Origin of the sequence: Agathobaculum desmolans ATCC 43058, assembly GCF_000701665.1 — a bacterium.
Lineage (GTDB): Bacteria > Bacillota > Clostridia > Oscillospirales > Butyricicoccaceae > Agathobaculum > Agathobaculum desmolans.
In genome coordinates this window covers 1-45,665 of record NZ_JNJN01000022.1, presented here as the reverse complement: position 1 = coordinate 45,665, position 45,665 = coordinate 1, and the positions used below count along the sequence as shown (strand labels likewise).

General features: G+C 56.8%; 41 protein-coding genes and 1 pseudogene. 13 read left to right on the top strand and 29 right to left on the bottom strand.

The window, feature by feature from the left end:
• Nucleotides 1–188: pseudogene (locus tag T363_RS0107250) on the top strand (hypothetical protein); the annotation flags it as partial.
• 145 nt (nucleotides 189–333) lie between these two features.
• Here T363_RS0107250 and T363_RS0107245 read toward each other — a convergent pair.
• From T363_RS0107245 to T363_RS0107175, 14 genes are all read right to left on the bottom strand, one after another.
• A complete protein-coding gene (locus T363_RS0107245; protein ID WP_242840246.1) occupies nucleotides 334–4,710 on the bottom strand; it encodes a PolC-type DNA polymerase III in 4,377 nt (1,458 codons plus the stop codon).
• A 12-nt stretch (nucleotides 4,711–4,722) separates the two neighbouring features.
• Nucleotides 4,723–5,769, bottom strand: coding sequence for a flavodoxin-dependent (E)-4-hydroxy-3-methylbut-2-enyl-diphosphate synthase (gene ispG / locus T363_RS0107240; RefSeq protein WP_031474640.1), 1,047 nt, complete (start codon nucleotides 5,767–5,769; stop codon nucleotides 4,723–4,725).
• Nucleotides 5,770–5,954: 185 nt separating this feature from the next.
• Nucleotides 5,955–6,986, bottom strand: coding sequence for an RIP metalloprotease RseP (gene rseP, locus T363_RS0107235; RefSeq protein WP_078096952.1), 1,032 nt, complete (start codon nucleotides 6,984–6,986; stop codon nucleotides 5,955–5,957).
• A 33-nt stretch (nucleotides 6,987–7,019) separates the two neighbouring features.
• A complete protein-coding gene (locus T363_RS0107230) occupies nucleotides 7,020–8,153 on the bottom strand; it encodes a 1-deoxy-D-xylulose-5-phosphate reductoisomerase (protein ID WP_031474636.1) in 1,134 nt (377 codons plus the stop codon).
• A gap of 211 nt (nucleotides 8,154–8,364) precedes the next feature.
• Nucleotides 8,365–9,207 carry a phosphatidate cytidylyltransferase gene (locus T363_RS0107225; RefSeq protein WP_031474634.1) on the bottom strand — a complete coding sequence of 281 codons (843 nt, stop codon included), beginning with the start codon at nucleotides 9,205–9,207 and terminating at the stop codon, nucleotides 8,365–8,367.
• A gap of 23 nt (nucleotides 9,208–9,230) precedes the next feature.
• Entirely contained in the window at nucleotides 9,231–9,980 is a 750-nt protein-coding gene (locus tag T363_RS0107220) for an isoprenyl transferase (protein ID WP_031474632.1), read from the bottom strand.
• 267 nt (nucleotides 9,981–10,247) lie between these two features.
• Nucleotides 10,248–10,802, bottom strand: a complete 555-nt coding sequence (gene frr, locus T363_RS0107215; protein ID WP_031474631.1) for a ribosome recycling factor — start codon at nucleotides 10,800–10,802, stop codon at nucleotides 10,248–10,250.
• On the bottom strand, nucleotides 10,799–11,524 hold the full coding sequence (pyrH, locus tag T363_RS0107210; protein ID WP_031474630.1) for a UMP kinase: 726 nt from the start codon (nucleotides 11,522–11,524) through the stop codon (nucleotides 10,799–10,801). Before pyrH ends, frr begins: the two co-directional genes overlap by 4 nt.
• A gap of 142 nt (nucleotides 11,525–11,666) precedes the next feature.
• A complete protein-coding gene (gene iolE / locus T363_RS0107205; protein WP_031474628.1) occupies nucleotides 11,667–12,599 on the bottom strand; it encodes a myo-inosose-2 dehydratase in 933 nt (310 codons plus the stop codon).
• A gap of 231 nt (nucleotides 12,600–12,830) precedes the next feature.
• The gene (locus tag T363_RS0107200; protein WP_031474626.1) at nucleotides 12,831–14,003 is read right to left on the bottom strand and encodes an NAD(P)-dependent malic enzyme; all 1,173 of its coding nucleotides are present in this window, start codon (nucleotides 14,001–14,003) and stop codon (nucleotides 12,831–12,833) included.
• A gap of 97 nt (nucleotides 14,004–14,100) precedes the next feature.
• On the bottom strand, nucleotides 14,101–15,474 hold the full coding sequence (locus tag T363_RS0107195) for an MATE family efflux transporter (protein WP_031474624.1): 1,374 nt from the start codon (nucleotides 15,472–15,474) through the stop codon (nucleotides 14,101–14,103).
• Nucleotides 15,475–15,693: 219 nt separating this feature from the next.
• Nucleotides 15,694–16,659 carry a transketolase family protein gene (locus tag T363_RS0107185; protein ID WP_031474622.1) on the bottom strand — a complete coding sequence of 322 codons (966 nt, stop codon included), beginning with the start codon at nucleotides 16,657–16,659 and terminating at the stop codon, nucleotides 15,694–15,696.
• A 14-nt stretch (nucleotides 16,660–16,673) separates the two neighbouring features.
• Nucleotides 16,674–17,525, bottom strand: a complete 852-nt coding sequence (locus tag T363_RS0107180; protein ID WP_031474620.1) for a transketolase — start codon at nucleotides 17,523–17,525, stop codon at nucleotides 16,674–16,676.
• A 234-nt stretch (nucleotides 17,526–17,759) separates the two neighbouring features.
• The gene (locus T363_RS0107175) at nucleotides 17,760–17,969 is read right to left on the bottom strand and encodes a hypothetical protein (RefSeq protein WP_031474618.1); all 210 of its coding nucleotides are present in this window, start codon (nucleotides 17,967–17,969) and stop codon (nucleotides 17,760–17,762) included.
• Nucleotides 17,970–18,100: 131 nt separating this feature from the next.
• Between T363_RS0107175 and T363_RS0107170 the strand changes: the two genes are divergently transcribed.
• Nucleotides 18,101–18,856 carry a DeoR/GlpR family DNA-binding transcription regulator gene (locus T363_RS0107170; protein ID WP_031474616.1) on the top strand — a complete coding sequence of 252 codons (756 nt, stop codon included), beginning with the start codon at nucleotides 18,101–18,103 and terminating at the stop codon, nucleotides 18,854–18,856.
• Nucleotides 18,857–19,000: 144 nt separating this feature from the next.
• On the opposite strand, the gene T363_RS0107160 is transcribed toward T363_RS0107170, so the two are convergent.
• Complete coding sequence (locus T363_RS0107160) at nucleotides 19,001–19,885, bottom strand: AraC family transcriptional regulator (RefSeq protein WP_031474614.1); 885 nt, start codon at nucleotides 19,883–19,885, stop codon at nucleotides 19,001–19,003.
• Between the two features lie 332 nt (nucleotides 19,886–20,217).
• On the opposite strand from T363_RS0107160, the gene T363_RS0107155 reads away from it, so the two are divergent.
• Both T363_RS0107155 and iolD read left to right on the top strand, forming a co-directional pair.
• Nucleotides 20,218–21,024: a 5-deoxy-glucuronate isomerase gene (locus tag T363_RS0107155; protein WP_031474612.1), complete on the top strand. Its 807-nt coding sequence runs from the start codon at nucleotides 20,218–20,220 to the stop codon at nucleotides 21,022–21,024.
• Between the two features lie 157 nt (nucleotides 21,025–21,181).
• Nucleotides 21,182–23,143, top strand: coding sequence for a 3D-(3,5/4)-trihydroxycyclohexane-1,2-dione acylhydrolase (decyclizing) (gene iolD, locus T363_RS0107150; protein WP_031474610.1), 1,962 nt, complete (start codon nucleotides 21,182–21,184; stop codon nucleotides 23,141–23,143).
• A 198-nt stretch (nucleotides 23,144–23,341) separates the two neighbouring features.
• Here iolD and T363_RS0107145 read toward each other — a convergent pair whose 3' ends face one another.
• The 14 genes from T363_RS0107145 to T363_RS0107080 form a co-directional block, all read right to left on the bottom strand.
• Entirely contained in the window at nucleotides 23,342–23,746 is a 405-nt protein-coding gene (locus T363_RS0107145) for a VOC family protein (protein WP_051643152.1), read from the bottom strand.
• 90 nt (nucleotides 23,747–23,836) lie between these two features.
• On the bottom strand, nucleotides 23,837–24,028 hold the full coding sequence (locus T363_RS16020) for a hypothetical protein (RefSeq protein WP_154658764.1): 192 nt from the start codon (nucleotides 24,026–24,028) through the stop codon (nucleotides 23,837–23,839).
• 85 nt (nucleotides 24,029–24,113) lie between these two features.
• Nucleotides 24,114–25,835, bottom strand: a complete 1,722-nt coding sequence (locus tag T363_RS0107140) for a solute:sodium symporter family transporter (RefSeq protein WP_078096950.1) — start codon at nucleotides 25,833–25,835, stop codon at nucleotides 24,114–24,116.
• 449 nt (nucleotides 25,836–26,284) lie between these two features.
• Nucleotides 26,285–28,096, bottom strand: coding sequence for an aspartate--tRNA ligase (gene aspS / locus T363_RS0107130; protein ID WP_031474605.1), 1,812 nt, complete (start codon nucleotides 28,094–28,096; stop codon nucleotides 26,285–26,287).
• 14 nt (nucleotides 28,097–28,110) lie between these two features.
• Nucleotides 28,111–28,551, bottom strand: a complete 441-nt coding sequence (locus T363_RS0107125; protein WP_031474604.1) for a hypothetical protein — start codon at nucleotides 28,549–28,551, stop codon at nucleotides 28,111–28,113.
• Between the two features lie 28 nt (nucleotides 28,552–28,579).
• Nucleotides 28,580–29,938 (bottom strand): histidine--tRNA ligase, encoded by a 1,359-nt coding sequence (hisS, locus tag T363_RS0107120; protein WP_031474602.1) that lies wholly within the window; start codon nucleotides 29,936–29,938, stop codon nucleotides 28,580–28,582.
• 77 nt (nucleotides 29,939–30,015) lie between these two features.
• Nucleotides 30,016–30,426, bottom strand: a complete 411-nt coding sequence (locus T363_RS0107115) for a methylglyoxal synthase (protein ID WP_031474600.1) — start codon at nucleotides 30,424–30,426, stop codon at nucleotides 30,016–30,018.
• A 75-nt stretch (nucleotides 30,427–30,501) separates the two neighbouring features.
• Entirely contained in the window at nucleotides 30,502–31,245 is a 744-nt protein-coding gene (locus T363_RS0107110; protein WP_031474598.1) for a nucleotide-binding protein, read from the bottom strand.
• Nucleotides 31,246–31,354: 109 nt separating this feature from the next.
• Complete coding sequence (locus T363_RS0107105; protein ID WP_031474596.1) at nucleotides 31,355–33,637, bottom strand: penicillin-binding transpeptidase domain-containing protein; 2,283 nt, start codon at nucleotides 33,635–33,637, stop codon at nucleotides 31,355–31,357.
• A gap of 27 nt (nucleotides 33,638–33,664) precedes the next feature.
• The gene (locus T363_RS15095; protein WP_031474594.1) at nucleotides 33,665–34,174 is read right to left on the bottom strand and encodes a hypothetical protein; all 510 of its coding nucleotides are present in this window, start codon (nucleotides 34,172–34,174) and stop codon (nucleotides 33,665–33,667) included.
• 4 nt (nucleotides 34,175–34,178) lie between these two features.
• Entirely contained in the window at nucleotides 34,179–35,024 is an 846-nt protein-coding gene (mreC, locus tag T363_RS0107095; protein ID WP_161645950.1) for a rod shape-determining protein MreC, read from the bottom strand.
• Nucleotides 35,025–35,037: 13 nt separating this feature from the next.
• Nucleotides 35,038–35,622, bottom strand: coding sequence for a Maf family protein (locus tag T363_RS0107090; RefSeq protein WP_031474590.1), 585 nt, complete (start codon nucleotides 35,620–35,622; stop codon nucleotides 35,038–35,040).
• Entirely contained in the window at nucleotides 35,622–37,652 is a 2,031-nt protein-coding gene (locus T363_RS0107085) for a U32 family peptidase (RefSeq protein WP_031474588.1), read from the bottom strand. The genes T363_RS0107090 and T363_RS0107085 overlap by 1 nt, the downstream gene beginning before the upstream one ends.
• The gene (locus tag T363_RS0107080) at nucleotides 37,649–37,957 is read right to left on the bottom strand and encodes a cell division protein ZapA (RefSeq protein ID WP_031474586.1); all 309 of its coding nucleotides are present in this window, start codon (nucleotides 37,955–37,957) and stop codon (nucleotides 37,649–37,651) included. Before T363_RS0107080 ends, T363_RS0107085 begins: the two co-directional genes overlap by 4 nt.
• A gap of 285 nt (nucleotides 37,958–38,242) precedes the next feature.
• Between T363_RS0107080 and proB the strand changes: the two genes are divergently transcribed.
• From proB to T363_RS0107035, 9 genes are all read left to right on the top strand, one after another.
• Nucleotides 38,243–39,052: a glutamate 5-kinase gene (gene proB, locus T363_RS0107075; RefSeq protein ID WP_031474584.1), complete on the top strand. Its 810-nt coding sequence runs from the start codon at nucleotides 38,243–38,245 to the stop codon at nucleotides 39,050–39,052.
• Nucleotides 39,049–39,198, top strand: coding sequence for a hypothetical protein (locus tag T363_RS16015; RefSeq protein WP_154658763.1), 150 nt, complete (start codon nucleotides 39,049–39,051; stop codon nucleotides 39,196–39,198). Before proB ends, T363_RS16015 begins: the two co-directional genes overlap by 4 nt.
• 47 nt (nucleotides 39,199–39,245) lie before the next feature.
• A complete protein-coding gene (locus tag T363_RS0107065; RefSeq protein WP_031474582.1) occupies nucleotides 39,246–40,496 on the top strand; it encodes a glutamate-5-semialdehyde dehydrogenase in 1,251 nt (416 codons plus the stop codon).
• A complete protein-coding gene (locus T363_RS0107060) occupies nucleotides 40,493–41,098 on the top strand; it encodes a CYTH domain-containing protein (RefSeq protein WP_051643151.1) in 606 nt (201 codons plus the stop codon). Before T363_RS0107065 ends, T363_RS0107060 begins: the two co-directional genes overlap by 4 nt.
• A 235-nt stretch (nucleotides 41,099–41,333) precedes the next feature.
• On the top strand, nucleotides 41,334–42,881 hold the full coding sequence (locus T363_RS0107055) for a sodium/proline symporter (RefSeq protein WP_031474578.1): 1,548 nt from the start codon (nucleotides 41,334–41,336) through the stop codon (nucleotides 42,879–42,881).
• Entirely contained in the window at nucleotides 42,878–43,747 is an 870-nt protein-coding gene (locus T363_RS0107050) for a ComEC/Rec2 family competence protein (RefSeq protein WP_051643150.1), read from the top strand. Before T363_RS0107055 ends, T363_RS0107050 begins: the two co-directional genes overlap by 4 nt.
• Nucleotides 43,744–43,977, top strand: coding sequence for a DUF3006 domain-containing protein (locus tag T363_RS0107045; protein ID WP_031474574.1), 234 nt, complete (start codon nucleotides 43,744–43,746; stop codon nucleotides 43,975–43,977). Before T363_RS0107050 ends, T363_RS0107045 begins: the two co-directional genes overlap by 4 nt.
• A gap of 29 nt (nucleotides 43,978–44,006) precedes the next feature.
• Nucleotides 44,007–45,272: a diaminopimelate decarboxylase gene (locus tag T363_RS0107040; RefSeq protein ID WP_031474572.1), complete on the top strand. Its 1,266-nt coding sequence runs from the start codon at nucleotides 44,007–44,009 to the stop codon at nucleotides 45,270–45,272.
• A 124-nt stretch (nucleotides 45,273–45,396) separates the two neighbouring features.
• Nucleotides 45,397–45,665, top strand: a 269-nt coding sequence (locus T363_RS0107035; RefSeq protein ID WP_242840245.1) for a transposase, incomplete at its 3' end; no start/stop codon positions are given.

Sequence of the window (45,665 nt, the reverse complement as noted above, 5' to 3'; positions counted from 1 at the left end):
CAGACGAGCCTGTGTTCCTGTTCTTGGACAAGAAGCGTGCCGAGGGTAAGCCGTACTACGTTTACATGACGGCTGGTGCCAACAAGTTCCTGCGCCGTTACTACGGCAAGGTGATGACCTACTTCTCTACTCTGGATGGTCTGCCGCTTGTAGATATGGATTCCACCGGCCTGCAGCACGCGGACTAATCAACTGTAATTGACTCTTTCCGGTCGGCGTGTTTGCGGCGGCCTTTTTGTGTTGCACTTGTTTTCTACCTGCCGCCTACAAAGTTTTCTTTCGTCAAGTCCTGTTCGGGGCTTGACTTCTTATTTGCAGGCTTTCGCCTTCGCTTTATCCAAACAGACTGATCTGTGTGGTTTTGGGCATGGTGCCGAGCGCGCCGATCTGATCGAGCAGCTCGATGACTGATTTGGATGCCTTGGGGCAGCGCACCGCCATCTCTTCAGCGGACAGAAACCTGCCGTTTTTGCGCTCCTCTACAATATTCTGCGCCGCCTGTTCGCCGATGCCGGGCATCGAGGTGAACGGCGGGATCAAGCCGTTTTCGGTTACGATAAAGTTTACCGCATCCGATGTATACACATCCATCGGCTCGAAAACAAAACCGCGGCGGTAAAACTCGTGGCAGACCTCCAGCGTGGTCATCATTTCCTTTTCAGCCGCTGTGATGGTCTTTTCACGATCCTTCATCTGCAGCTCCTTAATTTTTTCAATGCAGACCTTATCGCCCTTTATCATGCAGGAAGCGTCAAATCCCTTGGCGCGCACCGAAAAATACGCCGAATAGAACGCAAGCGGGCGGTGTACCTTGAACCACGCGATGCGGAACGCCATCATAACATACGCGACCGCGTGCGCCTTGGGGAACATATACTTGATCTTTTTGCAGGAGTCGATATACCATTCCGGTACGTTCTGCTCGTTCATCGCGGACTCCATTTCTTCGGTCAGCCCCTTGCCCTTACGGACAGACTCCATCGTTTTGAATGCCAGCTTGGGCTTGACCCCCTGCAGAATCAGGTAGTTCATAATATCATCGCGGCAGCAGATACAGCCGGACAGCGGAATCCCCTTGCGCACCAGCTCGGCTGCGTTGCCCAGCCATACGTCCGTACCGTGGGACAGACCGGAAATCGACACCAGCTCGGCAAACGTAGAGGGATGGGTTTCTTTCACCATGCCGCGTACAAACTTGGTGCCGAACTCCGGCACCGCCAGACATCCCAGATCGCCGAGGATAGCATCCGTATCTGGATTTTCTCCCGTGTATTGCAGCGCCTTGCAGGAATGGAACAGGCTCATGGTATCCGGATCGTCCAGCGGGATCTCCTGCGCGTTGACACCGGTCAGGTTTTCGAGGTGCTTGATCATGGTCGGGTCATCGTGCCCCAGCTCGTCGAGCTTCAAAAGGTTTGCATCGATCGAGTGGTACTCGAAATGGGTGGTGATGATATCCGAATCCGGATCGTCCGCCGGGTGCTGCACCGGACAGACATCGTAAATTTCGATCTCCTTGGGCACAACTACCACGCCGCCCGGATGCTGTCCCGAGGTGCGCCGCACGCCGGTGCAGCCCGCCGCCAGCCGGTTTTCCTCCGCGCGCGAGCATTCGATGCCGCGCTCATCCATGTATTTTTTCACATAGCCGTAAGCGGTTTTTTCTGCCACCGTGCCGATCGTGCCCGCGCGGAACACATGATCGTGCCCGAAGATCTCACCGGTATAATAATGGATGCGGGACTGATATTCGCCTGCAAAATTCAAGTCGATATCGGGCACCTTATCGCCCTCAAAGCCGAGAAATGTCTCAAACGGAATATTGAAGCCCTGCTTGGTCAGGGGCTTGCCGCAGTTCGGACAGGTTTTGTCCGGCAGATCCACGCCGCAGGAGTATTCTTCATGCCACTCAATGTATTTATCATCCGGACACAGGTAGTGCGGCGCCAGTGAATTTACCTCGGTGATATCCGACATAAACGCCGCCAGCGACGAACCAACCGAACCACGCGAACCGACCAGATAGCCGTCCTGCAGGCTCTTGGTCACCAGCTTCTGCGCAATAATGTACATCACCGCATAGCCGTTGCCGATGATGGAGTTCAGCTCACGGTCGAGCCGCGCCTGCACCAGCTCGGGCAGCGGGTCACCATAGATCCGCTTCGCCTTTTCATAACACATATTGCGCAGATCATCCTCACAGCCGTCAATATGCGGCGGATAGTTCTCCCGCGGCACGGGACGGATCTGCTCGCACAGATCTGCGATCTGATTGGTGTTCTTAACCACCACTTCATACGCGCGGTCCTCGCCCAGATAGGAAAATTCCCGCAGCATTTCATCGGTCGATTTGAAGTACAGCGGCGCCTGATTATCCGCATCGCCAAAGCCCTGCCCTGCCATCAAGATGCGGCGGAACGCCTCATCCTCGGGTTCAAGGAAATGTACGTCGCCGGTCGCGCAGCAGGGCTTGCCCAACTCATCCGCCAGCCGCAGGATCGCGCGGTTCCAGTCGCGCAGCTGCTCCTCGTCCCGCGCCATGCCTTTGGCGATCATAAACTGGTTATTGCCGGTCGGCTGGATCTCCAGATAATCATAAAATGAAGCCAGACGCTTCAGCTCGTCCCACTCGGCGTTTGCAGTCAGCGCGCGAAACACCTCGCCCGCCTCGCATGCCGAGCCGAAAATCAGCCCCTCACGGTGGCGGATCAGCTCCGAGCGCGGCATGATCGGCCGCTTGTTGTAATACTCCAGAAAGCTCTTGGAAATCAGCTGGTACAGATTGCGCAGACCAGTCTGATTTTTCACCAGAATGATAAAATGATAGCGCGGCAGATTTTTCAGTTTATTTTTCCGGTCGGTCGTGGCGGCCAGCACGGGATTGATATCCGCCGTGGTCACCGCGTGCATTTCCTCCCGCAGCCGCGCCAGAAGCTTTACGAAAATGCGTCCCAGCACCGCAGCATCCTCACTGGCACGGTGATGCTCAAACGGGCCGACCGCCAGCTCCTTCGCCAGAATGTTCAGCTTGAACTTGTGCAAATGCGGCAGCATCAGGCGGGACATTTCCAGCGTATCGATCGCGGTGAACACCCGCTCGATCCCGAGCCGCTTGCATGCCGTGCGCAAAAAGCCCATATCGAAGCCTGCATTGTGCGCCACAAGCGGATACTGTCCCTCGCCCGCCCACGCAAGGAACTGCGGTACTGCCTCGGATAGTTCCGGCGCATCCGCAACCGTTTCATCCGAAATGCCGGTCAGCTTGGTGATCTCCTCGGGGATCGGCTTGTGCGGATTGACATACGTTTGAAAAGAGTCCTGAATCACGCCGCCGGTCACGCGGCAGGCGGCGATTTCGGTGATTTCCTCACTTGCGGGGTTGAGGCCGGTGGTTTCCAAATCGAACACGATAAACGTGCCGCTAAGCGGCTCGTCCGACGGCCCGCGCACCACCGAAAGGCTGTCCGCATCGTTGACATAGTACGCTTCAATGCCGTAGATGATCTTCATATCCCCGATGATACTCTTCTGCTTACCCTCCTGCGCATGCAGCGCTTCCGGGAACGCCTGCGCCACACCGTGATCGGTGATGGCCATGGCGCGGTGGCCCCACTGCGCTGCACGGCAGAGCAGCGCCGCGGTCGATGTCATGCCGTCCATCGCGCTCATATTGGTGTGCAGATGCAGCTCCACCCGCTTCATGCCCTCGGCCTTGTCCTGCCGGACGGGCTTTTTCGCTTTGACGATACCGGTCGGCTCGAGCACCATTTCCTTTGCATAGGAATCATACACCATGCGTCCCTGCACCGTGCAGTACAGGCCGTTTTTGATGTGCGATGCGGTATCGCCCGCCTTATCCGCCGCAAGAAACTTGGATACCCGCACCGAATTCGTGCGGTCGGTCATGTCAAAGGCGATCTTCACATAGTCCTTGCCGGTCTTTTTGCTGTGAATATCCTTATTCTCGGTAAAGAACACTTCGCCCTGCACCGTGACCATATCATACGCGGCGATCGCTTCGTTGACCGAAACGATGGGGTCCTGCATCAGCTTGCCGAAGATCAGATCGTCCTCACGCACCTTTTCCGCGCGCGGACGCTGGTAGCCGCTGTGCTCCTGCCGCGGCGCGGGACGCGGCTTTTTGGGCTTGGGTTCCGCCGGCGCTGCGGCAGCCGCCTCCGCCACTGCCTGCTGCAAAATTTCCTCACGCGCCGTTTCATCGATGGGCGGCGCAACCTCCTCCGCCGCTGCCCGCACCGCATGCACCGGACAGTGCAGCTCGGTCTCGCGCCGGATCCGCGCTTCCAGATGGCGCAGCGCATTGGCAAAATGCTTTTCGCTCACTTCATCCATTGGAATCTGCAAAGCGCCGTCCGCATATTCCCAGTTGCTGCAATCGAGCAGGCCGCGTGCCGACGGCATCCGGTACGCCATATCGTCATACAGCGAGCGGATATAGGCGCCGGTCAGTCCGTCCGGCATGGCATAGCGCGGCTCAATGCACACCCGTTCCAGCCCGTACTGCTTGGCGATCTGCTTTTCCGCTTTGGCAATCGCCTTGCGGCTGACCACCTCTTCCAGCGCCAGCTCAACCACCATTACGGTGTTATTATCCCCAAATGCGAGAGAACGCACCTCGCCCGCGGCAAGGTGCTGTTCTTCTGATACGCATTTGCAGTTTCCACATATATCAATAAGCTTTCCAGCCAAAGTATTCGCTCCTTAAAAACGCTCGATCTCTTCCATCAGCGCATCTACCAGCTGCTCCTGCGGCACTTTTTTCAGGATCTCGCCCTTGCGGAACACAAGGCCTTCGCCCTCGCCGCCCGCAATGCCGAGATCGGCCTCGCGCGCCTCTCCGGGGCCGTTGACCGCACAGCCCATCACGGCAACCTTAAGTTTTTTGCCGCGGATGTTCAGGCAGCGCTGCTCCACTTCCTTGGCAATGGCGATCAGGTCGATCCGGGTACGTCCGCAGGTCGGGCAGGAGACGACGTTGATCCCATCCTCCGCCCGGCCGACAGCCTTGAGGATCGCCTTGGCGGCATAGATCTCCTTCACCGGATCATCGGTCAGCGACACGCGGATGGTGTCCCCCACGCCCAGTGCCAGCAGGCCGCCGATCCCCGCAGCCGACTTGACCGTGCCCATGTACTCTGTGCCTGCCTCGGTCACGCCGAGATGCAGCGGATAGCCGGTCTTTTCGCTTGCCAGCAGATACGCCTGCATGGTATACGGCACGGAAGAGGACTTCATCGACAGACAGATATCAGTATAATCAAATTTCTCAAGCAGCGATGCGTGATACAGCGCGGAAGCGACCAATGCCTCCGGCGTCGGCCCGCCGTACTGCGCAAGGATGGATTTTTCCACCGAGCCCGAGTTGACCCCGATCCGGATGGGGATGCGCCGTGCCTTCGCCGCCTGCACCACAGCCTGCACACGATCCTCCCCACCGATATTGCCGGGGTTCAGCCGAATCTTATCCACGCCCGCCTCGATGGATTCCAGCGCGAGCCGGTAATCAAAATGTATATCCGCCACCACCGGCAGCGGGGAATGTGCGCAGATCTCCCGCAGGGTCTGCGCCGCCTGTTCATCCGGCACGGCGCAGCGCACGACCTCACAGCCGGCCTCCGCCAGCGCACGGATCTGCGCCAGAGTCGCCGCCGCGTCCCGCGTATCCGTATTGGTCATGGACTGGATCACCACCGGCGCGCCGCCGCCAACCAGCACGTCGCGGATCTTGATCTGTTTGGTTTGTTTCATGGTGTTTCCTCACTTTTCGGCGCAAAGCGCCTGTTCAATCGTTTTCAGCTTGCTGAAAACATAAAAAGTTGGGGGTATCTAATTATTTTACCGGCAGAAAGCAAAGTTTTGTTAAAACCTTTCTTCCCGCGAAATATATCCGATCCGCAGGGCAGGCATATTCCCCTTCCATTGAAACCGTGGTTTCAGTGGAGCAGCCGCAGGATATCCTGCCCTGTCACATATACCATCAGCGCAAGCAGCAGAATAAGGCCAACCGCGTGCACATAGCCTTCATACTTAGGCGGTACCGGCTTGCGGCGCACCGCTTCGATCAGCAGGAACACCAGCCGTCCGCCGTCCAGCGCCGGCAGCGGCAGCAGGTTCATCACGCCGAGGTTGACGGAAATAAACGCAACCAACTGCAAAAACGCTGTAATGCTGTAGCTTGCGGTTGTTGCCATCACGCCTGCCACGCCAACCGGCCCGGAGAGCTGGTCGATGCCGACCTGACCGCTGACCAACATTCCAAGGCTGGACCATACCATGCGCGCATAGTCCACCGCCGTGCACGCTGCCATGCGCAGGCGCATCCCGAAGCCGCCCGGCTGTTCGGCAAAGGTCAGGCCGATCATTTTGCGGCCGTTCTCCCCTTCAATCGTCGGTTCAAGCCGCACATCAGGCAGCGTCAGACGCTTCCCATCGCGCCGTACCACCACCTCATAGTTCGTATCCGTGCCGCGTGCCAGCGCAACCTCAAAATCACTGCGGAGCAGGATGCGGTAGCCATCCACCTTCAGGATCTCGTCCCCCGCCTGTAAGCCCTGCGCACCGGCAGCAGAACTGCGCGGATCCACCTGCTCCAAAGTGGAAACAACGTAGCCGCCATTCAATCCATTCGGCTGCATCACAGCCAAAATGATCAGAAAGCCGACTGCAAAATTCATCAGTGCGCCCGCCACAACAATCAGCATACGGCGCGGCAGGCTCGCCTTGCCGAATGCCCGCTGACTTTCGCTTTCGCTGTCCTCGCCCTCCATCACGCAGGCTCCGCCGAAAGGCAGCAGCTTCAGGCTGTACAGCGTGCCGTGATATTCCTTTTTGAGCAGCGTTGGCCCCATGCCGATCCAGAATTCATTAACCTGCACCCCGCCGCGTTTGGCGGTGATAAAATGCCCGAATTCATGCACGATTACCAGCATACCAAAGGCTAAAACGGCTAAAATGATTTGCAGCAAAGCGCCTCTCCTCTCCAACAATCCAACATGTGTTTATGCACGCACGATTTCGCGCGCAGCGCGGTCGGCCGCCAGCACATCCTCCAGCGACGCGGACGCATGGTACGGGATCTCGTCCAGCGCCTGCGCCACCCGCCCGGCAATTTCGGTAAAGCCGATCCGACCCGCAAGGAACAGCCCGACCGCCGCTTCGTTCGCGCCGTTGAGCACCGCGCCGCGGTCGCCCTTTAACTTTGCCGCATGGCGGGCAAGGCGCAGCGCGGGAAATGCCTGCTCATCGGGGGCAAAAAATGTCAGCTTCGCCAGTTCGGACAGATGCATACGCGGCACCTTGCAGGGCACCCGCATCGGCCAGGTCAGCGCATACTGAATGGGCAGACGCATATCCGGCAGGCCGAGCTGCGCGATCACCGCACCGTCCTCAAACTCCACTGCGGAGTGCAGGATGCTTTCCCGATGGATCACGATCTCGATATCCTCCGGCTCCATATCGTACAGCCACATCGCTTCGATCAGCTCCAGCCCCTTGTTCATCATGGTTGCCGAGTCGATCGTGATTTTGGCGCCCATGTTCCAGTTCGGGTGCGCCAGCGCCTGCTCGCGCGTCACATCCCGCATTTCCGCCGCGGTTTTGCCGAAAAACGGCCCGCCTGAAGCGGTAAGCAGAATCTTGCTCAGCCGGTTGCCCTGTGCGCCCTGCACACACTGGAAAATTGCCGAATGTTCGGAATCCACCGGCAAAATTTTCACGCCTTTTTCGCGTGCTGCGCGCATGACCAGCTCACCCGCACAGACCAGCGTTTCCTTGTTCGCCAGTGCAATATCCTTGCCGGCGTCGATCGCGGCAAGGGTCGGCAGCAGGCCGACCATGCCGACCACAGCGGTCACCACGATATCCGCGCCGCTCTCCGCGGCGCAGGCAGTCAGACCGTCCATCCCGGCCAACACACGGATATCGGTATCCGCGAGCCTGATTTTCAGCGTCCGCGCGGCCTCCTCATCAAAGGCACACACCATTTTCGGGTGCAGCGCCCGCGCCTGTTCTTCCAATAAGTCTATGCGTTTATTCGTCGTCAATGCGACGACTTCCGCATCGATCGAGGGTAAAATATCGACAGTCTGCGTGCCGATCGACCCGGTCGATCCTAAAATTGCAATTTTTTTCATATCGATACCTCTTGTATCTTCTTTGCCTAACCGCAAATACCGTTTGCGGCATAAAAAACGCGGTTTGCCTGCAAACCGCACCTACAAGGCAGATGCGGCGCTCCGCGTTGCATCCCAACACGCAATCGCCCGGGCAATGTCCGGGCGTATCGCCGGATGGTTGCTTCGGAACCATCCGGTGTATACAGAAGGTATGGGATACCCCCTGTACTTACCAGACGATTCGGAACAAAATCTCGGCAAACGGCGCAACAAACAGCACGCTGTCAAAGCGGTCGAGCACCCCGCCATGACCGGGGAAGATATGCCCGTAATCCTTAATGCCGGTCTGCCGCTTGATAATGGAAAAGGACAGGTCGCCGATCTCGCCGATCATCGCGCCCGCGCCGCCGAGTACCGCTGCCGACCAGAGCGGCATATCCAGATCCAGAAAAACGTTCATCAGCACCGCCGCCAGCAGCACCAGCACCGCGCCGCCAACCACGCCGCCAACCGCGCCTTCCACCGTTTTTTTCGGGCTGACCACAGGCGCCAGCTTGTGTTTGCCGAACAGCATGCCGGCAAACAGTGCGCAGGTATCCGCGCCCCATGCCGCCAGCAGCGGCAGCAGCACAAGGAACTGACCGATATGCAGCTCGGTATCGCGGATGGGCATAAAATTCATCTGGAAAATACGTACCAGACTGAGCATCAGGTACGGCACGGCCAGCGCACCGAAAAATCCCCACGCGATCTGCGATACCTTCATGCTGTCGTGGAATTTCAGTTCAATCGCAAACGAGCCGATCAGCAGCACGAATACCAGCCCCTGCATCACATCCTGCAGATCGAGCGGCAGGATACCAAAATGCCCCACCGCCAATCCAAGCGAGACCAACACGCACAGCAGCAGCTCCAGCCGGTTATGCACCAGCCGCGTCGAGCCGAGCACCTCCCATGTGGCCAGCACGCACAGGGCGGCTACCGCCAACTCCAGCACGATCGGCGGGAACACATACAGCGCGAGCAGCACCGCCGCAAAGCCTACCACACCGAATAAAACTCTTGCTTTCATATCGTCACTCCCCGCTTCCCGGATCATACGCCGCCAAAGCGGCGGTTTCTTTTATAAAATGCATCAATCGCTGCATCCATGTCTGCCGGCTTAAAATCCGGCCACAGAATATCGGTAAAATAATATTCCGCATAGGCGGACTGCCATAGCAGGAAATTCGAGGTGCGGATCTCGCCCGACGGACGGATGATCAAATCAGGGTCGGGCATATGCGCCGTATACAGATTTGCACGGATCGTTTCCTCTGTGATCTCCTCTGGCGCGAGCGCACCGTTTTTGACCTGCTCCGCGATTGCGCGGACGGCATTCTTGATCTCGTCCCGTCCGCCGTAATTGATGCACAGGCTGGCGGTCGCCGCCTCCGGTCCGAGCCGGTCGGCGATCTCATCCACCTCGCGGATCTGTGCGCGGATATCCGCCGGCAGCGGCGACAGGTCGCCCAGCACCCGCACAGCCACGCCGCGCTGGAACATGGTTTCCGCCGCCTCCTTCAGGTAAGCGCGGAACAAATTCATCAGCGCATCCACTTCCTCCTGCGGGCGCTTCCAGTTTTCCGTAGAAAAGGCATACACTGTAAAATATTGCACGCCGATATCCTTGCAGTACGTGGCAATGGTGCGGAAGGTCTCCGCCCCCACCTTATGCCCCGCCTGCCGCGGCAAACCGCGCTTTTTCGCCCAGCGGCCGTTGCCGTCCATGATAACCGCAATATGCCGCGGCACCGGCCGGTCTGCCGCCGGCGTATTCTTCTTTTTCTTTGTAAACAGACCCACGCTGCTTCCCCCATGCAAAGGGGCGGCGAACCCGCCGCCCCCCAAATCTTTACTTCAACAGGAAACCTTGTTCCCTTATCCACAGATGCCGCAGCATCTGCGATCCAATCCTCCATAAAAGCCTAGCTCTGCCGGGCTTTTATCCCGCTGCTTCGGGACAGGTGTCCCGAACCGCCCTTGCCGTGCAAGGGCGAGGGGGTTATCGAAAAAAGTTTCTTCGGAACTTTTTTCGTATCTAAGGGGGGACGGTGTCCCCCTTAGAGGTGTTTATACTTCTGCCAGCTCCTTCGACTTCTTTGCAACCATGCCGTCGATTTCCTTGACGTACTTATCGGTCAGCTTCTGCATTTTGTCTTCGCCTTCGTGCAGCTCGTCCTCGGTCATCTCGCTCTTTTTCTGCGCCGCCTTGAACTTATCAATCGCATCACGGCGGATATTGCGCAGCGCGACCTTGGATTCTTCGCCGATCTTGGATACGCCCTTGATCAGCTCCTTACGGCGCTCTTCGGTCAGCGGCGGAAAGTTCAGACGGATCTGCTTGCCGTCATTCTGCGGGTTGATGCCCAGATCCGAGGTCTGGATCGCCTTTTCGATCGCCTTGAGCACGGAAGCATCCCACGGCTGGATCGCCAGCGAACGCGGATCCGGCGTGGAGATCGCCGCCACCTGATTGAGCGGCGTCGGCGCGCCGTAGTACTCCACCGTGATCCGGTCGAGCACGGCGGGGTTGGCGCGGCCTGCGCGGATCGCCGCCAGATCCCGTGCCAGTACGTCGAGCGTTTTCTTCATCTTTTCTTCATAACTATTGAGCTGTGCCTTCATTTTTTGTCCTCCTCTACAATCGTGCCGATCTGTTCCCCATTGACCGCACGGTAAATATTTTCAGGGTCGGAAAGCGCAAATACCAGAATCGGGATATGGTTGTCCATGGAAAGCGAGGTTGCCGTCGTATCCATTACGCCCAGCCCCTGATTGAGCACATCCATATAAGAGAGCTTGTCATACTTTTTCGCATCCGGGTTTTTCGCCGGGTCGGAATCATACACACCGTCCACATTCTTGGCCAGCAGGATGACCTCCGCCCCGATCTCTGCTGCACGCAGCACCGCTGCCGTATCGGTCGAGAAGAAGGGATTGCCCGTGCCGCAGCCAAAAATCACAACGCGGCCCTTTTCCAGATGCCGGGTCGCCTTCTGGCGAATGTACGGCTCGGCGATGCGGTTCATTTCGATCGCGGTCTGCACACGCACCGGCACGCCGCGCTGCTCGAGCGCATCAGCCAATGCCAACGCATTGATCGTAGTCGCCAGCATCCCCATATGATCCGCGCGGGTGCGCTCCATCTTTCCGCCGCCGTCCTTGACGCCGCGCCAGAAGTTGCCGCCGCCTACGACCACACCGATCTCGCAGCCTTGCTCATTGCATTTTTTGATCACATCACATACCGGACCGATCACATCAAAATTCAGGCCAAAATGCTTATCGCCCGCCAGCGCTTCTCCGCTGATTTTGATCAGCACGCGTTTATATTTATGTGCTTCCATATGCCACTCTCCTCTTGCTTCGTTTTCCTGATTTATATTCTACCCTATCACAGCCTGTTTTGCAAAGGGTTTTACACAGTTTTCGATGAATACAACAATCCCGCCCCTGACGGAGCGGGATTGAGATCTGCAATTCAGATAATTACTTCAGAACGACTTCGCCGCCCAGACCGGTACGCGCGGTGATGTACTCGCGGCCCATCTTGGCATACTCGTACGGATTGGCCTTTGCCGGATCCTGCTCAGCCTCGACCATGATCCAGCCGGTGTAGCCGGCCTTATCAAGCAGGTCGAATACCTTGTCAAACTCTACGCAGCCGTCCGGATCGCCCGGTACAGTGAACGCGCCTGCACGAACGGCATCGAGGAAGGACCAGTGCTCTGCACGCGCCTTATCAACCAGCGGCATACGCATGTTCTTCAGATGTACGTGACCAACACGGTCTGCAAACTTCTCGAGCATCTTGACCGGATCCTCGCCCGCAAAGGTGAAGTGGCCGGTATCGAAGCACAGGAACACGTACTTGGGATCGGTGTTCTCCATCAGGCGGGTGGTTTCCTCCACAGTCTGGCACACCGTGCCCATGTGGTGGTGGAAGCAGGTGCGGATGCCGTACTTCTCCATGGACAGCTTGCCCAGCTTGTTCATGCCGTCGCAGAAGCGGTTCCACTCCTCATCGGTCAGCACGCGCTTGTTCTCCATATCGAGCACAGCGGTGTCGAGCTTGCCCTGAATCGAGCCGGACTGCTCGGAAACATTGATCGCGGTAGCGCCAACAAAGGACAGGTACTCCAGCTCCTTGATGAACTCGGCCTCTACCTCTTCATACGGCTTATCAACGAGGAAAGAGGAGAACCACTTGGAAGCGATGGTCATATTGCGCACGTCCAGCATGTGCTTGAGGACTTCCTTATCCTCCGGATACTTGTGACCAACCTCGCAGCCGTCAAAGCCGGCGAGCTTCATCTCCGAAATGCACTGCTGGAACGTGTTCTCGTCACCGAGATCCCACATATCATCGTTGGTCCAGCCGATCGGGCAAATGCCGAGTCTTACTTTCTTCGGATCTAACATGTTATTCCCTCCATAATCTTCTCTCATATACCACACGTTTGTGCGTGGTCAGCTATCGCTTTTATTGTACCCAACAATTCACCAAAAGTCAAACGCATTTTTGCACGAAACACCCTGTGCAAATCTTTCTTTCACAAAATGCACAGCGCCATGTGCACGAGCACGCACTTACCCTGCGGCACACCAGACACGCTGACGCCCCCGCTATCCGCGCCGCTGCCCGCCCCCTGTTCAAATGCGGGCTACGCCTGTTTCCCGTGCCGCCTGCGCCACCGCATCCGCCACCGCGCGGATGACCTTTTCATCAAACGCCATCGGCATGATATACTCCGGCGCCAGTGCCTCGTCCGGCACACAGCCCGCGATCGCCCGCGCCGCGGCCAGCTTCATCTCCTCATTGATATCGCTTGCACGCACATCCAGCGCCCCGCGGAAGATGCCCGGAAATGCCAGCACATTGTTGATCTGATTGGGATAGTCCGACCGGCCTGTGCCAACAACCGCCGCGCCGCCCTTTTTGGCATCCTCCGGCCAGATTTCGGGCACCGGATTGGCCATAGCAAATACCATTGGCTGATCGGCCATGGTGGAAACCATTTCGCTTGTCAGCACCTGCGGAGCAGACATGCCGAAAAACACATCCGCACCGCGGATCGCATCCGCCAGCGTACCGGTCATGTGGCTGCGATTGGTCACACGCGCCATCTCCTGCTGTGCCAGATTGAGCCGCTCGTCCCCTTCGCACACGATGCCGAAGCGCTCAACCATGGTCACATCTTTTACACCGAGGAACATCAAGAACTTCGTCACCGCAATCGCCGCAGCGCCGCAGCCGTTAACCACCATGCGGATCTCCTCTACCCGTCGGCCGGTCAGCCGGCAGGCATTGAGCAGCGCAGCACCGCAGCATACCGCCGTGCCGTGCTGATCATCATGAAAGACCGGGATATCGCACACCTCTTTAAGCCGCCGCTCGATCTCAAAACAGCGCGGCGCCGCGATATCCTCCAGATTGATGCCGCCAAACGAGCCGGAGATCAGCTCGATCGTGCGCACGATCTCGTCCACATCCTTGCTCCTTACGCAAAGAGGGAACGCATCCACATCGGCAAACGCCTTGAACAGCGCGCACTTGCCCTCCATCACCGGCATACCGGCCTCCGGTCCGATATCCCCCAAACCGAGCACAGCTGTGCCGTCCGTAATAACCGCCACTAAATTGTGACGGCGGGTATAGGTATAGCTCAGGGAAGGATCTTCCTTGATTTTGAGGCACGGCTCGGCAACACCGGGCGTGTAGGCGATCGAAAGATCCTCCTTACTGTTTACCGCACAGCGCGCAACGACCTCGATCTTGCCGCCCCATTCTTTGTGCGCTTCGAGCGCGCGTCCCTTCAGATCCATACCCATATTCCTCCGTTATTTATACTGTTTGTCGACCGTCCCGCTGTCCGGCGAACGGCCGGTTATTTTTCCATTATACACCGCCCCGGCAGGATTGTCATGCGTTTTGTGTATCTTCCTGCTCCCTCCGGCGCATCAGCTTGGGGAACAGTACAAAGTACGCCACCCCGGATACACTGGCCGACAGGATATCCGACAGCGGCTCGGCATACAGCAGTGTCGTTGCCGAAAACATTGCCGGCAGGATAAATACGCCCGCCAAAAAGATCAGCTTGCGGAACATGGAGAACAGCAGCCCCCATTTCACCAGCCCCATACCGGTCAGTCCATCCACAAAAGGATACTGCACCGCCAGACCGACCACGCCCAGCGTATAGATGCGGATCATCCAAGCCGCCATCTCGATATTGGCCGGATCGTCAGTAAATATGCCGGCAAATACACGGGGTATGGTCTGTGCAGCCGCAAACATCACCGCCGTAAACACAAAACACAGCAGCACGATATACTTCTCCGCGCGAACCACCCGCTTGGTATCACCTGCACCGTAATTATATCCTAAAATCGACTGTGTCCCCGCTGTGATGCCGCCCAACGGCATGGTGATGATGAGCATAAAGCTTTGCAAAATCGCCGCGCAGGCGATCAGCATATCGCTGTCCGTACCGCCGTAACGGCGCAGCATCACGTTTACCGAAATCAGCAGCACATTATCCAGCGCAATGATGAGCGCCGGGGACAGGCCGACCTGCACAATGCGCCGCAGCCATCCCACACGCAGCGGCTGCCGCGTAATACCGACCAGCGCCCGCCTGCCGAACAAAAACCGCAGCGTATAGGCGGTCGAGCACGCCTGTGATACAACGGTAGCCAGCGCCGCACCGCGCACGCCCATATCCATCCAAAAAATAAATACCGGATCGAACACGATATTGACCGCCGCCCCCAATATAACCGAACGCATCGCGGTTCCGGAAAAGCCCTGACTCATCACAATCTGATTCAGCCCCACGCTGAGCAGCGCAAATACCGTACCGGATACATACGTGGTAAAATACGCCTCCGCATACGGCCATAGCTGTTCACTGGCGCCGAATGCAAACAGGATCGGCTGCCGCAGCAGCAATACCGGAACAGTTACCAGCGCCGACAGGAGCAGCAGCAGATAAAAGCTGTTGGCAACGATCTGCCGCGCACCCTCCATATCCCGCCGCCCCATGCGGATGCTCATCAGCGGCCCGCCGCCGAAACCGACCAGCACCGCAAACGCCGTAATCATGGTGACGACCGGCGCGCACACGCCGACGCCTGCCAGCGAATCCGCTCCCGCGCCTGCAATGTGACCGACATACACCCGATCCACCACACTGTATAAAATATTCACAAACTGCGCCAACATCGCCGGGATGGCAAGCTGTAACACCAGCTTACCCACCGGAGCGGTGCCCAGCGGACTTTCCGTCTGCTGCATCGCCGTTCTCCCCCTTTATAAATCGTGATATCCTTCCACCATTATAGGAGGGGAAAGCGCTTTCGTAAAGATGCTTTTTTCCCCATCCTGATTTATTTTCGGACTGTCGGAAATCCAATATACCGCACCCGTTTGACCCACATCACAGCATAGCCGTCTGCCAAAGCAAGCAAAAGCGGCAGCCGAAGCTGCCGCTTTTTGTTCATTCTACTGCTGCGCTTACTTGCGGGCGATCGCCTTTTTGGCTGCCTCTACAATGTGCGCGGCCGTCAGGCCATACTCTTCACGCAGGAAGCCTTCTGCGCCAACCTGACCGAAGCGATCCTCAACACCGACCATTTCCATCGGAACCGGGCAGTTCTGGATCACCACATTGGCAATCGCAGAGCCGAGACCGCACTTAACCTGATGGTTTTCAGCCGTTACGATCGCGCCGCACTCCTTGGCGGAATCGATCACAAGCTGCTCATCGAGCGGCTTCCAAGTGAACATGTCGATGATCTTGGCGGAGATGCCCTCTGCCGCGAGCTGCTCCTGCGCCTTCAGCGCTTCATCTACCATAATACCGGAGGCGATGATAGCAACATCCTTGCCTTCCTTCAGGGTAACGCCCTTGCCGATCTCGAACTCGGAGCCGTCCGCATAAACAGTGGTAAACGTCTTGCGGATCATGCGCATGTAAGAGAACTTACCGGACTCTGCCAGCTTCTTGGTCAGGCAGTTGATCTGCGCATAGTCAACCGGATCGAGCACAACCGCATCCGGAATGGACAGATACAGAGCGCAGTCCTCAAACGGCATATGGGTGCCGCCGTTGTAAGCTGCACATACGCCGGGGTCGGAACCGACAACATGCACCGGCAGCTTGGCATAAGCCGCGGACATGAACGCCTGATCGAATGCACGGCGGGAAGCGAAGCAGCCGAAGGAGTGCATAAACACGGTCTTGCCGGTCGCACACAGGCCTGCGGCAACGCCCATCGCGTTAGCTTCCGCAATGCCGGCGTTGATGGTGCGCTCCGGATATGCCTTGGCCAGCTTACCGGTATTGATGCAGTTCTCCAGGTCGCAGTCAATGTGCATGACCGAGGAGTCCTTCTCCATCATCTCGAGCATCGCGTTAACGTAGCCGTCACGGTTTGCACGGGAATCCTTTTCGTGTTTGCCAATCAAAGTAAAGCTCATGTTCGTACCCTCCCTTACTGTGCCTTGATCTCAGCGAGCTGCTTCTCAGCGTAAGCAATGGCTTCATCCCACTGCTCCTTGGACGGCTGAGAGGAGTGCGCGCCCGTACCGTCGGCAAAGGTAGCGCCCTTGCCCTTTACGGTGTTCAGCACAATGCAGGTCGGCACGTCCTTGGTTGCATAAGCGGCCTGAACAGCGTCGTAGATCTGCTCTACGTCGTTGCCGTCGGCGCACTCTACCACGTTCCAGCCAAACGCCGCGAACTTTGCACCGATGCCGTTGGCGTGCTTCATAACGGTCTCGCAGGAGCCGTCGAGCTGGTACTTGTTGTCATCCACAAAGCAGACGAGATTGTCCAGCTTATAGTGAACGGCAAACTGAGCAGCCTCCCATACCTGGCCCTCGTCCGCCTCGCCGTCGCCCACAAACACGAATACGTGGTTGTCGCGGCCGTCGATCTTGTTGCCGAGCGCAGCGCCCGTAGCGGTGGACATGCCCTGACCGAGCGAGCCGGTCGTCAGGTCAACACCGGGGGTCTTGGTGCGGTCGGTGTGGGACGGGAAGTTGGTGTGGGGCTGGTTGAGCGTATAAGCGTTCTCCAGCGGGTAAAATCCCTTCAGGCCGAGGGTAGCGTACATCGCCGGGCCGGCATGACCCTTGGACAGAACGCACCAGTCACGATCCTCCCAACGGGGATTCTTGGGATCGACCTTCATCACATCACCGTACAGTACGGCGAGTGCATCGATAATGGACATCGAGCCGCCCACATGGCCAAAGCCGAGCGAGCCGATGGTCTTGAGGGTCTCCAAACGGATTTCCTGAGCAAATACGCGAAGCTCCTGCATCTTTTCTGCTTTCTGCATTGCATACACCTGCCTAATCAAAAATTATTTTCTCTCCGCGGAACAGGTTCCAGCGCGCAGCGGCAGAGCACCGCTGCTTATCGATATCAGTGTATCACCAAGCTACCCAGATTTCAACCAAAATCCACACATTTGTTTACAAAAATTCCACCCGCCCTTTGGGGCTGCCGGAAAAATCAATAAAAATTCCCGACGAAAAACAGGAAATTTGTTTGTTATGTCTTGGTTGTATTTTTATTTCTTCTTGGTCACATTCCCAGACGCAGCAGTTCCCGTCCCGGCACGCCGCTTGTGCAGCCGGAACTGTTCAATCTCCGCTAAATATCTGCTTTTTTCAGCAAGCCTGGCTGCCGCATCCAACCGCAAAGAAAATAATTCCCCTTTATTTTTCACATTCTCTTCGCATTTTTGGTGAAAATCCGCCGTATCAGCCGAAATAATCAACTTTTCATCGACATATCTCCAAAAAACTAAACCTTTTCCCTTTTCAGATAACTGTGGACAATTTGTTCAATATTTGATACACTAGAAATAATTGTTCTGGTTACATTTCGGTTAAGATCGGGGATAGAAAGATGAAAGTCAGCCGACTCAATTCCATAGAGCAGTATGTCATTTCACGCGAGACCGTCAGCATTGATGAACTTTGCGAGGTTTTCGGCGTATCCAAAAACACCATCCGCCGCGACCTAAACGAGCTTGAAGTACGCGGCCACATCACCAAGGTTTACGGCGGCGTAACCGCCACCGTGCCATCCGGCGCAGTGCCGACGCCTATCCGCTCGGGTCTCAATCCAATCGACAAGTCACTGATCGGACGGCTCGCAGCAGAAGAAGTGCAGGACGGGGATACTATTTTTATCGACTCCGGCACCACAACGTTGTGTCTGCTGCGGTTTCTGGTCGCAAAAAAACGTCTTACCATCATCACACACTCGCTCGGCGCTCTGAGCGAGGCCTCCAAGTATGATAACCTGAATGTCATTTCGCTGGGCGGCATTTACAGCCCCACTACCGATTCTTTCGTCGGTCTTTCCACAATCGAAGCCCTGTCCGCTATGCGTATCAATAAGGCATTCATGGGTGCGACCGGTGTATCGCTCACCGCCGGCATGACAAACACCACATTTCTGGAAGCAGAGATCAAGCGTGCTGTTGTGCAGCGTGCGGACAGTATTTACGGCATGGTGGATTCCTCCAAAATCGGTAAGGAAGCCATCGTTACCTTCTGCCACCTGAAGGATCTGACCGCCTTTATCACCGACCGCGAACCCCCTAAGGAGTACGTGGAACTGTGTCAGCAGGAAAATGTTCTGCTTCGGTATGAATAATACCGGCCGGCACGACTGTTTTCCTATCAGGGTTTTCCGGTTATTTCTGCCGGATCTGCTGTGCCGCATCAAAACAACATATTTTTGACCATCTTCCGTCCGGTTCACCTATGTGAGCCGGACTTTTTTGTGCAGCACAACAGTTTAGAGTGCAGCACTGTTTTTTCGGTAATGGGACGGGGATACCCCATACACGGTGCGGAAGCGTTTGATAAAATAGCTGAAATTATCAAACCCCACATTAAAGCCCACCTCCATAACCGGCAGATCGGTCTCCCGCAGCAGGCGAGCTGCCTGCTCAATCCGCAGGGAATTAACATGCTGGGTAAACGTGCGCCCGAAATTATCCCGAAAAAAACCACTGAAATACTGCGGGGTCAAGCCAAACCGCGCCGCAACCTCGGTAAGCGTCAACGGTTCGGTAAAATGCTCGCCCAGATACCCCACGATCTCTTTGAGCTGACGCGCCTTGTAATCCGCATTCGGACGAACCTGCCGTCCGGTCAGGCAGCCGTTTTGGGCGCAAACCGCCACAATTCCGAGCAGCGCCGCCTTAACCGCCAACTGGCAGCCTGCCGCCTTGGTCTGCCATGCGCGCACAATCTGCGCCAGCAGGGTGCGCACCTCCCGCTGCCCGGGCGCGCCTGCCCGCAGGCAGGTCGCAAAACGCAGCCGCCCCTCAGCCAGCGGACGCAGCAGCTCGATCTCGGTCAGATCGCCGCGTGCAAACTGCAGAAAATCCACCGGAAACACAAAGGAACGGAACTGGTTTTCCCGTCCGGCGGCTCGTATCTCATGCAGCTCCTCCCCTGCGGCGAAGAATACATCACCGTGCACGCCCTCATAAATATGGTCGGCAATGGTCAGCGAAACGCGGCCGCTGTCCACCGTAATGATCTCCAGTTCCGGATGCCAGTGATATGGAATAAAATCACTGTCATCCGCCTCACTCCCATCCAGTGCCGGATAGATTTGAAACGGGAAGGCCAGTGTGCCGTGCTCCTTTTTCTCGCGCCGTGCCGCATCCATGCGATCCCTCCGTTTTTCCTTAAAATCGTGTTATTGTTGATTAAGATATTACAAGCATTTTTGCCGTTCTATGCTATAATTATAAATAGTTCAGGGAACATTCGCAAGAGTACAGCACAAAATCATCGTATTTTTGTTGTATCATTTGCAAGAAGCGGCCTCACCGTTTTTGTGATAAATGACGAACCGTTCCCATCCGCGGGTGAACAGTTGAAACCGTTTGCCGCCGCATGTTATAATAGTAGGTGGAGGACCGTCCGGTCATCCGCCGGTATCCGGTATCAAACTGCCGGCTGCCGCACCAAAAATTCTTTTTTGGAGGGAATTCCGTTATGTACATTGATAAGCAAGTCAAGCGCGGATACAACGAGTACATCCGTTTGGATGAAGGTATCGGCAAGGATGCCATGATGGACGTTGCACTCCTCGTCATGGAGGATGGCGACACCCACTCGTTCGAAGAAGCCGAGAAGGAGCTGGCCGCACTGGTATTCGACGGCAAGTGCACCATCGAGTGGGATGACCAGTCCTACGATGTAGACCGTCCCAACCCGTTCGACTACAATCCGTCCTGCCTGCATGTATGCAAGGGCACCAAGGTGAAGATCACCGCGCACGGCCCCTGCCATATCTATATTCAGAAGACGCTCAACGAAAAAACGTTCCCGAACAAGATGTACAAGCCCGAAGAAACCGATACTTGGGCGCGCGGCGCCAACGGCGAGCTGATGGGCTGCATCAAGCGTGATGTCCGCACCTGCTTTGATCTGGACAACGCGCCCTATTCCAACATGGTGCTGGGCGAAGTGGTCAACCTGCCGGGCAAGTGGTCGAGCTATCCGCCGCACCATCATCCGCAGCCCGAGGTTTACTTCTACCGCTATGACCGTCCGCAGGGCTTCGGCGCCGGCTGGGCCAACGGCGAGATTTATGAAACCCGCCACAACGGCCTTGCGATCATCACCGATAAGATGCATTCTCAGGTCACCGCGCCGGGCTACTCCTGCTGCTACGCATGGGGCATCCGCCATCTGCCGGGCGATCCGTGGGATAAGACCCGCATTGACGACGAAGAGCACCTGTGGCTGCTCGAGGATGATGCAAACGATCACATCTGGCACTGCCCGACCGGAAACTAATTTCCCAGCGAGCACTGTTCCGCCCCCGCAGCACCCCCGGCTATCTCCGGCGGAACGGAATTGCTTGGCCGCACCGCGGCCGTCCGTCCGGCACCCCGGTACCGGACAAATCCAGTGAGAGAAAATATTTTTAGGAGGAATTCACCTTATGAAGCATATGGAAACTGTCCGCCTGACCGCTTCTCAGGCACTCGTCCGCTTCCTCGAGAACCAGTATGTCAGCTACATCGACATGGACGGCAACGAGCAGGAGCATAAGTTCGTCAAGGGCATCTTCATGCTGCCCGGCCACGGCAACGTCGTTGGCTTCTGCAACGGCGTAGAGCAGGAGCTCAAGGACATGGTCGTTTATCAGGGCAAGAACGAGCAGGGCATGGCGCTGGCCGCTGTCGGCTACGCTAAGCAGATGCGCCGCAAGCAGATCTTCGCGGCCACCTCGTCTGTCGGCCCCGGCGCATGCAACATGATCACCGCTGCTGCGACTGCGACTGCCAACAACATCCCGGTTCTGATCCTGCCGGGCGACATTTACGCTTCCCGTCAGCCTGACCCGGTTCTCCAGCAGATGGAGCAGCCGCACAACCTGTCCATCTCCGCGCACGACGCGTTCCAGGCTGTCACCAAGTACTGGGGCCGCATCAACCGTCCGGAGCAGGTCATGACCGACATGATCTCCGCGATGCGTGTGCTGACCGACACCGCCAACACCGGCGCTGTTGCGATCTCGCTGCCGCAGGACGTACAGGCGGAAGCCTATGACTATCCGGTCGACTTCTTCCAGAAGCGCGTATGGCGCATCGACCGCCGTCCGATTACCAAGTATGCGCTTGAGAAGGCTGTTGAGGTCATCAAGAACGCTAAGAAGCCGCTCCTGATCTGCGGCGGCGGCGTACGCTACGCTGAGGCGCACAAGGTATTCAAGAAGTTCGCTGAGGACTTCGGCATTGCCTTCGGCGAGACTCAGGCGGGCAAGAGCGCAGTTGAATGGACCCACGAGCTGAACCTCGGCGGTCTGGGCACCACCGGCGGCATCGCTGCCAACAAGCTGGCCCACGAGGCGGACGTTGTTATCGGCGTCGGCACCCGCTACACTGACTTCACCACCGCTTCCAAGTGGCTGTACCGCACGGACGCTAAGTTCGTCAACATCAACCCGTCCGAGTTCCAGGCGTACAAGATGGACGCTACCCCGGTTGTGGCTGATGCCAACGAGGCGCTGACCGCTATCGGCGAGGAACTCAAGAAGATCGGCTACCACACCGACGAAGCGTATGCCAAGGCTATCGCGGCTTACCGCAGGGAGTGGTACGACGAGGTTGACCGTCTGGACAACTGCGTCTACACCGATAAGGAAACCTTCACCCCCGAGTGCAACGACGCTAACCGCCAGTGCGTTGAGAAGTACATCGAGGACACTGGCTGCAAGCTGTGCCAGACCACGGTACTCGGTGCGATCAACAAGCTGATCGACGACGACGCGATCGTCTGCGCGGCTGCCGGCTCTCTGCCGGGCGACATGCAGGGTCTGTGGCGTGCACGCAAGATCAACACCTATCACATGGAGTATGGTTACTCCTGCATGGGTTACGAAATCGCTTCCGCGCTGGGCGCTAAGCTGGCTTGCCCGGATCAGGAAGTTTACGCAATGTGCGGCGACGGCTCGTTCGATATGCTGCACTCCGAGCTAATCACCTCTGTCCAGATCGGCAAGAAGATCAACGTCATGCTGTTTGACAACGCTTCCTTCGGCTGCATCAACAACCTCGAGGTTGGTCAGGGCAATGCCTCGATCTGCACCGAGAAGAACATGCTCGAGGAAGGCGTTACCAACGGCATCCACAAGGGCAAGGTTATCCAGGTCGACTACGCTGCTATCGGCGCGGCTTACGGCTGCAAGACCTACACCGTCAAGACCATGGAAGAGCTCGAGGCTGCTATCGCGGACGCCAAGAAGCAGACCGTTTCCACTGTTATCGACATGAAGGTTCTGCCCAAGACCATGTCTGCCGGTTATGAGGCTTGGTGGCGTGTAGGTGTCGCTGAGGTCTCTGAGAAGCCTGAAGTACAGGCTGCCCGCAAGCGCATCGAGGATCACCTCTGGGAGTCCCGTCATTATTGATATCCCTGTCGGCAACAGGCACAGGAATCCCGGACATTTGACTAAATTCCCATATAAATAAAGCAAAACCGGCGTGGCCTGATGGTCACGCCGGTTTTATGTTGGAAGAGTGTCCGCACAGCGGCACATCAACTGTTTCTATACCGGATGCTGCAATCGAGCTTTTTGCTCCGTACGCAGGTCTTCTGCAAAAAGACCTTACAGCATTTGCAGCAGCTCGATCTGCTCCCCCGACGGGCCGGTGAAAAACCAATTCTGCAGCCCGCCAAAGGTATTGGGCAGCACCTTCTTCTCCGGTGCCGTAAACGAAGTCACCCCCGCTGCTTTCAAAGCCGCTGCCGTCTGATCCAAATCATCCACATAAACCGCAAAGTGCGGGATGCTTCCCTCCCCCGACGGCACCAGTGTGCCGGCCGGCGGCTCGATCAGCTCCAGCGTAAAGCCACCGAACGAAACCAAAGCCAGTTTTTTCAGACCATCCGGTGTTTCCACGCCGTCGCGCTGTTCCACGCGGCCGCCTATCTTTTCGTAAAACGAGATACTCTCCTCCATATCCGCCGTATAAATCGCAATATGGCCCAAGCCTATGTAATGTTCTTTCATCCTGTTTACCTCCTTTACTGCTATTATTTTACCATATATTTTGTGATCTGCAACAGCTTATCGCAGCCCCCATAATGCCCTTTTCCACAACTAGAAAAGCTGCCCAAGGGCAGCTTCAAGCTGTAACAAAGTATTTTGCCAATGGGGATGCTCACAATACGCGCGGTAGCGCGCATAAACTATCATTTGCAGTGCAAATGCATAAAAAGTCAGGACATGTGCCTGACTTTTTATACTTTGAGAGAGAAAAAGTTTCTGGATAGGAATTTTTTTCTCGTTCATGTTTGGCGTAGTCCAAACATAGATTGTCGGAAAAACGAAGTTTTTCGACAGTCTCAAGCTGCCCGAGGGCAGCTTTTCTATTGCTTTATTCCTGCACTGTCTGAACGACCGATGCGGAAGCCTTTGTCTCCTGATAGCGCTCGAACGTGCTGGTCTCGCTCTTGCCAAAGCCAAGGGGCGAAAAGACCACATAAGCTGCTACCATGACCAGCAGCGTTGCCGCCGCCCAGAACTTGCCGTGCTTCCACGGGGTCATATCAACCGCCTTGGCATCGTGCAGCACAAAGTCTTCCGGACGCGGGTTCTTCTTGACGATGACCCACATCAGGATCATATCAAACACAAACAGCACTGCGGTGAAGTACAGGTAATGCATATCCTTCATCCACGGGATCACGTTGCGCAGACCAAACTGCAGCGTAAAGTACAGCACCACGTGTACCGGAATAACGATCTTTGCAGCGATTGCCGGAACCTTCTTCCAGAAGAAGCCGCACAGCAGACAGACAAAGATCGGCGTGTTGAACGCTGCAAATGCAGAGTTTACAAAGCTTGTGATACCGCCCATGTACAGCATGAACGGGCTCATGATAGTGGATACGATCGCAACGACCGTACCGAAGTTCTGACCGATCTTAACCATGTGCGAGTCAGACGCCGTCGGATTGAAGATCGGGCGATGGATATCCAGTGCGTAAATGGTGGACGCGGAGTTCAGCACCGAGTTGAACGAGGACAGGATCGCACCGAACATAACGGCAGCAAAGAAGCCGAGCACGGGCTTGGGCATAACCTCAGCTACCAGCATCGGATAAGCCGCGTCACCGCTGCCCCAGTCCTGACCCGGATAAGCCAGTGCACAGATAATGCCCGGAATAACAATGATCAACGGAGTCATAATCTTGAGGAAGCCTGCAAATACTGCACCCTTCTGTGCTTCCTTCAGGTTCTTAGCGCCGAATGCGCGCTGGATGATGGACTGATTGGTTGCCCAATAGTACATGTTGTTGATCAGCAGGCCGGTAAGCAGCAGCGGCCACGGGAGCCACGGTTCGGGCGCATTGACCTCATTGATCGCGTTCAGGTAGGACGGATCGGTGTGCAGAAACTTGTCAAAGCCATCCAGGAAGCTGCCGTCGCCGCCGAGCTGGCCGGACAGGAACATAAAGCCGAACACCGGCACCAGCAGTCCGCCGACAATGAGACCCAGACCGTTGATCGAGTCGGACAGGGCAATCGCCTTCAGGCCGCCGAAAATTGCATAAATCGAACCAACAACAGCCGTTGCCACACAAACAATGGCGATTGCCGCAAAGTACGAAATGCCAAGCATCTTATCCAGACCGAAGATGTTTACAAACACCTGCGCGCCGGCATACAGAATGTTGGGCAGCATAATAACAACATAGCTGAGCAATACAATGATGGATACCAAACGGCGGGTACCCGCATCGTAACGCTGCTCAAAAAACTGCGGAATGGTGGTCAGGCCGGTTTTGAGATACTTGGGCATCAGCACAAAGGCCAGAATGACCAGTGCAATCGCCGAGGTAACTTCCCAGCCCATGGTACTCATGCCGACACGAACTGCCTGTCCGTTATTGCCGACAAGCTGCTCCGCCGACAAGTTGGTCATCAGCAGTGAGCCTGCAATGACCGGGCCGGTCAGACCGCGCCCTGCAAGATAGTAGCCATCCTGCGTATCCAGATTATCCCCTCGGGTTTTCCACCAGGAGATAATCGCGACGAGTGCCGTGAACCCCACAAAGGTGATCGCGGTAAACGTCAGTGAATTAAAAAATTCCATGCATGTTCTCTCCTTCTCACATTTGCATGTCCTTTGCTGCCAGCCCCTATTCCGGCAGCCGTTTCTCCCATGCGCACCGCATGCTCTTTCCGTGCATTGTGCATAATAAAACGCCAGATTTTACCCCGGCGATCTATAAATGTGCATATTACTTGCGCATTTCGGATATATAATAACATTATTCTGGTCATTTTTCAAGTTTCTTTGTAACAATCTGTTCATAATTGTATATTTGCACAAAATCAATTTCCTTCTGCTTTGTGAAAAAGCTGACATCACGAATGTATTCCAAAAAATGTATTTTGTTTGCACATTGCACATAACACTTTCAAAAATACACACTTTTTTCTCATTTTCATAAATTTCCCAACTCATGGAATATCAGCAGATGAAAAAACCGCCGCAGCTTTCGCCGCGGCGGAACAGCAGAATGTCTGCTGTCTGTTCTTTTACGCTTCGCTGTCCTTTTCCATGCGCGTTACCGCAATAGACAGATCGTCAAGCTGCTTATCATCCACCACATCCGGGCAGGACATCATCAGGTCAGATGCATTCTGCACCTTCGGGAAGGCGATCACATCGCGGATGGAATCCAATCCCGCAAGCAGCATGCACAGGCGATCCAATCCATAGGCAAGGCCGCCGTGCGGGGGTGCGCCGTAGGAAAACGCCGTGATCAGATGGCCGAACTGCTCCTTTGCGCGCTCCTCGGTGAAGCCGAGCGCCTCAAACATCTTGGTCTGCAGCTCGGGATCGTGGATACGGATCGAACCGCCGCCCAGCTCGCAGCCGTTCAGAATGATGTCATACGCCTTGGCGCGCACCTTGGCCGGCTCGGTTTCGAGCAGCGGAATATCCTCGTCCATCGGCGCGGTGAAGGGATGGTGCTTGGCGACCAAGCGATCCTCTTCCTCGCTGTACTCAAACTGCGGGAACTCGGTGACCCACAGCAGCTTGAAGTCATCCTTTTTGGCAAGGCCGAGCCGCTTGGCCAGCTCGCAGCGCAGTGCGCCAAGCGAAACCAGCGCGGTCTCCTCGGAAGCGTCCGCTACCACGAACAGCACATCGTTCTCGTGCATGTCCGCGCGTTCCTTGATCGCCGCGATCTCCTCTTCGGTCAGGAACTTGGCAAAGGACGAGGTCATCGAACCGTCCGCCGCCAGCTTCATCCACGCCAGACCCTTGGCGCGGTAGGTCTTGACAAAATCAGCCAGCTTGTCGATCTCCTTGCGCGGGAACTTGTCCGCGTAGCCGTTGATGTTGATCAGCCGCACCGTGCCGCCGGCTTCAACCGCACCCTTGAATACGCCGAAACCGCAGTTTGCCGCAATATCCGAAATATCCTTGATCTCAAAGCCGAAACGGGTATCCGGCTTATCCGAGCCGAAGCGGTCCATCGCCTCGCGCCACGTCAGGCGCGGCAGCGGAAGCTGAATGTCCACATCCAGTACTTCCTTGAACACGCGCTTCAGAAAGCCTTCATTGACCGCAATGACATCATCCTGCTCAACAAAGCTCATCTCGAGGTCGATCTGGGTGAACTCGGGCTGGCGGTCAGCGCGCAGATCCTCGTCGCGGAAGCAGCGGGTGATCTGGATATAACGATCCATGCCGGACAGCATGAGCAGCTGCTTATACTGCTGCGGAGACTGCGGCAGCGCATAGAACTTGCCCGGATGCACGCGGGAGGGCACAAGGTAATCACGCGCACCTTCGGGCGTGGACTTGGTCAGCATCGGGGTTTCGATCTCAATAAAGCCCTGCTCGTCAAAATAGTTGCGAGCCACCTGCGTCACGCGATGGCGCAGCATCATATTGCGCTGCATGGACGGGCGGCGCAGATCAAGATAACGGTACTTCAAACGAATCTGATCGCCGACTTCCTTACTGTCATCGATCTCAAACGGCGTGGTTTCCGCGCGAGACAAAATGCGGATATCTTCCGCAATGATCTCAACCTCGCCGGTCGGCATCTTGCTGTTGACCGCCGCCGCGTCGCGCGCGACCAGCTTGCCGCGCACTGCCACAACAAACTCGGTGCGGCAGGTAAAGGCAATGTCGAACAGGCCGGCATTGACCGACTTGTCAAACGTACACTGCACGATGCCCGCGCGGTCACGCACGAGCAGGAAGAGGACGCCGCCGTTATCGCGCACGCGGTCGACCCAGCCGTTGACCGTGACTTCCTGCCCTGCGTCGGACAGGCGCAGATTTCCGCACATATGCGTGCGCTTCATCCCATGGATAGAAGTTTCATTCATGTTTTATCAATCCCTTACATATTTTCGGATAATTTAGCCAATGCCTGATTCATTAAATCATTTTGCAAATGTGATAACTTGGAACAATCGTATGTTTTTGCTTTTTTGTTAGTAACCGCATAATAGCACAACGCATATAGTACACCCGCAGACAAACCAATATCTAAATTCACTAAATCATCATCCATATCACAAATGCCAGGAGAAATCATGGCCATTTGCAGTCGTGAATAAATTGCTGGCGAGGAGTTTTGAAAGAAAGTTAGAACGCTATTAGTAACAGCGTCTAAATACTCTCTTCGTATATGAATCACACATTGTTCCATTTCTTGGTTGCCAAGACGATCCTGTTTATCTAAAAGATTCTTGATTCCTGAAGTATAGATTTCAATACAATTTTGGGAAGCGTTTAGTATGAGAGAGTTTATCTTTTCCTTATTAGTTAATCCAAACATTTTTATGCATCCCATTTCAAATCCAATATTATTTGTCGCAGATGACCTTACCTTGGTTCTTTGCGGCAAGGCCGTCCCGGATGCGGGAAACTGCCTCCTCGGGTGAAACCTTGACCTGCTCGCCGGTCTCCATATCCTTAACCGCAAGCACGCCTTCCCGAATTTCATCCTCACCGAGGAAAACCACATACGGGATACCAAGCTTGTCTGCATAGCCGATCTTGTGCTTGAACTTTTTCTGCTCGCTGTAAAGCTGGGTGCGGATACCCGCGCCGCGCAGCGCGGTTGCCGTGGCGATCGCCGCGCCGGTATCGTCGGTCATCGGCAGGATGAGCACATCCGCGGGCGCACAATTCTGTTTGTCGTTCAGATAGCCCTGCTCGCCCAGCACGTAGAACAGGCGCGTCAGACCGATCGAGATGCCCACGCCGGGCAGCTGCTTATCCGTGTAGTACTCCGCAAGGTTGTCATACCGTCCGCCCGAGCAGATCGAGCCGATTTCCGGATGATCGAGCATGGCAGTCTCATACACCGTACCGGTGTAGTAATCCAGACCGCGGGCAATGGTCAGGTCGATCTCGAAATGGTCAGCCGGTACGCCGAAGGCCTGCATATACGTCGCAACCGTTTTCAGCTCATCCGCGCCCTGATCAAACACTTCATTTCTGCCCCGGTAGCCCTCGAGTGCGGCAAGGATACCTTCGGTGCCGCCCGGTGTCGCAATAAACCGCAGCAGCTCGTCCGCAGTTTCCGCTGCAACGGCGAAATCCTCTGTCAAAATCGCCTTTACCTTTTCCGCGCCGATTTTCTCCAGCTTGTCGATCGTGCGCATCACGTCGCCCGCCTGCTCGGTCAGGCCGAGAATGGCAAAAAAGCCGTTTAATACCTTACGGTTGTTAATGCGGATCTTAAAACGTTCGAGTCCCAGCGAGGTAAAGGTCTTATAGATGATGCTCGGCACCTCGGCCTCGTTGATGATATCCAGCTTGCCGTCGCCGATGACGTCGATATCCGCCTGATAGAACTCACGGAAGCGGCCGCGCTGCGCACGCTCGCCGCGGTAGACCTTGCCGATCTGGAAACGGCGGAACGGGAAGGTCAATTCACCGTAGTGCTGGGCAACGTACTTGGCCAGCGGTACGGTCAGGTCAAAGCGCAGGGACAGGTCGCTGTCACCCTTCTGAAAGCGGTAAATCTGCTTTTCGGTCTCTCCGCCGCCCTTGGCCAGCAGCACCTCGGAAGATTCGATCAGCGGGGTATCCAGCGGATAAAAGCCGTACAACGCGTAGGTTTCACGCAGCACCTGCATGATGCGCTCCATCTGCACCTGCGGTGCGGGCAGCAGCTCCATAAAGCCGGACAGGGTTCTCGGTTTCACTTTTTCCATAGTTTTGATTCTCCTCAAGACAGACCGATGCACCGGACAGGCCAGACCGCCCATCCGGTGCAACGATATCCGTCATTTTATTTTCTGTTCTTGGGGTTGACGATGTTACGCCAATCCAGATCGCCGCGGTCCAGACCGAGGATGAGCATTTCAGCCGTTGCCGAGTTGGTGGCGATCGGGATATTATGCATGTCACACAAGCGGGCTATGGCGTGCATATCCGGCTCATACTGCGCGTTGGACATGGGATCACGGAAGAACAGCACCAAGTCGATCTCGTTATAGGCCACGCGGGACGCGATCTGTTCCTCGCCGCCCTGCATACCGGCCAGACACTTGTCGATCTTCAGCCCGGTTGCTTCCTCCACAAATTTTCCGGTCGTTCCGGTCGCACAGATGTTATGCTTAGCCAGAACACCGCAGTACGCCATACAAAACTGTACCATCAGCTCTTTTTTTCGATCATGCGCGATCAGCGCAATATTCATTGACAAAACATCCCCTTTCCCAGCGTTCTCCCTGCAAAAAGATACGCCGTTTGTGCACTCTCTCTTATCCGTTTGCTATATTTTCATCAGCGGCACCCGTTCGCCTTCCAAACGACGCGCAATGTTCTGAAAGGCGTGCGATGCACCGCTTCGCTTGACGGACAATATACTGTTTCCGCTGTTGCCGCAGACGATCAGATCTTCATCCTCCGGCACCAGCCCAAGCAGCGGCAGCCCCGCCTCATCCATCGCATCATCGATGTTGGCAGACTGGCCGCGGCAGATCATCTGCGGCCGCACCCGGTTGAGCACCATGCGGATACGCTGGATGCAGTACTCTTCCTCCAGCTTGCGGGCACACCGTTCCGCCCCGCGGATACAGGCGCGATCGGTCGCGGTGACAATGATTGCCTGCGTGGAAATATGTGCAAGCCACGAAAGCTCCGCCGGCAAACCGGCAGGACCATCGATCAGCAGATAATCAAACGCAGCTTCCTCCGCCTGCACGGCGAGCTGCTCCATACCGCGCTCACTGAGCGCAGGCAGGGCGACAGGCGCTGTCAGCAGATACAAATTTTCATACACCGGATGCCGCGCCATTGCATCACAGAGCATGACTGCGCCTCCGGCCACATCAGCAAAGGAGTAAACCACCCGATCCGACATACCGAGCACAATGTCAAGATTGCGGAGGCCGCAGTCGCCGTCGATCAGGAGCACGCGCTGTCCGGCCTGCGCCAGTGCCGCGCCCACCCCCGCCGTAAGGGAGGTTTTCCCTGTGCCGCCCTTACCGGACGCAACCAGAATCACCTTCAACATACCGCCTCCGAAACAGAAAACTTTTCTACTTTGTATTATAAGCCATCGCTTGCCAATTGACAAGCGCAAATCCCCATGCGGCTACAATTATTTTATCATCGAACTGTTTTTACGGCAGCAGCGTATTCTCTGCCTCGACCGGTTCGACCGTATCCGCCTCATCCTCTGCAAAGTACGCATCCAGAATATCCCGCACGACCGGCGCGACCGAGGAGCCGTGTCCGGCATTTTCACCGACCACGCAGATCACGATCTCAGGATCATCAAACGGTGCAAAGGCAACAAACAGACCGTTGTCAAACTTCATGCCGTCATCAAAGCTTTCCGCCGTACCGGTCTTGCCGCCCACCTTGATCGGATATTCCGCAAACACACTCGCCGCGGTGCCGCCTTCTGCCGTAACATCGCTCATGCCCTGCATGACCAGACGCAGCGTTTCCGCGTTCAGTTCGATCGTGCCGATCACTTCCGGCTTCTCCTCGCGCACCACATCCGCATAGTCATACGTTTTGATGTTTTTGACCAGCGTCGGCCGGTACAGTGTGCCGCCGTTGACGACCGCCGCCATATAATTGGCAAGCTGCAGCGGAGTAAACACATGATCCGACTGACCGATGGCGGCCGTCACATCGTCGCCCCCCTGCCATTCGCGCAGATCCGGATCGTTTTTGCGCATGGCCGCGCGATAAGTCGGGCCGGCGGCATGGCCGCTCTCCTCGCCGATCTCAATACCGGTCGCCTTACCCAAGCCGAAGGAGGCGCACCATTTTTCCAGATGTTCCCCTGTCAGCCGCTGGCCTACGTTATAGAAAAAGGTATTGCAGGAGTATTTGATCGCCTGTGTCACATCCAGCGTCATAGGCGTATCGTGGTTGTTACACGCAAATTTTTGTCCGCCCAATTCAAATTCACCCGTGCAGGTAAACGTTGTATTCGCATCAATGATGCCCTCCTGCAGGCCTGCGATCGCCGTGAGCACCTTAAAGGTCGAGCCGGGCGGATACTGGCCGCTCGTCGCACGGTTCATCAATACATTGCGCGGATCTGCCTCCAATTCGTTATAATCCTCGTTATATTTTTCCAGCGGATAGGTTGGGTAAGACGCCATTGCCAATACCTCGCCGCTGTTCGGATCAAGCGCGACCGCCGCACCGCCGCGTCCATAATCGGACACATAATTTTGCAGTGATTCCTCCGCCACCTTCTGCAGCTCCAGATCGATCGTGGTGATCACATTATCGCCCGGCTGCGGCGCATAGGATGCGGTGTGCTCCTCCATGCTGCCGCCGCCCAAATCGGTCGTCACCGTGCGCGAGCCTGCCGTGCCATGCAGATACCGCTCCAACGCCGCTTCCAAACCGGTTTTGCCGATGGTATCGTTCATGTTATAGCCCGGCTTGTCGCGGTATGGTCCGCCGTTTTTCGTTCCGCTCCACTCATCCGCATACATGTTGCCCACCGTGCCCAGCAGGTGTGCAGCCAGCGTGGTGTTATATTTGCGCACCGCCTCACTCTGCACCTCGACGCCCGCATAATCCTTGTGATGCTCCTTAATGTAGGCAATCAGATCCATCGAAACATTTTCCGCCAGCGTAAACGCCGTTCCTGTCCCGAAGCCCGCGTTACGCATGCTGTAATACAGGCCAACCATCATGCGGCTGTCCGCATCGGACAGGCCGGTCTGCATTCCGAGGGTCTCCTCCATATAGGCACGCATGGCGCGCAGGAATTCCCCTGCTGACACCAGCGTAGTCGCATCCAGCGCAGCCGCCTGATCAATCGGCTCGCCGTCTTCGTCATACCGGGGCGAAGCTTCATTCGCCGCTTCCGCCTCCTCCACCGCCTGCTTTACCGCATCGAGATGCAAGGTTTCCGCGCTTTGCTTGATATACTCCGACAGCTGATTGCGGGCGCTGCTCCCGCTCTCGCCCACATATTCATATGGGCTGCTTTCCGTAATGGGAAGCACATCATTCAGGATTGCCGCTTCTGCTTCAGCGGTGCCACCGTCCCCGTTTTCCGGTTCGGCGCCGCTCTCCGTATCCGCACCTTCTGCCGGAGCCGCCGCAGCGCTGTCCTGCCGGACACGATGCGCCAAATCGAGCAGCTTGTCAAAACGGTCCGGCTGATCCTCCCAGAAAGAGGAATAGACCAATACCAGGGAAAAGCCGGTCTGGTTGGTCACCATCGGCCGTCCGTAACGGTCCAATATCTCGCCGCGCGCCGCCGAAACCGTGGAAGTACCGGTCAAAAAAGACGCCGACCGGCGCACATAATCCTCGCCGTTGACCACCTGCAGTTGTATCAGCTGCCCACCTGCCAAGCCCACACAGAGCAGCAGCAGGCAGACCAGCACCAGCAGACGGCGCAGCAGTTGATTTTTGTTTACCATAGGGAACTCCTTTTCGCCGTGGGGATGCTATCGATCCGCAAAGCGGCGGCTGATCCGGCGCATCGGCAGATAAACCACAAAACAGAACACACAGGTCAGCAGCGTGCCGCCCACGATCTGCCGCAGCACCAACCCGAACGACGCCCCGGTCTGCGGCAGCAGATAGGCAAAATACCGCACCAGACCGAGCACGACCATTTCCACTGCCGTCATGATCAGCATAGAAACATAGCTGCCGCTGAGCGTCAGCCGGCTCATCGCGCCCGCAATCAGGCCGAACAGCAGGAAAAACAGCGGGTACAGTCCGTCCACACCGATAAATCCTACATCATACAGCAGGCCGACCGTCACGCCGACAACCACGCCCTCCATCGGCCCATCGAGCAGCGCGGCCGCAGTAACCAGCGCGGGCAGCAGATCCAAATGGTACCCGCGGATCGACCACATGCCGAACAAGCTGGCCTGCAGCGCGTAAAACACCAGTGCAAACACCAGATACAGCAGCGTTTTGGGAATTGATAATTGTTCTCTCTGCATTCGATCACTCCGTTGTATCCGTAAACGCCGTTACAATAGAAACACTCGATACGGTTTCCACATCGACAAACGGCTTAATCACCGCATAGTAGGAAATACCGTTTTCCTCCGGCAGCACGCTTTCCACGGTGCCGATCATCACACCCTTGGGGAACAGTCCGCCGCGGCCCGAGGTTTCCACCGTATCACCAATGACGACCGTGGAATTCTCCGTCAGGTAGGAGAGGCGCAGCGCCCCCTCAGCCATCAGATCATAATTGCCCTCTGCGATCGCGGTTTCGCGCGTGCGGGTAATTAGTGCACCGCACTGCATCTCAACATCCACTACCGTGGTGATCTCACATGTATTGGAAGCCACTTCACTGACATAGCCGGCCATTCCGTCCACCGTCATCACCAGATCGCCTTCTTCCACACCGTGATCCGAACCCTTATCCAGCGTCAGCGTGGTTGCCCAATCACCCGGGTTGCGGCCGATCACCTCAGCATTTACCGTTGTCAAATCACGCACCCGGTCGGGCTGTCCCGCTTCCCGGCGCAGCTGATTGTTCTCCTCGATCGCCAGCTGGGCATCGCGCACGGTCTGCTCCATATCGCGGATCTGCTGCTTAAGCGCCTCATTTTCCGCTTTCAGATCGTCAAACTCGGTAAAATAACCCAGTCCCTTGCTGAAAAATCCGCCCACGCCTGTTATCACGCGCTGAACCGGTGTGGTGATAAAGCTCACCACCCGCGTAACCGGCGAGGGATTGCCCGTGATCCCGCTGTACAGCGCAGATACGATGCACAGCACAACCACCACCGCCACCGCGATGAAAAAGCGCGGATCCAATCTGTTCCGTCTTCGCAAAACACAAACTCCTTTACAAATGCGTTGGCGCGCCGCCCCCGGCGCACAGCTCACGCAGCAGCACATGCAGCCCCGCCACCGGCAGGCCCATCACGCTGTAATAATCGCCCTCGATGCGCTCAACCAGCAGCGCGCCGTGTCCCTGAATGCCGTAAGCGCCCGCCTTATCCATCGGCTCGCCGGTCGCCAGATATGCCGCCAGCTCATCTTCCGCAAAATCGCGGAAGGTCACACGGGTGCGCGTGCACAGGGTGCGCGCCGCGCCGCCGGGCGGCAAAACCGCCAGTCCGGTCAGCACCTCATGGGTGCGGCCGCGCAGCCGGCGCAGCATATCAGCCGCCTGTGCAGCATCCGCCGGCTTGCCCAGCGCCATCCCATCAATCGTGACCAGTGTATCCGATCCGATGCACACGGCCGTCGGGTGCATCGCCTGCGCCGCCTGCGCCTTGCTGCACGACAATCGCACAACCTCACGCTCGAGCGCTTCCTCCGGCCGCAGGGTCTCATCTGCATCGACCGGACAAACCGTAAATTCTTCTGTGATCAGCGTCAGCAGCTCCCGCCTGCGCGGCGAGGCGGACGCGAGAACGATCTCCATCACTCTACCCCTCTTTTATATAAGCCGTTGGTAAATTCCCCTTCCGGAGGCGTACCGTTCAAAAACGCCTGTGCGATCCGCGCACATTCCTCCGGCGGCTCGATCGTAAACAGCAGGCGGGCGGTCTGCACACCCAGCCGGGCGGCTTCCTCCCGCAGGCAGAGCGGCCGGTTGCCCAGCAGCGTATTGCGGCAGCCGAATTCCGGCAGCAGCGCAAATTTCTCCCGGCGGCGGTCGGTCAGATAGGTGATCCCCGTTTTGCAGGCGCATTTCCCGCCATGCTGGCGGCGGATCGCACAATTTTCAAAAATCATCAGCGGCAGATGGCCGTAAACGACCAACTCGGTTTCGAGCGGCCCCTTCATGTCCCGGATCTGTGCCAGACGCGCTTCAAAGGACAGCGTCTGCCGCTGTACTCCCATCTCCGCCAGTGCGTACAGGCTTTTGCTGTTATAAGCATTCAGGCCGAAATCTCCGCGCACCGTAAAGCCCAGCCGCCGCGCCAGCGGCAGATGGCCGATATTGCCCGCCAGTACCGTCCGCGTACCGCGGCTCATCGCTTCCCCGAGCAGCATTTCTACCTCCGGCTGCTCCCGGTCGGAAAACACGCGCGGCAGAACTGCCGCCAGACCGGTCTGCGCGGCTACCTCAAGCGGCGCATAAACCGTTTCCAGCCCAAGCCCGCGCAGCGCTTCCGCCTGTTCCCGGGTCCGCACCGAAGCCGTAAACCCGCGGAAGCCGGTGCGCGGTGCGCACGAGGCATCGCGCAGCAGCGCACCTTCCAGCCAATCCCGCGCAGGGGGCGCGGCGCGTTTGGCCAGCAGCAGAGCAAGCGCATCACGCCGCATTCCATTCATCACAGAAGCCGGAACGACCAGACCGTCCTCCATCTCGATCCGAAGGTTTTTCACATAAAACGGCGTGCCGCCGGTTTTCCGCAAGGATTTTTCGACCATCTCCGGAGTGGTCGGCCGGTTGTTCGCCGATTCAACCGCCGCCGCTGCGGATACGCCGTCCGCACTGAGTACCGCGCCGGTTTCCCGCCGCGCGGTGAAGCACAGCGACACCGGCACCAGCGGCGCTTCCCTCCCCTCTGCAAAGCGGCGTGCCGCTTCATCATACAGGGGCTGTACCTCCGCCAGCGGCACATCGGTTTTGGTGCCGAACATGGCGTCGCCCTTTTCACCGGTATAGTACCCATCGGTAAACCCATCGCGCGAAAACACACGGCGCAGGGTATCCCGTTCAGCCGGGGTCGGCCCGCGGTGCTCCCGCAGCAGATCGGCATAGATTTTGGTAACGATCGCCGCGTATTCCGGCCGCTTCATGCGCCCCTCGATCTTAAGCGAGGATACGCCGAGATCTGCCAGCTCCGCTACATGTCCGGCCAGCGCCAGATCCTTCAGAGACAGCGGATATCCGCCGTTATACGGCAGCCGGCAGGGCTGTGCGCACAGACCGCGATTGCCCGAACGCTGCCCGATCACCGCGGACAGATAGCACTGCCCGGAGTAACACATACACAGCGCGCCATGCACAAACACCTCGGTTTCCACCCCGGCCTGCTCGGTGATCAGCCGCACCTCGTCTCTGGTGCACTCACGGCTGAGCACCACGCGGGAAAAACCGATCTCGCGCGCCTCCCGCGCGCCGTCCAGCGTGTGAATGGTCATCTGCGTGGAAGCATGCAGCGCAAAATCCGGCGCGTGTGCATGGATCAGCCGCGCCAGACCGAGATCCTGCACGATGAGCGCATCCGCTCCCGCCTCGTATAAAAATTTGGCATCCGCCAATGCAGCGTCCAGCTCACGGTCTCCCGCAAGGATATTGAGCGTGATGTTGGTTTTCACATCCCGTGCCCGGCAGTACGCAATGGCTTCCGCCATTTCCTCCGGCGAAAAGCCCTGTGCGTTGCGGCGTGCATTGAACGTACCAAACCCCATATACACCGCCCCGGCGCCCGACTGCACCGCAGCACGCACCCCCTCCGGCGAACCGGCAGGAGCCAAAAGCTCTACTTTTCTGTTCATTTGCGGTGGTTCCCGGGATGATTGCCGCCTCGGCTGACCTGCTGCCGCAAGGCGGCATTTTCCGCCTCGAGCGCACGGCATTTCCCCTCGGCTGCTTCTGCTGCGGTTTTGGCCTTGATATATTCATCGGCAAGGTTGACCGTTGCCAGCGCCAGTGCTCGGGTGGACGCAAACGACGCCGAACCGCCGCACTGAGCGATGGTCTGCTGCGCCAGTTCCGCTACCTCGTTCATATACTCTACGGATTCATCCGCCAGCATGGTATAATGCTGGCCGGCGATCTGAATGACCACACGATTCGCCATGACTGATCCCTTCCTTTCGCAAAATTCGTTCAAAGGGCATAATTTGATAAAATATAGTATACCACAACAACCGACGTTTTGGAACAAAAAATATATGCAAAGTTCGCAGCTGCCCGCCGCGTTTTTTCTACAAAAGCCCCTTTTCCGTCTAAAGATTACGAAAAGGCAAAAGATTTTTGTTTGCCTTGTGTACAGCCATGTGCTGTGCTACAATACATGTGTATATCAATCAGAACGGGAACGGCTCTTGTTGTCGCGCCGCCCGCTCTCCAACAGGAGGTCCGTATGCTGAATATCAACGAGATACGGCGCATTGTTGTCAAGGTCGGTACCTCAACCCTGACCTATGACAACGGCAAACTGAATATCCGCCGCATCGAACGGCTCGTCCGCACAATCAGCGACCTGCAAAACCGCGGGTTTGAAATGGTGCTGGTTTCCTCGGGCGCTGTTACCGTTGGTGCATCCAAGCTCGGTCTGACCGAGCGTCCCCGCGAGCTGGCTGTCAAGCAGGCCGCCGCCGCTGTCGGCCAGTGTGAACTGATGCATATATACGATAAAATGTTCCTTGAATATGGGATCAACGTCGCGCAGATCCTGCTTACACGCGAAAACATTATTGATGATGACCAGCGGCAGAACATCCACAACACCTTCACCGCACTGATGCGTACGGGCGCCGTGCCGATCGTCAACGAAAACGACACGGTTGCCACCGCCGAGCTTAAGCACATCGAAAACTTCGGTGATAACGACACGCTTTCCGCCGTGGTTGCCCGCATGTGCGAGGCCGATCTGCTGATCATCTTTTCGGATATCGACGGGTTGTATGATTCCGACCCGCGCAAAAACCCGCAGGCCAAGCTGATCGGCCATGTGCCCAAAATCGACGCCAAGATCCGCCGGATGGCGGGCGGCGCCGGTTCCTCCCACGGCACCGGAGGGATGGCCACCAAAATCACCGCCGCCGAGCTGTGCATGGATGCCGGCATCCCCATGCTGGTTGCCAACGGCAGCCGGGCCGGCGTATTGTATGACATCGTCGACGGCAAGCCTGTCGGCACGCTGTTTTCCCGGGAGGTGGACAAAACATGACCAAACCGCGCCGCCGCCTGACAGATGTTCTGTGCGGCATGCACACCCGCCTGTTCTCCAAAGCGCAGATCGCCGCTGCACTGATCGGTGCAGCCATCGGCGCATTTCTGGGCGTGCAGGCCTATTACAACGGCTGGCTGGGCTGAGCCGTTTTCCCCTTTGTTCCCAACTGACAGAATCGAGGTAATCCCCTATGCGCCAACTGATGGAGATCGCTGAGGAGGCACGCCGTGTTAAGCATGCGGTGGCCCGTCTCGGCACCAAAGAGAAAAACCGCGGCCTGCTTGCCATTGCGCAGGCGCTGACCGACCATGCAGATGAAATCATCGCCGCAAACCGCACCGATATTGAAAACGGCCGTGCAAACGGCCTCAGCGACGGCCTGATCGACCGGCTGACGCTTAACCGTGCCCGGATCGAGGGCATTGCGGAGGGCTGCCGTCAGGTTGCCGCCCTGCCCGACCCGATCGGAGAAGTGCTTTGGATGCGCAAAACCCCCGGCGGATTGAATATCGGGCAGAAGCGCGTCCCCATGGGCGTGATCGGCATTATTTACGAAGCACGTCCCAATGTAACGGTGGATGCCGCCGCTTTATGCTTCAAAGCAGGTTCAGCCTGCATCCTGCGCGGCGGTAAGGAGGCTTTTCATTCCTCCCTGTGCCTGACACGGCTGATGCGCGCCGCCCTCTGCGCCGAGGGGCTGCCCGAAAACGCAATCAATCTGGTCGAGGATACCACGCGCGACAGCGCGAACCAGATGATGAATCTCAACGGTTATCTGGACGTGCTCATCCCGCGCGGCGGAGCCGGGCTGATCCGTTCGGTCGTCATGAACGCGACCGTGCCGGTGATCGAAACCGGCACCGGCAACTGCCACGTGTATGTGGATGCGTCCGCCGATCTCGACATGGCGCAGCGTATCCTTGTCAATGCCAAATGCCAGCGCCCGAGCGTGTGCAATGCGGCGGAAAGCCTGCTGGTGCACCGGGATTCGGCAGCGCAGTTCCTCCCCATGGCAGCGGCAGGCCTTGCGCCGAGCGGTGTTGCCATTCACGGCTGTCCCCGCACGATGGCGATCCTCGGGGACACTGTCCTGCCCGCGACCGATGAAGACTACGCCCGCGAATACCTCGGGTATGAGATTTCGTGCAGGGTCGTCGATTCGCTCGACGAAGCGATCGGCCATATCAACCGCTTCAACACCGGCCACTCGGAATGCATCGTCACGCAGGACTATGCATCCTCCCAGCGTTTTCTGGAAGAGGTGGATGCGGCAGCCGTCTACGTCAACGCCTCCACCCGTTTTACCGATGGGTTCGAGTTCGGCTTCGGTGCAGAGATCGGCATATCCACCCAAAAGCTGCACGCGCGCGGCCCGATGGGACTGACCGCGCTGACCACAACCAAATTTATCATCTACGGAAACGGACAGGTGCGAGAATGAATAAAACCATGGAGAAGGAATACAAATGGCGTGCAAACGACTGGCTGCTCGGTCAGGCGCTGCTGTGGGCCTCCTCCCGCATCGGCAGCCAAAGCCGCACGATCCACATGCAGTCCCGGTATTATGATACACTGGACGGACTGCTGCACAGCCGTCAGGCTGCGCTGCGCCTGCGGCGGGAAAACGACCGCAGCGTCTGCTGCTTAAAGCTGCGCAACCAAAATACTCCCGCCGGAATGCGGGCACATGAGGAATACCAATGCGAAGCTGCCTCCGTGCAGGAAGGCCTGTCCCGTCTGCCTGCACATGGCGCCCCCCGTGAGCTGTGTGCACAGGCAAGCGCCGCACCGCTTGAGCTGATCTGCGAAGTGGATTTTCGCCGCTGCGCCATCCTGCTGCAGGAGGGGGACACCGTCTGCGAGCTGGCGCTGGACGAAGGAACCCTGCGGCATGGGGGCCGTACCGCTCCACTGTGCGAGATCGAGCTGGAATATGTTGCCGGCAGCGAACAAACCTTTCACGTGCTTGCTGCCGAGCTGGCCGAGCACCTCTCCCTCGTTCCGGAACCGGAAAGCAAGCTGGCACGCGCAATCGCGCTGTAACCTGCTTTCCCCTTTTCTCCGCATCCAGCATTGCTCCCAATTACCCCGCACAAAGTTGCGGGGCTATTGTGCGTTTTGTCAAATTGCTCCCGACAACCGGTTTCTTTCTGCGATTTATTGCAATAAAATTCGTTTTCGGGTATAATAATCAGAAGTCCATACGCGGGGCATACCGGCAGTGCGGTTTTATTTTACCGGCCGGTTTTGCCTGATTTCACAAAGTAAGGGGTAAACTATGAGTACTGCATCCATTTGTATTCTGATCTCCATCGTTGTCTATCTGATAGGCATGCTGGTGGTCGGCTTCCATTTTGCCAAAAAGAACGAATCCGCCTCGGATTTTTATCTCGGCGGCCGCAAGCTCGGGCCGCTTGTCACAGCGATGAGTGCAGAGGCCTCGGATATGTCCAGTTATCTGCTGATGGGTCTGCCCGGTCTGGCTTACTTATCCGGTCTGTGCGATGTCGGCTGGACCGCGCTCGGCCTTGCCATCGGCACCTACCTGAACTGGCTGTTCACCGCCAAGCGGCTGCGCCGGTATACGCACATCACCGGCTCGTACACACTGCCGCAGTTTTTCTCCCGCCGTTTCCACGATAAAAACAATATCCTGTCCGCTATTGCCGCGCTGATCATCATTATTTTCTTTATTCCGTATACCGCCTCCGGTTTCGCGGCCTGCGGCAAGCTGTTCTCCTCGCTGTTCGGCATCAACTATATGGCGGCTATGATCGTTTCGGCAATCATTATCGTCGGCTATACGGCTGCCGGCGGTTTTCTCGCCGCATCGACGACCGACTTCATCCAGAGCATTATCATGACTTTTGCGATCCTGTTTGTGCTCGGGTTCTCCACAGTTTCAGCCGGTGGTATCGACGCTGTAATGGACAATGTCCGCAATCTGCCCGGCTATCTCTCTATGACCGCTACGTATTCCGCCTCCACCGGCAGTGCCTCACCCTACGGTGCGCTTACCATTGTTTCCACACTGGCGTGGGGACTCGGCTACTTCGGCATGCCGCACATCCTGCTGCGCTTTATGGCGATTGAGGACGAAAACAAGCTCAAGCTGTCCCGCCGCGTCGGTTCGGTCTGGGTTGTGATCGCCATGGCAGTTGCCGTTATGATCGGCATTGTTGGCCGCACGCTCAGCGCCAACGGCACGCTGGCGCAGCTGAGCGGCGCGGATTCCGAAACCATCATCGTCCGCATCGCTGATTTCCTTTCCAGCTATGGCCCGATCCCCGCGCTGATCGCCGGCCTGATCCTTGCCGGTATTCTGGCCAGTACCATGTCCACGGCAGACTCCCAGCTGCTGGCCGCATCGTCCAGCGTTTCACAGAACCTGCTGCTGGAAACCCTCCATCTCAAAGTATCGGAGAAAGCATCCATGCTGTTCGCCCGCCTGACCGTTATCGTCATTGCGGTGCTCGGCGTGATTATTGCGCGTGACCCGAACAGCTCGATCTTCGGTATTGTTTCCTTTGCGTGGGCCGGTTTCGGCGCCAGCTTCGGCCCGGTCGTGATCTGTTCGCTGTTCTGGAAGCGCACCACCCTGCCCGGCGCAATCGCCGGCATGGTTGTCGGCGGCGTTTCGGTATTCGCATGGAAGTACCTGCTTAAGCCGATGGGCGGCGTGTTTGGCATCTACGAGCTTCTGCCCGCCTTTGTAGCCGGTATCGTCACGATTTTTGTCGTCAGCCTGCTCACCAAAGCGCCGGAGCAGTCCATTCTGGATGAATTTGAACAGGCGCGTGCACACGGAGCACTTGAAAACGAATGAAGCATAAACTACGCAAGATTCTGTGGGCTGCGGCCGCACTGGTGCTCGCACTCAGCGGCGTGCAGCTTGTCGGCGGCGATCTTCTCACACCGCGTGAGCTGACGCAGGAAACCGCCGTACACTTTATTGATGTCGGTCAGGGGGACGCCTCCCTGCTGCTGTCCGGCGGACAGGCCGTGTTGATCGACGCCGGCACAGCCGAAAGCGGCGGCACTGTTGTCCGCTATCTGAAGGAGCTTGGCGTAACCGAGCTGTACGCCGCCGTTGCCACCCATCCGCACGCCGACCACATCGGCGGCATGGCACAGGTGATTCAGGCCTTTTCCCCCACCCACTTCTATATGGGACCGGAAACCCAGAATACCGCCACTTACAGGGATATGCTGGACGCACTGGAAGCTGCCGGCATACAGCCCACCATCCCGGAAGATGGAGAGACACTGGAATTCGATTCCGGTGCGGCTCTCACCTTCCTTGGTCCGGCGGATGATGTATCCGCCAAAGAGCTTAACGACCGTTCGCTGATTACCCTGTTCCGTGCGGGGCAAACCGTGCTGTTCATGGGCGATGCGGAAACGCCTGCCGAGCGCTCCCTGCTGACGCACCATCCGCAGCTCCGCTGCGATGTGTTAAAGGTCGGGCACCACGGCGCGGCTACCTCTTCCTCGGAAGCGTTCCTGCGCACGGTTCAGCCCTCCGTAGCCGTTATCTCCTGCGGTGTGGATAACGATTACGGCCATCCCAGCAAACAAACGCTGCAAAACCTGTCCCTTGCGGGCGTGGACGATATCCGCATCACTGCGGAGCAGGGTACGGTCGTCCTCCCGCTCCACCTGCCGGCATCAGACAAGGAGGACGCTGCATGAAACAGACCGGAATTGTCGACCGCTTCGAAGGCGACTTTGTTGTTGTTGAAATCAACGGAACCATGGTGAATTTCCCCCGGGCAGAAGCGCCTGCCATGCTGGGAGAGGGCATGGTCGTCATCGTACGGGACGGCCGCATCGTTGAAGTTGACCAGATCGAAACCCAGCGAATTGAAGATGATATGCGCCGCCGCTTCGAGCGCATCCTCGGCAAGCAAATCGACGAATAAAATCCCCACAGGAAGAAAGGCATATACCAATGGAAAAGAAACCTTTTTTGACCCTGCCGCAGGTGCAGGAAATCGTCAAAACCTATCCTACCCCCTTCCACATCTACGATGAAAAAGCCATCCGCGAAAATGCCCGCAAGGTAAAGGCGGCATTTGCCTGGAATCCGGGATTTAAGGAGTACTTTGCTGTAAAGGCCACCCCCACGCCCCGCCTGCTGCAGATCCTGCATGAAGAGGGCTTCGGCTGCGACTGTTCCAGCTACACTGAACTGCTAATGAGCCGTGCCTGCGGCATCACCGGGCACGATATCATGTTTTCTTCCAACGTGACCCCGGATGAGGATTTCAAGCTTGCTTCCGACCTGGACGCCATCATCAATTTTGACGATATCACCCATCTGGACTATTACGACCGCATCGGCGAATGGAAAGAAACCATGTCCTGCCGTTTCAACCCCGGCGGTGATTTCGTGCTGGAAAACGAGATCATGGATACCCCGCAGGAAGCCAAATACGGCATGACGCGCGAACAGCTGATCGAAGCCTTCAAATATATGAAGGGAAAAGGTGTTAAGCACTTCGGTATCCACGCATTTCTGGCATCCAACACGGTTGCTAACGAATATTATCCTGCACTGGCGCGCATCCTGTTTAAGCTTGCTGTTGACGTGCAGAAGGAAACCGGCGTGCATATTGCCTTTATCAACCTGTCCGGCGGCGTCGGTATCCCCTACCGCCCGTGGCAGGAGCCGAGTGATATTATGGTGATCGGTGACGGCGTGCGCCGCGCCTTTGAGGAGATCCTTGTGCCGGCCGGTATGGGCGATATTTCGATCTACTCTGAAATGGGCCGCTTCATCCTTGGTCCATACGGTGCTCTGGTCGCCAAGTGCATCCACCACAAGCATACCTACAAGGAATATGCCGGTCTGGATGCCTGCGCTGCCAACCTGATGCGTCCGGCCATGTACGGCGCCTATCATCACATCACCGTGCTCGGCAAGGAGGATGCCCTGCACGACCGCACCTATGATGTAACCGGCGGCCTGTGTGAAAACAACGATAAGTTCGCTATCGACCGCAACCTCCCCCGCATCGATATCGGTGATTACGTATATATCCACGATACGGGCGCACACGGCTTTTCGATGGGCTACAACTATAACGGCAAGCTCCGTTCCGCAGAGCTTCTGCTGTGCGAGGACGGCTCAGTCGAACTGATCCGCCGCGCAGAAACGCCACAGGATTATTTCTCTACACTGGACTTTACCGGATTGTTTAACGATCCGCAGTAAACAACCGCAAAATAAAACGGAGTGCCACAGCACCCCGTTTGATATGTACCCCCTTTACTGGACACCCAGTAGAGGGGGTATTATTATGCGGTACACATATGAGTATAAAAGGAAATGTGTAGAAATGTATCGAGAAGGAAAATGGCCAGAAACGCCAGAAGGTATTAGCGATAAATCCTTTCGAGATAAAGTGAGACTATGGGTAAGAACAGAGGATAGCCGCGGTCCAGAAGCACTGAAACACAAAAATTTCAATAGGAACTGGACACCAGAAGAACGGCTAGAACTAGTATCCCAAGTAATGTCCGGGAAATCCTGTGTGTCAGTGGCAATCGAGGCCGGTATTCAAGATAGACTATTGTATCAATGGGTTCAAAAATATAAAACAAAGGG

Bases quoted from the DNA above. Each gene is read 5' to 3' on its own strand.
- ispG (WP_031474640.1), bottom strand. From the start codon at position 5,769: ATGAAACAAACCAAACAGATCAAGATCCGCGACGTGCTGGTTGGCGGC.
- T363_RS0107230 (WP_031474636.1), bottom strand. From the start codon at position 8,153: ATGAAAAAAATTGCAATTTTAGGATCGACCGGGTCGATCGGCACGCAG.
- T363_RS0107225 (WP_031474634.1), bottom strand. From the start codon at position 9,207: ATGAAAGCAAGAGTTTTATTCGGTGTGGTAGGCTTTGCGGCGGTGCTG.
- frr (WP_031474631.1), bottom strand. From the start codon at position 10,802: ATGAAGGCACAGCTCAATAGTTATGAAGAAAAGATGAAGAAAACGCTC.
- pyrH (WP_031474630.1), bottom strand. From the start codon at position 11,524: ATGGAAGCACATAAATATAAACGCGTGCTGATCAAAATCAGCGGAGAA.
- iolE (WP_031474628.1), bottom strand. From the start codon at position 12,599: ATGTTAGATCCGAAGAAAGTAAGACTCGGCATTTGCCCGATCGGCTGG.
- T363_RS0107200 (WP_031474626.1), bottom strand. From the start codon at position 14,003: ATGGATCTGAAGGGACGCGCGCTCGAAGCGCACAAAGAATGGGGCGGC.
- T363_RS0107195 (WP_031474624.1), bottom strand. From the start codon at position 15,474: ATGCAGCAGACGGAAAGTCCGCTGGGCACCGCTCCGGTGGGTAAGCTG.
- T363_RS0107185 (WP_031474622.1), bottom strand. From the start codon at position 16,659: ATGAGCTTTACTTTGATTGGCAAACACGAAAAGGATTCCCGTGCAAAC.
- T363_RS0107180 (WP_031474620.1), bottom strand. From the start codon at position 17,525: ATGCAGAAAGCAGAAAAGATGCAGGAGCTTCGCGTATTTGCTCAGGAA.
- T363_RS0107170 (WP_031474616.1), top strand. From the start codon at position 18,101: ATGAAAGTCAGCCGACTCAATTCCATAGAGCAGTATGTCATTTCACGC.
- T363_RS0107160 (WP_031474614.1), bottom strand. From the start codon at position 19,885: ATGGATGCGGCACGGCGCGAGAAAAAGGAGCACGGCACACTGGCCTTC.
- T363_RS0107155 (WP_031474612.1), top strand. From the start codon at position 20,218: ATGTACATTGATAAGCAAGTCAAGCGCGGATACAACGAGTACATCCGT.
- iolD (WP_031474610.1), top strand. From the start codon at position 21,182: ATGGAAACTGTCCGCCTGACCGCTTCTCAGGCACTCGTCCGCTTCCTC.
- T363_RS0107145 (WP_051643152.1), bottom strand. From the start codon at position 23,746: ATGAAAGAACATTACATAGGCTTGGGCCATATTGCGATTTATACGGCG.
- T363_RS16020 (WP_154658764.1), bottom strand. From the start codon at position 24,028: ATGAACGAGAAAAAAATTCCTATCCAGAAACTTTTTCTCTCTCAAAGT.
- T363_RS0107140 (WP_078096950.1), bottom strand. From the start codon at position 25,835: ATGGAATTTTTTAATTCACTGACGTTTACCGCGATCACCTTTGTGGGG.
- aspS (WP_031474605.1), bottom strand. From the start codon at position 28,096: ATGAATGAAACTTCTATCCATGGGATGAAGCGCACGCATATGTGCGGA.
- T363_RS0107125 (WP_031474604.1), bottom strand. From the start codon at position 28,551: ATGTTTGGATTAACTAATAAGGAAAAGATAAACTCTCTCATACTAAAC.
- hisS (WP_031474602.1), bottom strand. From the start codon at position 29,938: ATGGAAAAAGTGAAACCGAGAACCCTGTCCGGCTTTATGGAGCTGCTG.
- T363_RS0107115 (WP_031474600.1), bottom strand. From the start codon at position 30,426: ATGAATATTGCGCTGATCGCGCATGATCGAAAAAAAGAGCTGATGGTA.
- T363_RS0107110 (WP_031474598.1), bottom strand. From the start codon at position 31,245: ATGTTGAAGGTGATTCTGGTTGCGTCCGGTAAGGGCGGCACAGGGAAA.
- T363_RS0107105 (WP_031474596.1), bottom strand. From the start codon at position 33,637: ATGGTAAACAAAAATCAACTGCTGCGCCGTCTGCTGGTGCTGGTCTGC.
- T363_RS15095 (WP_031474594.1), bottom strand. From the start codon at position 34,174: ATGCAGAGAGAACAATTATCAATTCCCAAAACGCTGCTGTATCTGGTG.
- T363_RS0107090 (WP_031474590.1), bottom strand. From the start codon at position 35,622: ATGGAGATCGTTCTCGCGTCCGCCTCGCCGCGCAGGCGGGAGCTGCTG.
- T363_RS0107085 (WP_031474588.1), bottom strand. From the start codon at position 37,652: ATGAACAGAAAAGTAGAGCTTTTGGCTCCTGCCGGTTCGCCGGAGGGG.
- T363_RS0107080 (WP_031474586.1), bottom strand. From the start codon at position 37,957: ATGGCGAATCGTGTGGTCATTCAGATCGCCGGCCAGCATTATACCATG.
- proB (WP_031474584.1), top strand. From the start codon at position 38,243: ATGCTGAATATCAACGAGATACGGCGCATTGTTGTCAAGGTCGGTACC.
- T363_RS16015 (WP_154658763.1), top strand. From the start codon at position 39,049: ATGACCAAACCGCGCCGCCGCCTGACAGATGTTCTGTGCGGCATGCAC.
- T363_RS0107065 (WP_031474582.1), top strand. From the start codon at position 39,246: ATGCGCCAACTGATGGAGATCGCTGAGGAGGCACGCCGTGTTAAGCAT.
- T363_RS0107060 (WP_051643151.1), top strand. From the start codon at position 40,493: ATGAATAAAACCATGGAGAAGGAATACAAATGGCGTGCAAACGACTGG.
- T363_RS0107055 (WP_031474578.1), top strand. From the start codon at position 41,334: ATGAGTACTGCATCCATTTGTATTCTGATCTCCATCGTTGTCTATCTG.
- T363_RS0107050 (WP_051643150.1), top strand. From the start codon at position 42,878: ATGAAGCATAAACTACGCAAGATTCTGTGGGCTGCGGCCGCACTGGTG.
- T363_RS0107045 (WP_031474574.1), top strand. From the start codon at position 43,744: ATGAAACAGACCGGAATTGTCGACCGCTTCGAAGGCGACTTTGTTGTT.
- T363_RS0107040 (WP_031474572.1), top strand. From the start codon at position 44,007: ATGGAAAAGAAACCTTTTTTGACCCTGCCGCAGGTGCAGGAAATCGTC.